At 68.9% G+C, this 57,503-nt stretch carries 50 protein-coding genes (2 of these 50 running past the window's edge); 22 read left to right on the top strand and 28 right to left on the bottom strand.

Translation table 11 applies throughout. The annotated features are described in order from the left end of the window. Positions 1-160, top strand: partial view of a PadR family transcriptional regulator gene (locus U3653_RS27655; RefSeq protein ID WP_195082113.1) — the 3' end only. 539 nt of this gene lie to the left of the window's left edge; only the last 160 of its 699 coding nucleotides appear in the window; its start codon lies off the left edge, out of view; the stop codon is at positions 158-160. Positions 161-170: 10 nt separating this feature from the next. Further along, positions 171-1,649: a DHA2 family efflux MFS transporter permease subunit gene (locus U3653_RS27650; protein ID WP_195082112.1), complete on the top strand. Its 1,479-nt coding sequence runs from the start codon at positions 171-173 to the stop codon at positions 1,647-1,649. A 40-nt stretch (positions 1,650-1,689) separates the two neighbouring features. On the opposite strand, the gene U3653_RS27645 is transcribed toward U3653_RS27650, so the two are convergent. The 6 genes from U3653_RS27645 to U3653_RS27620 all read right to left on the bottom strand — a co-directional run bounded on the left by U3653_RS27645 (position 1,690) and on the right by U3653_RS27620 (position 8,844). Next, positions 1,690-1,920: a Uma2 family endonuclease gene (locus U3653_RS27645; protein WP_195082111.1), complete on the bottom strand. Its 231-nt coding sequence runs from the start codon at positions 1,918-1,920 to the stop codon at positions 1,690-1,692. 34 nt (positions 1,921-1,954) lie between these two features. After that, a complete protein-coding gene (locus tag U3653_RS27640; RefSeq protein ID WP_195082110.1) occupies positions 1,955-3,517 on the bottom strand; it encodes a molybdopterin-dependent oxidoreductase in 1,563 nt (520 codons plus the stop codon). Between the two features lie 120 nt (positions 3,518-3,637). Next, positions 3,638-5,431, bottom strand: a complete 1,794-nt coding sequence (locus U3653_RS27635) for an AMP-dependent synthetase/ligase (protein WP_195082109.1) — start codon at positions 5,429-5,431, stop codon at positions 3,638-3,640. 119 nt (positions 5,432-5,550) lie between these two features. Then, a complete protein-coding gene (locus U3653_RS27630; RefSeq protein WP_195082108.1) occupies positions 5,551-6,465 on the bottom strand; it encodes an alpha/beta hydrolase in 915 nt (304 codons plus the stop codon). Between the two features lie 22 nt (positions 6,466-6,487). Continuing rightward, a complete protein-coding gene (locus U3653_RS27625; RefSeq protein ID WP_195082107.1) occupies positions 6,488-7,318 on the bottom strand; it encodes an SDR family NAD(P)-dependent oxidoreductase in 831 nt (276 codons plus the stop codon). Beyond that, positions 7,315-8,844 carry a flavin-containing monooxygenase gene (locus U3653_RS27620; RefSeq protein WP_195082106.1) on the bottom strand — a complete coding sequence of 510 codons (1,530 nt, stop codon included), beginning with the start codon at positions 8,842-8,844 and terminating at the stop codon, positions 7,315-7,317. Before U3653_RS27620 ends, U3653_RS27625 begins: the two co-directional genes overlap by 4 nt. A gap of 71 nt (positions 8,845-8,915) precedes the next feature. Here U3653_RS27620 and U3653_RS27615 point away from each other — a divergent pair, with 71 nt between their 5' ends. Both U3653_RS27615 and U3653_RS27610 read left to right on the top strand, forming a co-directional pair. Then, positions 8,916-9,548 carry a TetR/AcrR family transcriptional regulator gene (locus U3653_RS27615; protein ID WP_323124375.1) on the top strand — a complete coding sequence of 211 codons (633 nt, stop codon included), beginning with the start codon at positions 8,916-8,918 and terminating at the stop codon, positions 9,546-9,548. A gap of 11 nt (positions 9,549-9,559) precedes the next feature. Further along, positions 9,560-11,809, top strand: a complete 2,250-nt coding sequence (locus tag U3653_RS27610; protein WP_195082105.1) for an NERD domain-containing protein — start codon at positions 9,560-9,562, stop codon at positions 11,807-11,809. A 63-nt stretch (positions 11,810-11,872) separates the two neighbouring features. Here the strand turns inward: U3653_RS27610 and U3653_RS27605 are convergent, their stop codons facing one another. Beyond that, on the bottom strand, positions 11,873-16,027 hold the full coding sequence (locus U3653_RS27605) for a CHAT domain-containing protein (RefSeq protein WP_195082104.1): 4,155 nt from the start codon (positions 16,025-16,027) through the stop codon (positions 11,873-11,875). A gap of 197 nt (positions 16,028-16,224) precedes the next feature. Here U3653_RS27605 and U3653_RS27600 point away from each other — a divergent pair, with 197 nt between their 5' ends. From U3653_RS27600 to U3653_RS27575, 6 genes are all read left to right on the top strand, one after another. Further along, positions 16,225-16,572 carry a hypothetical protein gene (locus U3653_RS27600; RefSeq protein ID WP_195082103.1) on the top strand — a complete coding sequence of 116 codons (348 nt, stop codon included), beginning with the start codon at positions 16,225-16,227 and terminating at the stop codon, positions 16,570-16,572. Next, the gene (locus U3653_RS27595; protein WP_195082102.1) at positions 16,569-17,489 is read left to right on the top strand and encodes a hypothetical protein; all 921 of its coding nucleotides are present in this window, start codon (positions 16,569-16,571) and stop codon (positions 17,487-17,489) included. Before U3653_RS27600 ends, U3653_RS27595 begins: the two co-directional genes overlap by 4 nt. A gap of 124 nt (positions 17,490-17,613) precedes the next feature. After that, positions 17,614-18,519, top strand: a complete 906-nt coding sequence (locus U3653_RS27590) for an aromatic prenyltransferase (RefSeq protein WP_323124376.1) — start codon at positions 17,614-17,616, stop codon at positions 18,517-18,519. 193 nt (positions 18,520-18,712) lie between these two features. Beyond that, the gene (locus U3653_RS27585; protein WP_195082101.1) at positions 18,713-19,000 is read left to right on the top strand and encodes a hypothetical protein; all 288 of its coding nucleotides are present in this window, start codon (positions 18,713-18,715) and stop codon (positions 18,998-19,000) included. A gap of 16 nt (positions 19,001-19,016) precedes the next feature. Next, positions 19,017-19,313 (top strand): hypothetical protein, encoded by a 297-nt coding sequence (locus U3653_RS27580; protein WP_195082100.1) that lies wholly within the window; start codon positions 19,017-19,019, stop codon positions 19,311-19,313. Positions 19,314-20,120: 807 nt separating this feature from the next. Beyond that, positions 20,121-20,354, top strand: a complete 234-nt coding sequence (locus U3653_RS27575) for a hypothetical protein (protein ID WP_195082099.1) — start codon at positions 20,121-20,123, stop codon at positions 20,352-20,354. Positions 20,355-20,590: 236 nt separating this feature from the next. On the opposite strand, the gene U3653_RS27570 is transcribed toward U3653_RS27575, so the two are convergent. Next, a complete protein-coding gene (locus tag U3653_RS27570; protein ID WP_195082098.1) occupies positions 20,591-20,833 on the bottom strand; it encodes a hypothetical protein in 243 nt (80 codons plus the stop codon). A 369-nt stretch (positions 20,834-21,202) separates the two neighbouring features. Between U3653_RS27570 and U3653_RS27565 the strand changes: the two genes are divergently transcribed. Together U3653_RS27565 and U3653_RS27560 are read left to right on the top strand one after the other, a co-directional pair. Further along, the gene (locus tag U3653_RS27565; protein WP_195082097.1) at positions 21,203-22,000 is read left to right on the top strand and encodes a helix-turn-helix domain-containing protein; all 798 of its coding nucleotides are present in this window, start codon (positions 21,203-21,205) and stop codon (positions 21,998-22,000) included. Further along, positions 21,985-22,209 (top strand): DUF397 domain-containing protein, encoded by a 225-nt coding sequence (locus U3653_RS27560; protein ID WP_323124377.1) that lies wholly within the window; start codon positions 21,985-21,987, stop codon positions 22,207-22,209. The genes U3653_RS27565 and U3653_RS27560 overlap by 16 nt, the downstream gene beginning before the upstream one ends. Before the next feature lie 393 nt (positions 22,210-22,602). Here the strand turns inward: U3653_RS27560 and U3653_RS27555 are convergent, their stop codons facing one another. From U3653_RS27555 to U3653_RS27540, 4 genes are read right to left on the bottom strand one after another with little or no spacing between them, the layout of a single operon-like run. Continuing rightward, positions 22,603-23,055 (bottom strand): hypothetical protein, encoded by a 453-nt coding sequence (locus U3653_RS27555; protein ID WP_195082096.1) that lies wholly within the window; start codon positions 23,053-23,055, stop codon positions 22,603-22,605. Positions 23,056-23,090: 35 nt separating this feature from the next. Next, positions 23,091-24,413, bottom strand: a complete 1,323-nt coding sequence (locus U3653_RS27550) for a hypothetical protein (RefSeq protein WP_195082095.1) — start codon at positions 24,411-24,413, stop codon at positions 23,091-23,093. Positions 24,414-24,416: 3 nt separating this feature from the next. Next, complete coding sequence (locus tag U3653_RS27545; RefSeq protein ID WP_195082094.1) at positions 24,417-24,719, bottom strand: WXG100 family type VII secretion target; 303 nt, start codon at positions 24,717-24,719, stop codon at positions 24,417-24,419. Further along, entirely contained in the window at positions 24,716-25,060 is a 345-nt protein-coding gene (locus tag U3653_RS27540) for a type VII secretion target (protein ID WP_195082093.1), read from the bottom strand. Before U3653_RS27540 ends, U3653_RS27545 begins: the two co-directional genes overlap by 4 nt. Positions 25,061-25,367: 307 nt before the next feature. Here U3653_RS27540 and U3653_RS27535 point away from each other — a divergent pair, with 307 nt between their 5' ends. Further along, positions 25,368-25,616, top strand: coding sequence for a hypothetical protein (locus U3653_RS27535; protein ID WP_195082092.1), 249 nt, complete (start codon positions 25,368-25,370; stop codon positions 25,614-25,616). Positions 25,617-25,624: 8 nt separating this feature from the next. Further along, positions 25,625-26,017 (top strand): PIN domain-containing protein, encoded by a 393-nt coding sequence (locus U3653_RS27530; RefSeq protein ID WP_195082091.1) that lies wholly within the window; start codon positions 25,625-25,627, stop codon positions 26,015-26,017. 163 nt (positions 26,018-26,180) lie between these two features. Here the strand turns inward: U3653_RS27530 and U3653_RS27525 are convergent, their stop codons facing one another. The 6 genes from U3653_RS27525 to U3653_RS27500 all read right to left on the bottom strand — a co-directional run bounded on the left by U3653_RS27525 (position 26,181) and on the right by U3653_RS27500 (position 37,562). Beyond that, positions 26,181-29,918: a multifunctional oxoglutarate decarboxylase/oxoglutarate dehydrogenase thiamine pyrophosphate-binding subunit/dihydrolipoyllysine-residue succinyltransferase subunit gene (locus U3653_RS27525; RefSeq protein ID WP_435406590.1), complete on the bottom strand. Its 3,738-nt coding sequence runs from the start codon at positions 29,916-29,918 to the stop codon at positions 26,181-26,183. A gap of 175 nt (positions 29,919-30,093) precedes the next feature. Next, positions 30,094-33,858: an ABC transporter ATP-binding protein gene (locus U3653_RS27520; protein ID WP_195082089.1), complete on the bottom strand. Its 3,765-nt coding sequence runs from the start codon at positions 33,856-33,858 to the stop codon at positions 30,094-30,096. A 51-nt stretch (positions 33,859-33,909) separates the two neighbouring features. Beyond that, positions 33,910-34,692 carry an ABC transporter permease gene (locus U3653_RS27515; protein ID WP_195082088.1) on the bottom strand — a complete coding sequence of 261 codons (783 nt, stop codon included), beginning with the start codon at positions 34,690-34,692 and terminating at the stop codon, positions 33,910-33,912. After that, positions 34,689-35,669, bottom strand: coding sequence for an ABC transporter ATP-binding protein (locus tag U3653_RS27510; protein ID WP_195082087.1), 981 nt, complete (start codon positions 35,667-35,669; stop codon positions 34,689-34,691). The genes U3653_RS27515 and U3653_RS27510 overlap by 4 nt, the downstream gene beginning before the upstream one ends. Further along, a complete protein-coding gene (locus tag U3653_RS27505) occupies positions 35,666-36,397 on the bottom strand; it encodes a hypothetical protein (protein WP_195082086.1) in 732 nt (243 codons plus the stop codon). Before U3653_RS27505 ends, U3653_RS27510 begins: the two co-directional genes overlap by 4 nt. Before the next feature lie 139 nt (positions 36,398-36,536). Then, positions 36,537-37,562, bottom strand: a complete 1,026-nt coding sequence (locus U3653_RS27500; RefSeq protein WP_195082085.1) for a glutathione S-transferase family protein — start codon at positions 37,560-37,562, stop codon at positions 36,537-36,539. A gap of 38 nt (positions 37,563-37,600) precedes the next feature. Here U3653_RS27500 and U3653_RS27495 point away from each other — a divergent pair, with 38 nt between their 5' ends. Beyond that, positions 37,601-38,395 (top strand): enoyl-CoA hydratase/isomerase family protein, encoded by a 795-nt coding sequence (locus U3653_RS27495; RefSeq protein ID WP_195082084.1) that lies wholly within the window; start codon positions 37,601-37,603, stop codon positions 38,393-38,395. 92 nt (positions 38,396-38,487) lie between these two features. Continuing rightward, positions 38,488-39,741 (top strand): class I adenylate-forming enzyme family protein, encoded by a 1,254-nt coding sequence (locus U3653_RS27490; protein WP_195082083.1) that lies wholly within the window; start codon positions 38,488-38,490, stop codon positions 39,739-39,741. Between the two features lie 7 nt (positions 39,742-39,748). Here U3653_RS27490 and U3653_RS27485 read toward each other — a convergent pair whose 3' ends face one another. Continuing rightward, positions 39,749-40,495, bottom strand: coding sequence for a tyrosine-protein phosphatase (locus tag U3653_RS27485; protein ID WP_195082082.1), 747 nt, complete (start codon positions 40,493-40,495; stop codon positions 39,749-39,751). Between the two features lie 415 nt (positions 40,496-40,910). Here U3653_RS27485 and U3653_RS27480 point away from each other — a divergent pair, with 415 nt between their 5' ends. Next, positions 40,911-41,393 (top strand): TetR family transcriptional regulator, encoded by a 483-nt coding sequence (locus U3653_RS27480; protein WP_195082081.1) that lies wholly within the window; start codon positions 40,911-40,913, stop codon positions 41,391-41,393. Positions 41,394-41,436: 43 nt separating this feature from the next. Next, entirely contained in the window at positions 41,437-42,615 is a 1,179-nt protein-coding gene (locus U3653_RS27475; protein ID WP_195082080.1) for an alanine racemase, read from the top strand. Here U3653_RS27475 and U3653_RS27470 read toward each other — a convergent pair. Further along, on the bottom strand, positions 42,585-45,947 hold the full coding sequence (locus tag U3653_RS27470) for an AAA domain-containing protein (protein ID WP_323124378.1): 3,363 nt from the start codon (positions 45,945-45,947) through the stop codon (positions 42,585-42,587). The two genes, U3653_RS27475 and U3653_RS27470, sit on opposite strands and share 31 nt — an antisense overlap. Before the next feature lie 116 nt (positions 45,948-46,063). Then, positions 46,064-47,854 (bottom strand): DEAD/DEAH box helicase, encoded by a 1,791-nt coding sequence (locus tag U3653_RS27465; protein ID WP_195082078.1) that lies wholly within the window; start codon positions 47,852-47,854, stop codon positions 46,064-46,066. Positions 47,855-47,916: 62 nt separating this feature from the next. On the opposite strand from U3653_RS27465, the gene U3653_RS27460 reads away from it, so the two are divergent. Together U3653_RS27460 and U3653_RS27455 are read left to right on the top strand one after the other, a co-directional pair. Continuing rightward, a complete protein-coding gene (locus U3653_RS27460; RefSeq protein ID WP_195082077.1) occupies positions 47,917-48,771 on the top strand; it encodes a carbon-nitrogen hydrolase family protein in 855 nt (284 codons plus the stop codon). A 12-nt stretch (positions 48,772-48,783) separates the two neighbouring features. Continuing rightward, positions 48,784-49,407 (top strand): phosphoribosyltransferase, encoded by a 624-nt coding sequence (locus U3653_RS27455; protein WP_195082076.1) that lies wholly within the window; start codon positions 48,784-48,786, stop codon positions 49,405-49,407. On the opposite strand, the gene U3653_RS27450 is transcribed toward U3653_RS27455, so the two are convergent. From U3653_RS27450 to U3653_RS27430, 5 genes are all read right to left on the bottom strand, one after another. Further along, positions 49,408-49,932 (bottom strand): gamma carbonic anhydrase family protein, encoded by a 525-nt coding sequence (locus tag U3653_RS27450; RefSeq protein WP_195082075.1) that lies wholly within the window; start codon positions 49,930-49,932, stop codon positions 49,408-49,410. It abuts the gene before it with no gap. 136 nt (positions 49,933-50,068) lie between these two features. Then, positions 50,069-50,890 (bottom strand): ESX secretion-associated protein EspG, encoded by an 822-nt coding sequence (locus tag U3653_RS27445; RefSeq protein ID WP_323124379.1) that lies wholly within the window; start codon positions 50,888-50,890, stop codon positions 50,069-50,071. Continuing rightward, positions 50,872-52,185 carry a WXG100 family type VII secretion target gene (locus U3653_RS27440; RefSeq protein ID WP_195082074.1) on the bottom strand — a complete coding sequence of 438 codons (1,314 nt, stop codon included), beginning with the start codon at positions 52,183-52,185 and terminating at the stop codon, positions 50,872-50,874. The genes U3653_RS27445 and U3653_RS27440 overlap by 19 nt, the downstream gene beginning before the upstream one ends. Next, positions 52,178-52,612: a hypothetical protein gene (locus U3653_RS27435; RefSeq protein ID WP_323124380.1), complete on the bottom strand. Its 435-nt coding sequence runs from the start codon at positions 52,610-52,612 to the stop codon at positions 52,178-52,180. The genes U3653_RS27440 and U3653_RS27435 overlap by 8 nt, the downstream gene beginning before the upstream one ends. 34 nt (positions 52,613-52,646) lie before the next feature. Next, positions 52,647-53,357: an alpha/beta hydrolase gene (locus U3653_RS27430; RefSeq protein WP_195082073.1), complete on the bottom strand. Its 711-nt coding sequence runs from the start codon at positions 53,355-53,357 to the stop codon at positions 52,647-52,649. A 30-nt stretch (positions 53,358-53,387) separates the two neighbouring features. Here U3653_RS27430 and U3653_RS27425 point away from each other — a divergent pair, with 30 nt between their 5' ends. Further along, the gene (locus tag U3653_RS27425; RefSeq protein ID WP_195082072.1) at positions 53,388-54,377 is read left to right on the top strand and encodes an SMP-30/gluconolactonase/LRE family protein; all 990 of its coding nucleotides are present in this window, start codon (positions 53,388-53,390) and stop codon (positions 54,375-54,377) included. A 267-nt stretch (positions 54,378-54,644) separates the two neighbouring features. Here U3653_RS27425 and U3653_RS27420 read toward each other — a convergent pair whose 3' ends face one another. Further along, complete coding sequence (locus tag U3653_RS27420) at positions 54,645-55,616, bottom strand: helix-turn-helix transcriptional regulator (RefSeq protein ID WP_195082071.1); 972 nt, start codon at positions 55,614-55,616, stop codon at positions 54,645-54,647. Between the two features lie 98 nt (positions 55,617-55,714). On the opposite strand from U3653_RS27420, the gene U3653_RS27415 reads away from it, so the two are divergent. Beyond that, complete coding sequence (locus tag U3653_RS27415) at positions 55,715-56,854, top strand: epoxide hydrolase family protein (protein WP_195082070.1); 1,140 nt, start codon at positions 55,715-55,717, stop codon at positions 56,852-56,854. Positions 56,855-56,861: 7 nt separating this feature from the next. Here U3653_RS27415 and U3653_RS27410 read toward each other — a convergent pair whose 3' ends face one another. Further along, positions 56,862-57,503 carry the 3' portion of a hypothetical protein gene (locus tag U3653_RS27410; RefSeq protein WP_195082069.1) on the bottom strand. Its footprint extends 69 nt past the window's final position, so 642 of the gene's 711 nt are visible here — the last part of the coding sequence; its start codon lies beyond the right edge, outside the window; it ends in the stop codon at positions 56,862-56,864.

Genomic DNA, 57,503 nt, shown 5'->3' with positions numbered 1-57,503 from the left:
CGCCGAATTGGCCAGCGGCGCACTCGAGTGGGAGGACTTCGACCCGGTGACCGGCGCGCGCTCGGGGGGCGAGCCTGCCGCCGACTCCGCGGTGTCGCCCCCGGTGCCTACCAGCGCCGCGGCGAAATCCGCACCCAGATTTTCGGATGATCCGAGTTAGGAACGAATTGATGTCCACCCAACGCAATCCGTGGCTGGCGCTGCTCGCGCTGGTCGTCGGCTTCTTCATGATCCTGCTGGACATGACGATCGTCGCGGTCGCCAATCCCGCCATCATGACCAACTTGCACGCCGACATCTCCCAGGTGATCTGGGTGACCAGCGCCTACCTGCTCACCTACGCGGTGCCGCTGCTGGTCACCGGACGGCTGGGAGATCGATTCGGCCCCAAGAACATCTATCTGATCGGCCTGGCGGTGTTCACCGCGGCGTCGCTGTGGTGCGGCCTGTCCGGCAGCATCGGCATGCTGATCGCCGCGCGCGCCGCCCAGGGTGTCGGCGCCGCGCTGATGACGCCGCAGACCATGGCCGTGATCACCAGGACCTTCCCGCCGGACCGGCGCGGCGCGGCCATGGGTCTGTGGGGCGGCGTCGCGGGACTGGCGACGCTGGTGGGACCCATCCTCGGCGGTGTGCTGGTGGACGGTCTCGGCTGGGAGTGGATCTTCATCGTGAACGTCCCGGTCGGCGTCGTCGCCTTCGCGTTGGCGGTCTGGCTGGTGCCCGCCCTGCCGACGCACGAGCACAAGTTCGACATCCCCGGCGTGCTGCTCAGCGGCGTCGGCATGTTCCTGCTGGTGTTCGGCATCCAGGAGGGCAACACCTACGACTGGTCGCTGCGGATCTGGCTGCTGATCGGCGCGGGCCTGGTGGTGCTGGCGATCTTCCTGGTCAACCAGGCCAGGAACACCGGCGAGCCGCTGCTGCCGCTGAGCCTGTTCCGTGATCGCAACTTCGCGCTGTCGAATGCCGCGATCGCCGCGATGGGCGCGGCGGTGACCTCACTGATGGTGCCGACGTACTTCTATCTGCAGGCCGTGCGGGAGATGTCGCCGACGAAGTCCGCGCTGGTCTTCGCGCCGATGGCGATCGTCACCGGTTTCTCGGCCCCGCTGGTCGGCAAGTTCGCCGACAAGCTGCACCCGCGGATCGTGCCCACCGTCGGCTTCGGCCTGTTCGCAGTGTCGGTGTTCTGCTTCTCGATGCTGATGAAGCCGGACTCGTCGCTGGCGTGGTTCCTGGTGGCCGCGGCGCTGGCCGGTTTCGCCAACGCCTGCATCTGGGCTCCGCTGGCGTCCACCGCCACGCACAACCTGCCGGTCCAGCAGGCCGGGGCGGGCGCCGGTGTCTACAACACCACCCGCCAGGTGGGCTCGGTGCTCGGCAGCGCGGCGATCAGCGCCCTGGTGGCGGCGCGGCTGACGGCGAACGGCCTCGGCGGCGGCCAGGTCGCCGAAGGCGGCGCTGGCCAAGGCCCGCTCCCGGAATTCGTCAAGGATTCTTTCAGCACCGCGCTGAGCCAATCCGCGCTGCTGCCCGCTGCCGTCCTGCTCATCGGCGTCGCCGCCTCGGTCCTGTTCATCCGCCACGGCGAGTCCGCACAAGCTCAACCTGAGCGGAAATTGGTCAAGGCAGATCTCAGCAGCTGAAGTCCCGCTGATGCCCGCGCGCAAAGCTTCCGGGCGGGCATCAGCGTGCCAGCACGCCCGGCCTCGTCCAGTCGATTTTGATCTCGATCGGCACATCGATCACCGTCTGCGATTCGCTCGGCTCCAGTTTCCTACGCAATCGGTACTGGCTGAGCACTTGGTCGAGTACATAGACCTCGATCGAATCGACGCAATTGTTCGACACCCAGACGATCCAGTACCACGGGATCCCGGCGAGCGCGTACTCCGCGAGCTTGTCGGCCGTGTCCACACGCTCGGTGCCCGGCGCACGACCATCCGGCGTATCAACCTACGCTGACCGTGACCGAGGGGTAGCCGGTCGCGCCGTCGGGGATGACGTCGCGGCGCTCGGCGGTTTGGGTTTCGCCGGCGCCGTCGGTGGCGCGGGCGCGCAGGGTGTGCGGGCCGGGGGTGGCGTCCCAGTCGAAGACCCACTGGCGCCAGGTGTCGATGGACTGCTCTTCGGAGAGGCGGGCCTGTTGCCAGGGGCCGTCGTCGATCTGGACTTCCACGGCGCTGATGCCGCGATGCTGCGCCCACGCGACTCCGGCGATGGGGATGGTGCCCGGCTGGAGGCGGCCGCGGGCGCGTGGCGTGTCGATGCGGGCGCCGGTCTTGATCGGGCCTTGCGCCGACCAGCCGCGGCGGGTCCAGTACGCGGTGGCGCGGTCGAAGCGGGTGACCTCCAGTTCGGTCACCCATTTGGTGGCCGAGACGTAGCCGTAGAGACCGGGCACGACCAGCCGGGCCGGGTAACCGTGCTGCACCGGAAGCGGTTCGCCGTTCATGCCGATCGCCAAGAGCGCGTCGCGTCCGTCGGTGAGCACCGCCAGCGGCGTCCCCGCGGTCCAGCCGTCGGCGCTGTGCGAGAGGACCATGTCCGCGTCGGGGTGTGGCCCCGCCTCGGCCAGCAGCTGATCCACGCGGTATCCGAGCCAGCGCGCGTTGCCGATCAGGTCCCCGCCCACCGGATTGGACACGCAGGCCAGCGTGACCAGGTGTTCCTCCACCGGGCGAAGCGCCAGATCCGCCCAGTCGAGCCGAATCTCGCGATCGACCATGCCGTGGATGCGCAGCGACCAGCCGTCCTTGGACACCTGCGGCACGATCAGGGCGGTGTCGATCCGGTAGAAGTCGTCGTTCGCGGTCAGGTACGGCGTCAGCCCTGGGACGCGGAGGTCGACGCCGGGCGGGACCGGCTCGGTGGGCGCCGACGGTTCCGGCAACCGCACCGCGGCTCGCTCGCCGGACACGTCGCTGCGGCGCGCGCCGAGCACCCGCCCGCCGATCCCCGTGACCGCCGCCAGCCCGCCGGCCACCAGCAGTCCCCGCAAGACTTGCCTGCGTTCCGGAGCCGCCGAGCCGGACTCCGATGTTCCGCTGGCCGATGCGGGCGAGGCCGCCTCGGCCTGCCGCTCCCCGGACGCCGCGTCGATGCGACGGGTCAGCGCGCGCAGCGAGTAGATGCCGACGGCGACGCCGACGACGGTCGGCAACGCGGCGGCCAGGCCGGTCCGCGATACCGCGATCCATGCCGTGATCACCCCGAACACGGCGAACAACCACGACCCGGCGGCCCGGGTGGTCCGCTCGATCGCACCGGCCACCCCGGCGACCAAAACGGCGATCACGCCCATGATCACGTACAGCGCGGCCTTGTCGCCGGTGCCGAAGGTGGTGATGGCCCATTCCCGCACCCCATCGGGGGTGTGGTCGACCACGGCCGAACCGAGGACGTGCAGCGGCGCGCTGTCGGGGCCGAGGAAGGCCGCGAGCAATTCGGCGACGCCCAGGGTCAGACCCGCCGAGACGATCCCGGCCACCACGCGCGGTCGCAGATCGGCCATGGCATCGAGACTACTGCCGGTCGTCCGCCGCGCGGGTCGGCCACCGACTACTCCCTGGTGGCGGTCCGTGACACGCGAAAAGCGCTGCCCGCGCACGGACAGCGCCTTTCTGCGATCGGTTCAGTTGTAGATACTCGCCACGTCGTCGGCGTGCTGCTTCATCACGACCGCGCGCTTGAGCGACATCTTGGGGGTGAGCTCGCCGGTCTCCTGGGTCCAGTCGATCGTCAGCAGACGGATCTTCTTGATCTGCTCGGCCTTCGACACCTTCTTGTTCGTCTCGGCCACCGCCGCGTTCACCTCGGCGAGCAGATCCGGGTTCTCGATCAGCTTCTCGATCGGGGTGTCGGCGGGCAGGCTGTTGCGTTCCTTCCAGCCGGGCAGCGACTCCGGGTCCAGCGTGATCAGCGCGCCGATGAACGGCTGACCGTCGCCGACCACCATCACCTGGCTGATCAGCGGGTGCGCCCGCAGCGAGTCCTCCAGCAGCGCGGGGGAGACGTTCTTGCCACCGGCGGTGACGATGATCTCCTTCTTGCGGCCGGTGATGGTGATGAAGCCGTCGGCGTCGATGGCGCCGAGGTCACCGGTCTTGAACCAGCCGTCCTCGAAGGCGTCCTCGGTGGCCTCCGCGTTGCCCCAGTAGCCGCTGAACACGACCGAGCCGCGCAGCAGCAGCTCACCGTCCTCGGCGATCTTGGCGGCGTGGCCCTCGATCGGCCGGCCGACCGAGCCGACCCGGATGTGCTCCGGGGTGTTGACCGAGATGGCCGCGGTGGTCTCGGTGAGGCCGTAACCCTCGTAGATGGTCACGCCGACGCCGCGGAAGAAGTGGCCGAGCCGCGCGCCGAGCGGGCCGCCGCCGGAGACGGCCGCCTCGCACTGGCCGCCCAGGGCCGCCCGCAGTTTGCTGTAGACCAGCTTGTCGAACAGCGCGTGCTTCAGCTTCAGCACCACGCCGGGTCCGCCGTTGTCCAGCGACTCGCTCCACGCGATCGCGGTCTCGGCGGCGGCGTCGAAGATCTTGCCCTTGCCGCCGTCGTGCGCCTTCTGCTTGGCGCTGTTGAACACCTTCTCGAACACCCGGGGCACCGAGAGGATGAAGTGCGGCCGGTAGCTGCCGAACTGCTCGACCAGGGTGGACCAGTCGGCGGTGTGCGCGACGATCACCTTCGCGTCGAACGCGGCCAGCGCGACTGCGCGGGCGAAGACGTGCGCCAGCGGCAGGAACATGAGGGTCTTCTTGCCCTCGGTGACGTACTTGTGCAGCGCGATCCGGTCGGATTTGGACTCCGCGTACAGGTTCGCGTGGGTCAGCATGACGCCCTTCGGGCGGCCCGTGGTGCCCGAGGTGTAGATCAGCGTGGCGGGCGACTTCGCGCCGACCTGCGCGCGGCGGCCGTGCACGATCTGGTCGTCGAGGTCGGCGCCTGCGGCGGTCAGCTCGTCCAGCGCGCCCTTGTCGATCTGCAGGGTCTGGCGCAGGTCGGGCAGCGACCCGGCTTCGATCTCGTCGATCACCTTGCGATGCTTGTCGCTGTCGACGATCAGCAGCTTGGTGGCCGAGTCCTGCAGGATCCACTTGGCCTGCTCGGCGGCGGAGCTGTCGTAGATCGCGACGGTGCAGCCGCCCGCGGCCCAGATGGCGAAATCGAGGACGGCCCACTCGTAGCGGGTGGGGGCCATGATGGCGACGCGATCGCCGAGTTCGAGACCCGAGGCGATCAGGCCTTTCGCCACCCCGGTAACCGTTTTCGCGAATTCCGCGGCGGTGACGTCCCGCCACCCGCCACCGCCGTTCGGCACGTTGAACAGCACCGTGTTCGGCGACTGCTCGGCGTGGCGGAAGACGTTGTCGGAATTGTTCGCGTCATCCGGAATGGTGTAAGAAGCCGGGACTTCGAACTCTCGCATCAGTGCCCTTCCACGTGGGTTTACTCGCCAGTAATCTACGACACCTGCGCCAGGGCCGTGAGGTCGACCACCGCCAATCGCCTCCGTACATCACCGCAGGCTGGGGACCCGCTCGAATTTCATCCTAGTTCGCGCAGGTCCGCCGGTTGAACGGCTTCGCGCAGGAACTCGGCGAGTTCGCGCAGGACGGCCGCGGCGGGCGCCGCAAGCGCGGCCTGCAGTTGAGCGACGTGCCACAGGCCCTCGCTTTCGGTGAAACGCACCTGCACCCCCGCCGCGCGCAGCGCGGCGACCAGCGCGACGCACTGCCGGTGCAGCAGTTCGCTGACGTCCACCTGCACATAGGTCGGCGGCAGGCCGCGCAACTCGCCGGTCAGCGGGGCGTAGACCGGGTCGGCGGCATCGCCGTCGCCGAGATAGGCGGCGGCGCAGGCGCGTGACCAGGGCTTGCTGATCACCAGATCGCGTTCCCGATCCGGGATCTCGTTCGGGTCTGCCCACGGCGCGATCAAACCGAGCGCGGCCGGGGTCTGCCCGTGCCGGGCGATCAGTCGCTGTGCCAGCGCGAGCGACAGCCCGCCGCCCGCGGAGTCACCCGAGACGGCGATCCGGTCCGGCCGCAGACCTGTCGCCACCAGCTCGAGGAACGCCGCCTCGGCGTCGTCCAGTGCCGCCGGTAAGGGGTGCTCCGGCGCCAGCCGGTAGTCCAGCACGTAGACCGGGCAGCCGACGTCCCGCGCCAGCCGCGCCGCCAGCGAGCGATGTGTCGCGAGCGAGCCGACCGCGTAGCCGCCGCCGTGCAGATAGAGAACCGCGCCGTGCTCGCAGGTCTTCGCGAAGTCGATCCGCTCGGCGGGCCTGCCACCGAGGCGCGTGGGTCGTACCACGGCGCCCGCGGGCAGCAACTGCGCCCGCGAACTCACGTCGAGCAGCCTGCGCTGCAGCGTGAACGGCAACCGCTTGTTCAGCGTGGCCCGGAAGATCGGATTCAGTACCGCCCGCGCCAGCGGCAGGGGCAGGTCGATGTCCCGCATTCGTCGTTCCTCGAATCCGCGATCAGGGCAGGAAGCGGCGTTCGACGTTGGCCGCGATCCGCTGATAGCCCGACGCGGTGACCCGCACGAACAGATCCAGCAGCTTGGCCTCCCAGCCGATCAGCACCCGGCCCTGCCCCTTGCGCACGCCCTCGACGATGGTCTGCGCCGCCATCTCCGGGGTGTGGATGGCCAGCTTCCGGTCGAACATCGACGCGGCCGACTTGGCATCGATGCCCTCGGCGTAGGTGGCGTTGCGCGCGACGGCGGTCTTGATGCCGCCGGGATGCACACAGGTGACCTTGACCGGGTGCCGGGCGACCAGCATCTCCTGGCGCAGCGACTCGGTGAAGCCGCGCACCGCGAACTTCGCCGCGTTGTAGGCGCTCTGTCCGGGGATCGCGATGAGGCCGAAGAGGCTGGACACGTTGACGATGTGGCCGTCACCGGACTCGATGACCATCGGCAGGAACGCCTTGGTGCCGTTGACCACGCCCCAGAAATCGACGTCCATCACGCGCTCGAAGTCCTTGTACTCCGAGCGGACGACCTCGCCGTGGTGGGCGATGCCCGCGTTGTTGTAGACCTGATGCACCGTGCCGAAGTGCGCTTTCACCGCGTCGGCGTAGAGAATCACCGCTTCGCGTTCGACCACGTTCAGCCGGTCGGACTTGACCTCGGCGCCGAGCTGCTCGCAGCGGCGCACGGTCTCGGCGAGACCATCGACATCGATGTCCGACAGTGCCAGCTTGGCGCCGCGCCGGGCCAGATTCACCGCCAGCGCGCGGCCGATCCCGGAACCCGCTCCGGTGATCACACATACCTTGTTCTTGAAGTAAGCGTCACTGCTCACGATGCCACTGCTTTCAGGTCTGCCGAGGAAATGGAGATGTCGTACGCCGCCACGTCGAATGTCTTGGTCAGCCGACGGAATTCGAAGGTGAAGTCCGGCCACAGCGTGGTGTTGTTGCCGTGCTTGTCCAGGTACCAGCTCGAGCACCCGCCGGTCAGCCAGACGCTGCTCGCCAGCTTTCTCTGCAGGTCGGCGTTGTAGGCATCCTGCACGTCGCGGCGCACTTCCACGGTACGCAGGTCGAGACGGTCGAAGGTAGCCAGCGCGTCGGCGATGTAATTGATCTGCGATTCGATCATGTACACCATCGAGGTGTGCCCCAGGCCGACGTTCGGGCCGAGCAGGAAGAACATATTGGGGAAATTGGCGATCGCGGAGCCCTTGTATCCCTGCTGCCCGATCTCGTCGAACACCTCCGACAGGGTGCGCCCGTCGCGGCCCGTGATGGTGTTGTAGGTGGGGGAGTCGGTGACGTGGAAGCCGGTCGCCACGATCAGCGCGTCGATCTCGCGCTCGGTGCCGTCCTTCGTGACGATCGAGTTGGCGCGCACCTCGGCGATGCCGTCGGTGACCACGTCGACGTTGGGACGCGAGAGCGCGGGGTAGTAGTCGTTGGAGATCAGCATGCGCTTGCAGCCGATCCGGAAATCCGGCGTCACCTTCGCGCGCAGTTCGGGGTCGCGGATCTCGTAGCGCAGTTTGGCCTTCGCGATCGCCTCGAACAGCTGCATCAGGGCGGGCGCCTTGGCCAAGCCGATCACCTGGGTCTCGCGCGCGGCGTAGATGGCCGCGCGGGACAGTCGCTGCAGGCCCGGCACGTGCTTGAAGGCCAGTCGCTCGGCCGTCGTGTACGGGCGGTCAAGGCGCGGCAGCAGCCACGGCGCGGTGCGTTGGTAGACGTCCAGGTGACCGACCTTCGGGGCGATGGCGGGCACGATCTGGATCGCCGAAGCGCCGGTGCCGATGATGGCGACCCGCTTGCCGGTGAGGTCGGCGTCGTGGTTCCAGCGCGCGGAGTGGAAGATCTCGCCTTCGAACGCGCCGATGCCCTTGATGTCCGGCAGCGCGGGCTCGCACAGCGCGCCGACGGCGGAGATCACGGTGTTGGCGGTGAAGCTGCCCTTGGTGGACTCGATCTCCCACAGCGCGGTCTCGTCGTTCCAGCGGGCGCTGGTCACGTCGCAGTCGAAGATGTGCTTGTCGCGCACGTCGTAGCGCTTCGACACGTCCTGGATGTACTGCTGGATCTCGCCCTGCCGGGAGAACGAGCGCGACCAGTTGGGGTTCAGCGCGAACGAGTACGAGTACAGGTGCGAGGGAACGTCGCAGGCCGCGCCGGGGTAGGTGTTGTCGCGCCAGGTGCCGCCGACGTCGCTGCCGCGCTCCAGCACGAGGAAGTCGTTGCGACCCTGCTGGGTCAGCCGGATGGCCAGACCCAGACCCGCGAACCCGCTGCCGATGATGATCGTCCTCGCGTGGCGCGTGGGTCGGCCGGCGACAGCTTTGTCTGTAACCTTGCGACTCATGTAACTCAGCCTACGGTCCTATTGAGCGCGAGTCAACAGTGTATTGACTGGCGTTCAGTAGGATTGGGCGCGTGACGAGAACCCAGGCAGACGCGCCCAAGCGCACGCGGCTGAGTCCCGACGAGCGCCGTGAGCAGCTGATCACACTGGGCGCGAAGATGCTCGGCGAGCGTTCCATCGAGGACATCTCCGTCAGCGAGATCGCCGCCGAGGCGGGCATCTCGCGCGGCCTGCTGTTCCACTATTTCCCGACCAAGCAGGACTTCCAGCTGGCGATCGTGCAGCACGCCAACGCCGAACTGCTCGAGCGCGTCGCCCCGGATCGCTCGCTCGGCCTGTTCGAGATGCTGCGCGACTCGATCGAGCGCTACATCGAGTACGTCACGGAGAACCGGATGTCGTATCTCGCGCTGCTGCGCGGACCCACCAGTGTCAGCCCCGAGCTGGCCCCGCTGGTGGACCAGACCCGCGATGCCATCATCGGGATCATCCTGGCCGAGACCCCCGTTCCGGTCGCCGAAGACGACCATCCCCGCCTCATGCTCGCCATGCGCGGCTGGATCGCGTTCGTCGAGGAATCCACGCTCACCTGGCTGCGTTCCGAGCCCATCTCCCGCACGGAGCTGATCGACCTGCTGGTCGAATCGCTGATCGCCATAGCGTTCTCGGTGGATCCGGCTTTGGCTGCGGCGCTGAGGGGTTGACGAGTTCCTGCGTGGAATCGGTCGCCGCTGTGGCGCTGCCCACACGCCGCACTTCGCATGCCCTTGTGCTGCCAATACCGTGCTGCTCCAGTGCCTTTCGATTTTGTGTCGGAAATCCCGGCGCATACCGTTGTGTGGTCGATGGTGTGGGACGGCGATGGAGGCCGCCGATGTTGGTCATCAATGAACGAACGACGGCGCCGCGATCCGAACAGCGCGTGCTCGACTGGATGCGGACCTGGACCGGCCAGTACGTCATTGTCGGACTCGCGATCTCGGGGTGTTACCTACCCGACCGTGAGCGCAAGGACGAAACGCAGGAAGCCGATCTGGTGGTGATCACCCCCAGGGCGGCGGTCGTCGTCGAGGTCAAGGGCACCGTCCCGGAGGCGACGAGCGGTGTCCTTTCGGTGCAGGCCAACGGCCGCTGGCGGCTGTCCGGCTACGCGGGCGACCCGATCCACGTGCGCGACCACGACAGCAGTCCGTTCGACCAGGTGACGAACAACGTCTTCAATCTGAAGGCGCTGGTGCGCAAGCACAACGCCGAGGCGTTCGTCGACGGTCTGATCGTGGTGGTGCCGCCGAAGGATTCGAACCTCACGCTGAACATCGAGTCACGCAGGCGCGGTTGCGCGGTGGTGCTCGGAGCCGGGCAGGCCGATCTGCGGGCGTGGTTCCACCGCACCGCGAGCCGCAAACTCCTCTGGACCGCCGAACGCACCCATGCCCTGCTGACCGACTTGAACCTGGGCGATCAGGTCACCGTGGACGACCTGGTGGCGGACGGTTTTCCGCCGGAGCGCAAGTTGCGGGCCGGGACGCTGGCGGCGTTGGACAGCGTCACGCGCAAGGCTCCTGAACTCGACGGTAGGGGGTCCTCCGAGGATTCCGACGCGGGTGACGTGTCGGCTGGTGCGGGAGCGGCGGCCGTGGCAGCTGTGCCGGAGCAGCCCGATGCGGTACCGGAGGCACGGGATACTGTGCCGGAGGTGTCCGATGCGGTACCGGAGGCACGGGATACTGTGCCGGAGGTGCCGAATGCCATTGCGGAGTCGCCGGCTGCCGTTCTGCAGTCGCCGGACGCCGTTGCGGAGGCCGCGAGCCTCAGCGCATCCAGTTCGACGGAAACGTCCGGGAACGGAGGCGAGCGAGAGGTAGATCGGCAGGTCACGGAGTCGGAGCAGTCGCCTGCGTTGCCCGCGCCGAAGGAGACCGCCGCCTCGGAACTCGATACCGAGCATGAGGTGTCGGAGCCTGTGTCTTCGGCGCGGTCCCGTGCCTCGAGCTCGCAAGCCGACCGGTCATCTCGGCAGTCGTTGGAGGACACCGCCCTCCCGGACAGCAGCCAGGCCCCCGCGTCCGAGCCGCATCCCGCGCACGCACCCGTTACGCCTGCACGCGCACCGGCCGCTGAAGTGGACCCTTTCGCACCGGAATTCCTCGCGCCGGAGCCGGTACCGGCGCCTACGTCGGACACGGCAGCTCATTCCGACCGGTACGCCTGGGAAGAAAACCGGCCGGCCTCGCATCTTTCGGATTCGCCCCCGCCCGATTCCGATGTGTGGAAGAACGATCGCCACGAGTCGCCTCGCTTCGAAGGCAGGCTCGCGGCGAGGCCCGAGGCCGAGTCGGATCCAGACGAACCGGAACCGTTCGCGACCGGAGCTGCGGCGTCGGTACGGCGTGCCCCGGCTGAGCCCGAGGGGCCTGCGTCGACTGACGCCGAACTCGATTCTGTCGATGCGGAATACAGCCCCGCCGCGCGCCCAGCCGCCGCACCGTCGTCGTTCACCGACAGTTGGTCCTCGTGGATCGATCCCGCCCCCGACCGGCCGCTACGCCCCCGTCCGGTGCAGGCTCCCGTGCCGAGCCGACCCACGTCGTGGTCCACACCCACCCGCGATCCGGAGCCACTGCGTCGCCCCACGCCGACCGCCGTTCTCGAGCGGCGTCCACGGGTGGCGGTGCGCGAGCAGCTGACCGCACTGTCCGCGCGCATCCCGGGGCGCGGCTCCGAGAAATCGAAGTCACGCGGCCACCGCTCGCAACAGATCGCCGCGGTGGCGCTGATCGTGCTCGTCATCGGAACGATCTGGATATTGGCCGCCTCCTGCTCGACACCCGCGGGCGGCGCCGTGCGCCCCACCCAAGCCCCCGTGCTCACCACCGAGGCAGTTCCGCCTCCGCCGACCGTCACCGAAACCCCGGCCCGCATGAACCTGCTGCCGTTGTGCACTCCGTTCACACCCAAGTGCTGACGACGTAGTACGGCACGCGCTCAGAGGCGTCGGCCGCCGGAGCGCTCGGCTGCAAGCGGGGTCTCACGCCCCGGCGTGCAGGTAGGCCGCCCAGAGCGAGGGCGTGGCGGGAAGTGCGTCGCGCACCTGGTGGACGGCTTTGTGTAGTGCGTATGCGGCATCGGTTACGTCGTCCAGCGCGGTGTAGAACGCGTCGGCGATCTGGACAGCGATTTCGTCGTCGATGGTCCATAGCGTGCCGATGACGTGCGGGTATCCGGCGAGCTGGAACGCCGAGGCGAGATGGATGGCTTCGTCCAGGAGCCTGCCGTTGGTGGTCAGGGCGGTTTCGCAGGCCGAAAGGTAGGCCAGCCGTGCGCGGTCCAGTTGGACCGAGGCGAGTTCGGCGACGGTGAGCGGATCCGTGTCGTGGTCGTGCAGCAGCAGGTGGCTGCGGGACGGGTCGGCCGGATCGTTGGCGCCGTGGCAGGCGAAGTGCACGATGGCGCAGTCCGCCAAGCGATCGAGGACATTGGCCTTGGTCGGGAAGGCTGTGGTAGCGCCAGGTGACGCCGCGATCGCCGAGCCGTCGGTGAGACCGGACTCCGGTTCGGTGAGCGTCGTCGCGGACGGCAGGTGGGCGGCGACCGCGCGGACTTCATCGGGCACGTGGTGCAGGCGCCCCGCGACCCCCGGAGTGGTAGGCATCGCGACGATGAGTGCGCAGCCGCGAGCAGGCTCGGTGCTCGATGAACGCCCGCGCGCGTGGCGAAGGGCGGCGATGGTGGGCGTGTAGGAGGAGACCACCCGGTCCAGCACCGCACGACCTGCGGGACCAGGGGGCTTGGTGTGGTATCCGGCGGCGTGGATGGGCAGCAGCCCCAGCAGACCACCCGGTATCCACCAGACCCGAGGGCCTGCCCCATCCGCGGCGGACCGTTCCCGGTAGCCCAAGGCGTCCAGGACGGGGCCTGCGGCGTTGTCCCACAACCATTCCAGGATCCGGCTGAGCTGTCGCTGGGCCGCTTGCCGCTCCTGCCCGGTGCGGCCTTCGCCTGCGACTCGCAAGGCTTCGTGGAAGGCGAGAACCTGGTCGATCACGGTCTCGAGCGACAGGCCGGGCAGCGGCAGGCAGGTGGTTCCGCCAGGGGTGAGCAGAAGCGCATCGCAGCGATATCCGCTGATATTGAACGCCACCACCGGGCCGTGGCCGGCCTGAGCGATGAGTTCCTCCGCCGATGGGGGCAGAGCGAAGGATGCGAATTCAGGTAGCGCACGAATTCGCGCCAGCACCTCGTTCAGCTCCCGCGCCGATCGTGCCCGGTCCGCGATCGGGTCCGCGGCCGCGTCGGGCGCGGCGGGGGCATCGGTAGGTCGGTCGAGCAGGTTCCGGAGTCGGACGAAGTCGGAGGCCAGCTCGGGGTGCTGCGCTTCGAGGTCGGTGAGGTCACCGCGGACCTGCACTGCTTGGCTCGACAGCACCGCCCGCCCCGCCTCCAGCAGCCGTAACGCCAGAATGGGGCGCTCGTCCGGTGGTGTGCCCGGATCTCGCAGCGCCAGTGCGGCCGCGTCGGAACCGAGTCCGGCGTACTCGCCGAGGACATGCTGTTGATCCGGCCGCGCCAACTCGCGTGGCGCGAGTTCGGGCAGCAATCGGATCGCTTGTCGCAGCAGCTCCGCCGCTCGGCCCGGCTCCGCTGTCGCGGCCAGCTCGGCCGCACTACGAGCTGCCCGTATACGTAGCGAGGGCGCGGCTGTGGCCAGCTCGGCGGCGGCCTGCATGGCGTTCGTCGCCTCCTGCCGATCAGCCGCGCTGCCGGTCCGTTCGGATCGGGCTGCCACAGCTTCGGCGAGGTTGATCCGCACGATGGCGTGTTCGGGATGGTCGGCGGGCATGGCCGCGACTGCCTGCCGGCCGATTCGGATCGCTTCGTCCAAATCGTCCGGCATTCCGGTCTGCTCGAACCGGATATGCAGCGGGAGGGCGAGGTTGGACAACCGGTTGGCGAGGTCGGGGTGGTCTGCGGGTGTCGCCTCGACCCCCTCCCGGCATAGTGCGATCGCTTCGTCCAGATCAGCCGCCGACCCCGTCCGTTCGGACCGCTTCGAAAGGACAGCACCGAGATCCGACAGCGTCTCGGCACGAGCGGGGTGGTCGAGCGGGAGGATGCTCGAGGATTGCCGGAGGGTGACGATGGCTTCGTCCAAAACGGCCGGCGTTCCCGTCCGCTCGAATCGCCTCAGCATGGATGCCGCGAGCTCCGACAGCATGGCGGAAAGATCGGGATGATCGGTTGGCGTGGCCGCGACGGCCTGCCGACCCATTCGGATCGCTTCGTCCAAATCGTCCATCGCACCCGTCCGTTGGAACCGAATCCGCAGGGGGATGGCGAGATTGGACAGGTGGCGGGCTCGGAGAGGGTAGTCGGCCGGTGTGGCCGCCACCGCCATGCGATTCACTCGGATCGCCTCGTCCAGATCGGCCTGCGCACCCGTTCGATCGAACCGCCTCCACAATCCGACACCGAGATTCGACAGCATCGTGATACGCCAGGGATGGTCGGGAGCAATGATGTCCACGGCTTTCCGGAGGGCGCTGATCGCCTCGTCGAGGTCGGTCGTCAGCCCTGTTCGGTGCGACCGGGCCACCAGGCAGGTGGCCAGATTCGAGCGGGTGACGGCCAGGCCGGGGTGGTCCGCGGGCGTGGCGGCGACCGCATCCCGGCCGATCCGGATCGCCTCGTCCAAGTCGGCCATCTCGCCGCTGCGCTGAAATCGGCTCAGGAGGCAGGTGACGAGATTGGACAGTGTGGTGGCCAGGTCGCGATGGCCGGTGGGCACGGCCGCCACCGCCTGTCGGCCGATCTCGATCGCCTCGTCCAGATCGGGCGGTCCTCCTATCCGCTCGAACCGCTTCAGCAGGGCATTCGCCAGATTGGACGATGTGCTTGCCAGGTCGGGATGATCGGCGGGCGTGACGTCCACGGCTTCCCGAAGCGTGGCGACAGCCTCGTCCAGATCGCTCATGTCGCCGATCCGCTCGAACCGCCGCAACACCGTGGCCCCGTGAGCGGACAGGATGTTGCCCAGGTCCAAGCGGTCGGAGCCGAGTGCCACCGCCTGCCGACCGAAGCGAATCGCTTCGTCCAGGTCGGCCTGTGACCCGGTACTTTCGAACCGGTTCAGCAAAGCGGTCCCGAGCGTGGACAGCGACACGGGGCGGCTGGCGTCGTCGGCGTATTCCGCGGCTTCCCGGAGCAGAGCGATGGCCTCGTCCAGATCGGCCGCCGAGCCGGTTCGCTGGGACCGTAGATGCAGGGCGGTTCCGAGAATGGACGTACTGTCGGCGCGCTCGGGATGATCCGGGGTCGCGGCCGCTACCGCTCGCCGGCCGAATTCGATCGCCTCATCCAGGTCGTGCGATCGCCCTGCCAGCGCGAATCGGGTCACCAGAGCCCGGCCGATGCTGGTCATCCGGCCGGTGCGCTGCGCGTGACCGGGTGGCGTGCCTGCCACCGCCTGCCGACCGATTCGGATCGCTTCGTCCAAGTCGTCCCACGCACCGGTCACCTCACCTCGCATCCGCAGGGAGACGCCGACATCGGACAGAATGTCGACACCCTCGAGGTGGTCCGTGGCCGCCACCGCCTGCCTGCCGACCCGGATCGCCTCGTCCAGATCGGGCAACGCCATCGTCACCGTGTACTGATGCCGCAGGGCGCGACCGAGCGCGCTGATCCTTCCGGCGCGCTCGGGATGGTCGGTGGGCGTGGCCGCGATCATCGACCGCAGCATGAGGACCGACTCGTGCAGATCGGCGATCGTTCCTGTCCGCTCGAACCGGATCCGCATGGCCAACGAGACAAAACCCAGCAGTCCGGCCACGTCGGGGTCATCAGGCGGCGTGGCGTCCACCGCTCGTCGAGCTGTGCGGATCGCCTCGTCCAAGTCGGCCGACGTCCCGGTGTGCTGGAAACGGGTCCACAGTCCGCCACCTAGTTCGCCCAGGACGACGGCGAGGTTCGGGCTGTCGGCGGGGATGGCATCGACGGCTTTCCGCAGGGAGTCGATGGCGTCGTCCAGATCGGTGATCGCCTCTGTCTCCTTGAACCGGCGATAGAGAGCGTCCGCGAGGCGGAACAGAAGCAGCGCCCGCGCGGGGTGGTCGGCGGGGGTGGTGGCCAACTTCCGTCGCAGGAGTTTGATCGCGCCCGTGCACAAGGTGGCGTTGACCGTCACACCGCATCGACCCCCACGGTTTGCCCATCGCCTGCCAGCTGATCACCGATCACCTCTGGCACAACGGTTTACGGCGATATGATCGCACGGCACGCGCTCACCGGCAGTGGCTCCGGCGGCAGTGCCTGTCGTATTCACCTGTGCACCTGGGGGTTCGGTTGCCGCCGTCACAAGATGCAGCGCGAGTCACCGCCGGGTTGGCGTATCTCTGTGGTCACCTGCAGGAGATCCGCAGCACCCTCGGCGACGACGAGACGGACGCCTCGACCCCGTTGCGAAAGCTACTCGACGCGGTCCGGTCGGGGTCCGGGGCGGACATCGCGACCACGCTGGATGCGGTGCACGCCGCTCTGCGCACGGTGGGCGACGCGCGCGGAATCTACGGACACCACCGCGGTCTGACGCCGGTCGGCGTGCACAGCATCGAGGTCGTCTACCGCTGCCCACTCGAACGCTGCGACGGCCGTGGGCGCGACGAGGTCGATGCCGACCCACCCCACTGCGCGATCAGTGGTCAGGAACTGCGACGAGAACGGCTCTCATGAGCGGGCTGTGGAGCGAACTGGCGAAAAAGCTCGCCGAGAAGTGGTTCTCGCTGCTCGTTCTGCCCGGCGCGTTCTATCTGGCGCTCGCCGCCACCGCGCGCACGCTCGGCCATGCGCACGCACTGGACGTCGGCCTGCTCACTCGGCGTGTCACCGACCACGCCAAGAACCCGGCGGTCACCAGCACCGGCGGGCAGGTCGTCGTCCTGGCCGCGCTCCTCGCCGCCGCCGCGGCGATCGCTTTCGTCGCCCAATCGCTCGGAACGCTCATCGAGCGAGGTGTACTAGCCGCGGAATGGCAAGCGTGGCCGCTGCCGGGACGGTACCTGGCTCGGCGATCGCTGTCCCGCCGTCAGCGCCGCTGGGACAGCGCCAACGCCGACTATCTCCGGGAATACCAGCAGGCTTTGGCTCCCGATCCGACTGCCCGACCCGATCCGGCGCTGCGACACCGTGCGGCCCGCCGACGAGCGCGCATTTCGGTCGAACGCCCCGAGCGCCCGACCTGGAGCGGCGACCGCATCCACGCCGCCGCGCTCCGGCTCGACCGCGACCACCATCTCGACCTCGCGCCCGTGTGGCCGTCGCTATGGCTGGTCCTGCCGGATCCCGTTCGCGACGAGATCACCACCGCCCGCACCGCGCTTTCGCGAGCCACGACGCTCGCGGCCTGGTCCGTTCTCTACCTCGCCCTGACCATCTGGTGGTGGCCCGCCGCACCCCTCGCCGCCGTCATCGCGGCAACCGCCCATCATCGAATCCGCACGACGACCGACACCTACGCCACCCTTTTGGAAAGCGCCGCCCGTCTGCACGCCACCACCCTCGCCACCCAACTCGGCATCGACCACACCGGTCCACTCAGCCCGCAGCTCGGTCACGCCCTCACGCGTCACCTGCGCCCATCGACCGCATGACCCTGGCAGGGGCCGCAGCGTAAAGTGTTGGCTGCGTTGCCCATTCGACTCCAAGACGCTGTTTGTGTGCTGAGTGTCGGCGGAATCGTGACGCTGCCAGTAGCACCGATCTCTGGAAGGACGCGTGTTCACCACTACCGAATCCGAGCTGGACGATCTCTACGCGGCCATTGAGAAATCCGCGCGGTTATGGAACGTGCCTTGCACCCGAGAGGCTGTCCAGCCCACTCTGACGGCATACGGCGCGATGCTCACGCGCTCGGTGATCTCTCTCCGAGTTGTCACCGACGCCCGCCGCGCGGGAGATCTCGATTACCGCTTCTTGACGCTGCCCAGCGACGTCGACCCCTACGGCATCGCCCTTTCCAACGGGCTCCTTCCCGAGACCGATCACCCGATCGGCGCTCTGCTGGACCAGGTCCGCGAGCGGTACCCCATCCACAGCTACGGAATAGATATCGGTGTAGTCGGCGGCTTCAAGAAAATCTGGCCGTTCTTTCCTGCCGACGGCATGCAGAAGGTATCCGAACTCGCCGAACTACCGTCCATGCCACCCGGTCTCGCCGACCACGCGCGCATGTTCGCACGTCACGGCTTGGAAGACAAAGTCGGCTTGCTCGGCATCGACTACCACGACAAGACGATGAACGTGTACTTCCCCGGACTGTCGGCCGACTACTTCGAACCCCGCGCCATCGTGTCGCTGCACCGGGATGCCGGACTTCCGGACCCCAGCGATCGCTTCCTCGCGCTCACCGAGAAAGCATTCGATATCTACGCCACCATCAGCTGGGAATCACCCCGCATCGAGCGCCTCTGTTTTCCGGTGATAACACCGGACCCGAGAACGCTTCCGGTTCCGATCGAACCCCGCTTCGCGCACCTCGTCGACGAAGTTCCGATCAGCACGCCCGACCGCCGATTCACCTATGCCGCCACCTCGTCACCCGACGGGGAGTCCTACAAATTCAGTTGGTTCTATCAGTGGCAACCCCGGATTTTGGACAGGATGAAGACTTCCGATACATAGAACTGTCGACAGGGCGTGTCAACTGACGAGTCCCACTCCTGTTGCCACGGCCTTTCGATAGCGGTGCCGACCGGGGGAGTTGGACGGCCGCCTCGAACGGCGCCCCTGCTGATGAAGATGTTCGGCGCGTAATCTGCCGGTCCTGGAATCGGTGTGCCGGCGGTCGCCTAGGGGATGACAGGGCTGCTGTGGCGTGGTCGATCCGCCGCCCGCGGATCAAGCATGTCAAGGCGTTCCCAACAACAATCCTTCGAAGGGGACCTGGCCCGACACGATTACCGGCGACGAACTCGATGAGCTGGCCGAAGCGGCTGAGAACTCACCGGCACGCGGACCCAACCACGACGGCAACTTCGAACGCGACGTCGACGCCGGTAAGGTCATCGGCAGCGTGTCGGAGCAGTTGGGTGGTCACGCCACCAGCCGGTACAAGATCACCGACAGATTCGGCGGCATCATCACCATATATCCGATCCCGTAAAAGCCAGGGAGTTGAATTGGGAATCGACATAGTTGTGCAAAATCAAATCCACGAACGGGTCGAACTGGTATACGGGGACGTGGAGGACACGCTTGTCAAGTATCGAGAGAATGCTCCGGCGGGCTCGCTGCTTCGGGGTCTCCACGCGCACGCGGACACAATGTTGAACACGACCCAACTGGCCATGCTTTTGGACGAGCTAGCACATCTGTCGCCGAACGACGACAAAGAAGCGGAGATGCTCGCAGTATTGCGCGATGCTGCCGAAGCCGCCATCCGTAGGAACGGGTATCTCTGGTTCAGTGGAGACTGAATTCATGCACGTTTCCGCCACTGCTGTAGCCGGTCCTGCGCGCAGCGCGCGGCGGCGAATTCGCGCATACGGGTGCCCGGTCTAACGGCCGGTATGGCCACGATCTCCGCGCTCATGCCCGCTCGATGACGCTCGGTCGGCATGCCGAACCAGGGCGACGTGCCGACTCGACAGTCGTGGGAGAGGAAAGGCACGTGTGCTATCCGCTGGTTCAGCGCCGCCCTTTCCCCATACACCGTCGTCGTCCTTCGGGAGGCCTCAGGATCACCCGGCGGATGCCTGTGTGGTGTACGAACGCCTGCTGCCGTTCCTTCCCGGCCCTGGCGCCCCCGTCGATCCTGCCGAGCTGTACCTCCCAGGCTTTCCCGACCCTACGCGAATCTTCCGGCGGCCCAACGCACCGCTGGAGACTTCGCAGATCGAACCCACCCGCCTGCGGCCCAACGCCGCGCCGCCGACCGTCCCGATCTCGGCGATGCACCTGCGAACCGCGATCGAATCGGCGGAACGGCGCTACAACGAATCGCTGGAGCAGGGCCGATTCGATCAGGCCGCGGCCGCGCTCACCGCTGTCCTCGACAGCGCCGCCGAGGTCAATGGTGCGGACAACCTCGCGGTCCTCAGATTGCGCAGCCTGGTCGCGGCCGCCTGGTCGCTGGGTGGGGAACACGGCAAAGCGAAGCGAGAGTTCGAGGCGCTCGCCGAGGCCGTGTCCAAGGCCGCTTCAGCGAGTTCGCGTGGGACAGCCGCGCCGGCGCCGCCCGCTGCCGCATCGCACTGGGCGACATCGACGGTGGCATCGCCGCAATGCGGTCGGTACTGGACGAGGTCGTCTCGGCCAACAGCGACGGCGGCGAAATGGCGTTGGCCCTGCGCTTCGACCTTGGCGAAATGCGCGCGAGTACTGGCCAGTTCGACGAGGCGCGGACGTTGCTCGGCGCACTGCACGAAGATCTTTGCGTTATCAACGGGCTTGCGGACGAATTCACGGTGGAAGTCGCGGAACTGCTGCGGACATTACCGGAGGAAGATCCGCACTGATCGCCCGCAGCCTGCTTGCGGCGGTCACGGACCCAAGTAAAGGCGCTCGCATGGCAACCGTTCGAGACCTCGTGTCGGGCCGGGAATGACGGTGATCGGTTCGTGCTCGCGCGCATGCCACTCGGCGATGAAGCGGAGGGCTGCGGTACGGCACGCGGCGTAGTCCAGACGGATTCCGTGCAAGAAGATGCTCAGGTGGAGGTCCGGTTCGCCGGGGCACGGTGTGCTGGGACCGCTCACGGGGCGCAGGCGACGAGAGCGTCGAGCACGGTCTTCAGGCATGGGCGGTAGCCGTCGCGAGCCGGTTCTACCCATCTGCGATAGGTTCCCCGGTCCGTGGGAGAAGGCAGTGCGACGATGCCGAGCGGCGGGATGATCAGCGAGTTCGTCCGGAGCAGGGTGCGCGCGTAGAGCGAATGGTCCTCGGCCTCCGCGGAGTAGCCCGTGAGAAACGTGTACCTCCGCGATCGATGCCACACGATCGGTCCTGTCCACGACCGCGCGAGTAGGTACTCACGGATCGCGTTTCCGAGTGGTTCCGGCGTAGTGACCGCGCGGACTCGACCGCCAATGGTTACGGCGATCCGGCCGGAAGCATCAATGTGGCAGGGCAATTGGCAGACGGTGCGGTAGTAGTGGCAGCGGCCGAGTGCGTCCGCTACGGCGGATACGAACATAGTTACCCCCTCGATGCGCGTACGTGTGAGTGCGCCCGGTCCGACATGATTGACGGCGTCGGATCGGGTTGCGAGGGCGTTCGCGCCGTCGCTTCCTTCCGGGCGCATTGATAGCTTGACGCTTCAAAAGAATGTGATCCACGGCACCTAAGAGACGTCTATGATGCATCCATGCGACGCAAGCGGCTGATCGACGCGCGCAAGGCATCGGGGAAGACTCAAGAGCAGATCGCAGAGTTCGTGGGGGTCGACAGAACGACACTAGGCAAGTGGGAGCGTGGCGAATCCACGCCGCAACCAACCCAGCGAGAACGGTATGCCGAGGCTGTCGGTGTGTCTATGCGTGAGCTGGACGCGATGATTAGCGGGGTAGATCCGGGCGCCCAGAAGATGCCGGAGTGGTTGACTACTTACCTCGGCATGGAGCAGTCTGCTGAGACTCTCCGGGCTCACGAGCCACGCGCGATATACGGCTTGGTACAAACGGTTGGTTACCTTGAGAATCTGGTCAGTACAGTCGGTATCTCGGGAGTCTCTGGCACCTATCTGCAGCGGACAATCGACCAGCGTTTGTACCGACAGAAGCGGGTTCGCAACGGCGATATGACCTTGGATTTGATCCAGACAGAATCGACGCTGCATCTCCGTATCGGTAACAGCTCTGTCATGGAAGAGCAGTTGCGGGTAATGGCCGAACTGGCTGAACTGCCCAATGTGACGATCCGAATCACAAGATTTGACGCCGGACAGTACGAAGCCTTGCGCCTCGGTGACTTCGCGATCATGACGCATCCGTGGGGCAGCCAGCGGGTGCACCTCGAAGGCTACGGCGGTGGCCAGTCCATCACAGATCCCGAAGAGGTTGCGTACTTCAGCGCGGCGTATGAACATGCCTGCCGGGTAGCCCTTTCGCCATCGGAATCTCTAGAGTTCATCCTGGAACGAGCTGACAGATGGAGCAAGGAATGAAAAACTGGCTATCTCATGGCGACCTTGTGTGGCGTAAGTCGAGCTTCACTAACCCCGAGACTTGTGTTGAGGTCGCCGCGGTTCCGGAGGGTGTGCTGGTCCGCAACAGCAATGCACCACAAGCCGGGACCCTGGAGTTCACCCGAGCCGAGTTCGCCGCTTGGCTGGAGGGATGCAAAGCAGGAGAGTTCGACGACCTCGCTGTCTGATGCCATGGGCGGCGTGAGCGCTGGGAAGCAGCGGTTCGACCTCGTTGCGCCACATGATCGAGCCCGACCGCCACCGATCAATTGTCTGCGAACACCGCGGCCGCCGAGTTATCGCGGTGCCGTTGTTGTCGTAGGCCGAATGGCACCTGGTCGCTCGTGCTCATGTACGGGTTTGGTCAGTCCTGGCCTAATTTTCTGGACAGCAGAGTGTTCCAGTAGGGGCTCGAACCCGGCGGCTGCCAGAGCTTTGCCGAGTGCGCTGTCCGGATCGGCAGGGCACATGACCGTGCCGCCCGGATCGGGTGTGACATCGTATTTGGCGAGCAGACGCTCATGTAGCGTCGCCGGTCCTGCTCCGGCGACTCTGCCGTTGCTCTCGGGTATTTAATCCATTCAATTTTCGCTGACGCCATCGATTGCATTCAGGGCCTCTATTACTTCGTCTTCGTAGAATCCTGTTCGATAGCGTGTTTCAAGCTCTCCCAGGGCTTCAAAAGCTGCTCTCAACAGATTCGGATACACGGCCGCGATCGACTTGGGCAAGTATCTCACGATATCGCTCGGTGGTTCGGTATCTTCCTCGGCGACATAGGAGCGGCCCGGGAGTGTCGGATCGTTGATTTCCTCATCGAGGATGACTAACTTCACCCGAGTAGGAGCTGTGATCTGAGATGGCACCGATCGCGCGAGTTGTTTCAGATAATCGCCGTTCTTCGGATTCCATCCCAACTCGACCATCGGTTCTCTGGGTACATTGGCCAGCTCGAACGTCAGCTGTCGAATGACCTGGAAATTTTTTGCGCTTACGAGATGCTCTCGATAGCGTCCGAGGTTCGGTTCTGGCATCTTCTCCGGGTCCTTCCTGTCAATCCAAGTCATCGTTACAGGCCGTCGAAGTACTCGCGTCCGTCCTTTGGCGTGAACACGGTTCCTCCATCTCCGTCCTCGATGACTACAGCACCTTTCTCCGGATCCCAATATGCCGTTCGGCCCCTGGGTAGATGCTTTACCTCCGTCGGTACCTCGCCGTCGAGGACCTTGCGAACGTACTCGGGAAGTTCCGCGGCGCCTACGCCGGATACGTAGTGTGAGCCATCTCCCTGTGCGGCACGTCCATTCGCGTGATCGGCGATCTTCTTCGCGATCTCTTGTGTAATCGGATCGTCCCCGCCCAGGGCTGGCGTCGCTGTAGGGCTGTTGTCGTCGATGAGGACCTTCATCGCGATGATGGCGGCCAGTTTGGTGAGTGTCGCGGTGACGTCGGGGACCTGGCCGAAGGCGTCGACAACGCCGACGGCGACGCTCGCAGCCAGGGTGATCTTGAGGATTTGGAATAACCGCTTTGTCGTGTAGAGGCCGCGAATGGTGGCGATCGTGTCCTCAACAGCGAGCGCGACACCGCCGCCGGCGACCGCGAGACTGCCGCCGAAGCTGAAGATCGCTCCTACGATGGCCCCGGTGACCAGCAGTCCGACGGCCCAGGAGAAGGTGGTCATCGCCGTCTTGATGCCTTCGCCGACTTCGACTGTCGAGCTGTGATAGTCCGCGACAGGGGCGGCGACATTGAGGGACGCGGTGGCCAGGAGTTCGGCGCTGGACTTCAGTGTCCCGAAGTGTTCCTGGATCTTGGCGCGATTCTCTGCCGCATCCATATCGTCGAACAGCGCGGCGATCCCGCTGATCTTGGCCGCAGCTCCGGTGATGGTCGCGTGGTTGGCGAAGGTTTTCCACGTGTCGGCGGCCTTGGAGAGTTTGTCGACGTCACCGTTGGGAAGTTTCCCGAAGGTACTGACGATCTTCGCAGTGAGTTCGTTGAAGAACTCCTCCACGCCACCGTTGTGTTTGACGCCGTCGCCGTTGTCGCGGACGGAGGTCGGGATGGTTACCTGGTACTCGGAGACCTGGTGGAGAGTCGGTCGCTGGGGTTTGGCGTTGTCTGCGATCGCGTATTTGTAACCATTCGCGTAGAGGACGTTGCCGAAGTTGGTGAGGGCGTCGGACAGGTGTGTGCAGGTCTGCATAGTGTCGCGTGCGTACCGGTCGTACGCTTCGCCCCATTGCTTGCATCCGGGGGCGTCCCCGGCCATGCCAGCACAGTCACCCTTGACGGCGTCGTGTAGCGGTTTGTCGGTTCGACGCAGCTCGGCGGCAAGGTCATGGCATTGTTTGCCGGCATCGAAGTACGTTTGCCAATTGACGCGCACTAGTTATGCCCCTCGGAGCATCTTCAGGTTTTCCTCGATCGCGCTGGTGTAGCCGGTGTGCGCCTTGCGGGCTGCTTCGCTGATATCGCGGACACCTTCGGCGAATTCCCGCGCCCCGCCCGACCACTCGCGGTGGGCGTCGGAATAGGCTTGGGCGGCAATGCCTTCCCAGCCGGTACCCGCCAGCGCGGCAACCTTGTCGTCGATCGTGTCGAGGTGCTCGGCGATTACGCTTGCGAGTGCGGACAGGCGGATCACGACCTCATCGAGGTGGTCCAGGTCGACTTGGAACTCATCGGAACTCATGGCAGGTCCAAACTCGAGCTGCTCGCGTTGTACAGTACGGCGGCGTTGCTCCCGTCGAGGTCTTCATAGGTCGAGGCTGTGACACCCAGTTTTTCGGCCATCCCGGACAGGGCGGTGATGATCTGGGCGCCGCCGTCACGGATATCGGTCCAGCCGTCAGCGAACTCGCTCGCCAGATTCCCTCTCCATGTTCCATTGACCAGTGATTCGACATCCTTGGCAGCAGAGTCGAGTGCCGTCCGCAATGCCATCGATAGCTCATAGACTTGCTCGCCGACCTCGCGAACTTTCTCGGGGACCACAGAGAGATTCTGGGTCGATGGCGTCCCCCCGTTGCTCATGACCGGCAGCGTACTGAATGTCCGCCCGACCTGTCGAGGGACCCGTTGTGCCTATCGGAGGGTGTCGACGCCGATCATCGTGGTGGGCCACGTTTGCGGAAAGCGTTGGGACTCGCCCAGCGTCGATTTGCCGTCGGTGCCGGCATCGCGAAGAGCATGGTGAGAAAGTGGCGACACCCGGGCGACACGATCGAGATGGGTGACGAGTGCGCCGACAGTATGGAGACGATGCTGAGCCGGGCTTCGGCACGCCTTTGAGGGCAGCCTGCATGGCACCGCGATTGCTACCCTTGGTAGCATTGGGCGCATGGGTGGTAGCAAGAAATACTCGATCAGCCTCCCGGAGGAGCTCGCTGAGCAGGCTCGAGCCCATGTCGGCCCCGGAGGCTTCTCCGCCTACGTCGCCGAGGCGTTGGAGCAGCGAGTGGCGATGGACAAGCTGGGGGAGTTGGTGGCCGATTTCGAGAAGGACAACGAGCCGCTGACTCCTGCGGAAATCGATGAAGCGCGGGCGGAGTTGGGCTTCGAGCGGCGCCGTCGGGGTTCGCGCGGGTAGGCCGCCTGATGGCGGACGTTCTGTTCCTGGATAGCGAGGGGCTGTCCACGCTGTATCGGAAGGATCGCCGCATGGTTGCCTGGGTGCAGGCGGCCAAAGAAGACGGCGTTCGAGTGGCGACCACGGCTATGACTAGTGTGGAAGCCGACTACAGCGAAGTGCATGCCGCCCGGATCGCCTGGACGCTGTCGCAGATCGATGTGCATGCCGTCACTCGCGAGTTGGCAGGCCAGGCCGCTGCCCTATTGCGCGAGCACGGCCTCGGTGGACACAAGTACGCGATTGATGCCGTCCTTGCTGCGTCGGCCCGCTCTGTTCAGGGGCTGGCGACGGTGGTTACGTCGGACCCCGAAGGCATGGCGTTGCTGTGTGGCTCGGAGATCGAGATCGTCAAAGTGTGAGCTTGTTCGACCGTGGGCAGCGATCGAGAGGACCAACGGCACTGTGTCGCAGTCGGGATGGTGAGACCTCGTTCGGCGTCCGCACACCGTCAGCACCGCGAATACGAAACCGGGCCGGATCGCTGAAGGATTGAGCGATCCGGCCCGGCGTCAGAGCAGGAAACTAACTAGTCGGCTCGAACGCCTCCGCGATGATCTCCGCCTGTTCCACCGCGTGCACCTTGCTCGACCCCGAGGACGGGGCCGACATGGCGCGGCGGGAGATGCGGCGCAGGCGGGTGTTGGCGAAGCGGGCGGGGAGGGTTTCGGGGAGGTTGAGGCCGAAGAAGGGCCAGGCGCCCTGGTTGGCCGGTTCCTCCTGGACCCACGCCAGGTCGGTGGCGTTGGGGTAGCCCTCCAGGGCCTCGTTGAGGCGGCGGGTGGGCAGCGGGTAGAGCTGCTCGATCCGCACGATGGCGACGTCTTCGCGCTTCTGCTTGGCCTTTTCGGCGGCGAGTTCGTAGTAGAGCTTGCCGCTGGTCATCAGGATGCGCTTGACCTTGCTGCGGTCGCCGATGCCCTGCTCGTAGGCAGGTTCGTCGAAGACCGAGCGGAACTTGCTCTCGGTGAAGTCCTTCAGGTCGGAGACCACGGCCTTGTTGCGCAGCATCGACTTCGGGGTGAAGACGATCAGCGGGCGGCGGATGCCGTCGAGCGCGTGGCGGCGCAGCAGGTGGAAGTAGTTGGCCGGGGTGGACGGCACCGCGACGGTCATCGAGCCTTCCGCGCACAGCTGGAGGAAGCGCTCGATGCGGCCGGAGGTGTGGTCCGGGCCCTGGCCCTCGTGACCGTGCGGCAGCAGCAGCACGACGTCGGAGAGCTGGCCCCACTTGGCCTCACCGGAGGAGATGAACTCGTCGATGATCGACTGCGCGCCGTTGACGAAGTCACCGAACTGCGCCTCCCACAACACCAGCGCGTTGGGATTGCCCAGCGAGTAGCCGTATTCGAAACCGACGGCGGCGTATTCGCTCAGCGCCGAGTCGTGCACGGCGAACCAGCCCGGGTTCTCGCTGCCGATGTTGTGCAGCGGGGTGTACTCCTCGGCGGTCTTGCGGTCGATGATCACCGCGTGCCGCTGGGTGAACGTGCCGCGGCGGGAGTCCTGACCGGTCAGGCGCACCGCGCGACCCTCGTCGATCAGCGTGCCGAAGGCGAGCAACTCGGCGAAGGCCCAGTCCACCTTGCCCTCGTAGGCCATCTCGCGGCGCTTCTCCAGCACCGGCTTGACGCGCGGGTGCACGTTGAAGCCGTCGGGCACGTTGAGGAACGCGTCGCCGATGCGCTGCAGGATGGACTTGTCCACCGCCGTCACGACGCTCGCGGGCACCGGCTGGTCGCCCTCGACCGACTCGCTCGGTCCAGGCGAGTATTTCTCCAGTTCGCGGACCTCGTTGAACACCCGCTCCAGCTGGCCCTGGTAGTCGCGCAGCGCGTCCTCGGCCTCTTTCAGCGAGATGTCGCCACGGCCGATCAGGCTCTCGGTGTACGCCTTGCGGACCGAGCGCTTGGTGTCGATGACGTCGTACATGTACGGCTGGGTCATCGACGGGTCGTCGCCCTCGTTGTGGCCGCGACGGCGGTAGCAGATCATGTCGATCACGACGTCTTTGCGGAACTTCTGCCGGAAGTCGACCGCAAGGCGCGCCACCCAGTCGCACGCCTCCGGGTCGTCGCCGTTGACGTGGAAGATCGGCGCGCCGATGAACTTCGCGATGTCGGTGGAGTACTCGGTGGAGCGGCTGTTCTCCGGAGCGGTGGTGAAGCCGATCTGGTTGTTCACCACGATGTGGATGGTGCCGCCGACCCGGTAGCCGCGCAGACCCGACAGGTTCAGCGTCTCGGCGACCACGCCCTGACCGGCGAACGCGGCGTCACCGTGCAGCATGAGCGGCACGACCGAGAAGCCTTCCGCGCCGTCGCCCTTGTCCAGCAGATCCTGCTTGGCGCGCACGAGGCCCTCGAGCACCGGGTCGACCGCCTCCAGGTGCGAGGGGTTCGCGGTGAGCGAGACCTCGATCTCGTTGTCGCCGAACATCTGCAGGTAGGTGCCCTGCGCGCCGAGGTGGTACTTCACGTCGCCGGAGCCGTGGGTGGCGGCCGGGTTCATGTTGCCCTCGAACTCGGTGAAGATCTTCGAGTAGGGCTTGCCCACGATGTTGGCCAGCACGTTCAGCCGACCGCGGTGCGGCATGCCGATGACGACCTCGTCGAGGCTGTGCTCGGCGCACTGGTCGATGACGGCGTCCATCATCGGGATGACGGCCTCGGCGCCCTCCAGCGAGAAGCGCTTCTGCCCGACGTACTTGGTCTGCAGGAAGGTCTCGAAAGCCTCGGCCGCGTTCAGCCGGTTCAGGATGTACTTCTGCTGCGCGACCGTCGGCTTCGCGTGCTTCTGCTCGACCCGGTCCTGGATCCAGCGCAGCTGCTCCACGTCCAGGATGTGGGTGTACTCCACGCCGACGTGGCGGCAGTAGGCGTCGCGCAGGACCGACAGCACGTCGCGCAGCTTCATCCGCTCCTGGCCGTGGAAGCCGGCGACGTTGAAGGTGCGGTCCAGGTCCCACAGGGTCAGGCCGTGCTGGGTGACGTCCAGGTCCGGGTGGCTGCGGAACTTGTCCTTGACCAGCCGCAGCGGGTCGGTGTCGGCCATCAGGTGGCCGCGGTTGCGGTAGGCCGCGATCATCTCCAGCACGCGCGCGCTCTTGTCGACGCCGCGTTCGCGGACGTCCTTGCGCCAGCGGACCGGCTCGTACGGCACGCCGAGACCGTGGAAGATCTCGTCGTAGAACTCGTCGGCGATCAGCAGCTGGTGGATGGTGCGCAGGAAGTCACCGGACTCCGCGCCCTGGATGATGCGGTGGTCGTAGGTGGAGGTGAGCGTCATCAGCTTGCCGACGCCCAGATCGGCGATGCGCTCGTCGCTCATGCCCTGGAACTCGGCGGGGTACTCCATCGCGCCCGCGCCGATGATCGCGCCCTGACCGTTCATCAGGCGGGGCACCGAGTGCACGGTGCCGATGGTGCCCGGGTTGGTCAGCGAGATGGTGACGCCGGAGAAGTCCTCGGCGGTGAGCTTGCCGTCGCGGGCGCGGCGGACGATGTCCTCGTAGGCGGTGTGGAACTGCCCGAAGGTCATCGCCTCGCAGCCCTTGATGGCGGCGACGACCAGCGATCGGCTGCCGTCCTTGCCGGGCAGGTCGATGGCGAGGCCGAGGTTGGTGTGCGCGGGGGTGACCGCGTTCGGCTTGCCGTCGATCTCGGCGTAGTGCCGGTTCATGTTCGGGAACGCCTTGACCGCCTGCACGATGGCGTAGCCGAGCAGGTGGGTGAAGGAGATCTTGCCGCCCCTGGTGCGGGCGAGGTGGTTGTTGATGACCAAGCGGTTGTCGATCATCAGCTTGGCCGGGATGGCCCGCACGCTGGTCGCGGTGGGGATGCTCAGCGAGGCGGACATGTTCTTCGCCACAGCGGCGGCCGCGCCGCGCAGCACCTTGGACTCGTCGGCGGCGGTGTCGGCCTGCTTCGGGCCGGAGGTCGGCGCGGCGTTCGACGTCGGCGCCGGGGTGGTCTGCGGTGCGCGCGTGGTCACGGCGGCGGGCTTGGCGGCGGCCGGTGCGGGCTTGGCGGCGGCCGGTGCGGGCGCTTTCGGGGCCGCGGGGGTGGCAGGCTTGGCGTCGTTGCGCGTGGCGGCGGCGGGCTTGGTGGCCGTCGAAGCCGGTGCGGCAGCGGCAGCCTGCGCGGGCGCGGGGGCGGACTGGCTGTTGCCGGAGTCGCCACTCGCGTCAGGCGTGTAGTCGGCCAGGAACTCGTGCCAGCTCTCGTCGACCGATGATGGATCTTGTTTGAACTTCTGATACATCTCGTCGACTAGCCACTGGTTCTGTCCGAACTGGGATGTTGAGCTGCTCACAGCAGGTGTTCGCCTCATTTCGTTCTTCGCGCTGCGACGTTTGTGACGTGCCCGGCACGGGGATCAGCGGATTGCGCGCCGATGCGCCCTATCTGAGGATAGGCCCAGCAGCAAATCGGCGGATTCACTGACCACCCGACACCCCCGACCCTATTGGTGATGACCCGGCGTCATCCGAGAATATTCCCTCCGACGCCCGCGCCGCTGCCCAGAGCCGGGCATACTGCCCGCCCGCCGCGAGCAGCTCCGCGTGCTCGCCGAATTCCACGATCCGCCCATGGTCGACCACCGCGATCCGGTCGGCGCGCGCGGCGGTGCCGAGCCGGTGCGCGACGATCACCGTGGTGCGGTCGCGGCTCAGCGACCGGCTCGCTGCCAGCACCGATGCCTCGGCGTCCGGGTCGAGCGTCGCGGTGGCCTCGTCGAGCAGCAGCAAGTCCGGAGCGACCAGTTCGGCGCGGGCCAGCGCGATCAGCTGCCGTTGGCCGGCCGACAGGCCGCGGCCCCGCTCGCCGACCGGTTGGTTCATCCCGAGCGGCAGGCCGTCGATCATCTCCGTCGCACCTACCGCGGCCGCCGCGGCGGCGATCGCTTCGTCGGTGGCGAATGGTTTCCCGAATGCAATGTTGCTCGCCACGGTCCCGGTGAACAGGTGAGCTTCCTGAGGGACGATGCCCAGCCGCGAGCGGTAGTCGGCGAGGCGGTAGTCGCGGAGGTCGACGCCGTCCACCCGGATCGCGCCGGCAGCGGTTGCCTCGGCGAGTTCACGCGGGTCGGTGCGATCATCCGCGGGCAGGTCGTACAGCCGCGCGAGCAGCTTGACGACGGTCGACTTGCCCGCGCCGGTCGGACCGACCAGGGCCAGGGTGGAACCCGCCGGGACGCGCAGCGAGACGCCGTCCAGCGCCGGAACGCGACTGCCCGGGTAGTGGAAGCGGACGTCGTCGAACGCCACGTCACCGCGCAGCCCGGAACCGATGGGCACCGGGTCGGCCGGGTCGGCGGCGATCGAGGACGGCGTGCGCAGCAGGTCACCGATCCGGCGCAACCCGACCCTGGCCTGCTGGTAATTGTCGAAGACCTGGGACAACTGCAGGATCGGCACGAACAGCAGCTCGAGATACAGCACGAACGCGACCAGGGTGCCCGCGCTGGTCGCCCCGGTGGCGACCTCGCGGGCACCGAAGTACACCACCACCGCCAACGCCACGTCGGCCCAGCCGACGACGAACGCGAAGTACAGCGCGATCGCCCGCTGCGCCCGCAACCGGCTGTTGCGGTAGCGCTGTGAGTACTCGGCGAAGCGACGGGCGGCGCGCGGCTCGTGCCGGTTGGCCTGCACCGCGCGCAAGCCGGTCACGTTCTCCTGGAAGTCGGCGTTGACCGCCGACACATGCTCGCGCGACACGGTGTACGCGGCGGAGGACACCCGCCGGAACAGCACCGTCGCGATCGCCAGGGCGGGCACCGTCGCCAGCACGACCAGAGCCAGCGACGCATCGATGACCAGCAGCGCGACCGTGATGCCGACCAGCGTCAGCAGCCCGACCAGGCTGGTGGCGACGCCGGTCTGCAGGAAGGTCGACAGCGCGTCGACGTCGGTGGTCATCCGCGTCATGATCCGCCCGGACAGCTCGCGCTCGTAGTAGTCGAGGCCGAGCCGTTGCAGGTGCGCGAAACTGCGGACCCGCAGGGCGAACAGCACCCGTTCCCCGGTGCGCGCGGTGAGCAACGTGGTGGCCGCGCCGACCGCCAGGCCGGCCGCGGCCAGCACCGCGCCGAGCACGGTCGCGCGGACCAGCGCCGCGGCGTCGCCGCCGAGCACACCGCCGTCGATGGCGTAGCGCACCAGCGGCGGGAACGCGATGGCGATCGCGGCGTCCGCGGCCAGCAGCGCCATGACGGTGAGCACCAGCCCACGCACCGGGCGCAGCAGGCGGCCGAGCCGGAAGCGCGGATCCGGCTGGCGAATGCGTTCGGAGTCCATGCCCGGCTGCTCGGTGGCGGGCGGCAGCTGCTCGATGGCCCGGCGCAGCTCGGGGGTCTCGCTGATGTCGGCCGCCGCGGCGCCGAAGCGCCGACCGGCGGAACCGGGAGAGATTCGCGTTTCCGGAGCGGACGTGTCCGGCTCGGGAGCGACGTGCCCGGCGGGCGCGGGCAGCCGAATCACGCGATCGGCGTGCGCGAGCGTCGACTCCCGGTGCGCGAGGATCAGCGTGGTGCGCCCGCCGCGGTCGGGCAGCGCGTCGAAGATCGCGGCCTCGGTCACCGCGTCCACCGCGGAGGTGGCGTCGTCGAGCACCAGGATGCGCGGCCGGGTCAGCAGCGTCCTGGCCAGTGCGATTCGCTGGCGCTGGCCGCCGGAGAGGGTGAGACCGCGCTCGCCGACCACCGTGTCGTAGCCGTCGGGCAGCTCGGCGATGAATTCGTCCGCCGCGGCCTGCACTGCCGCCTGCCTGATCTCCTCGTCGGTGGCATCCGGTCGCCCGAGCGCGATATTGGCCGCGATGGTGTCGGAGAACAGGAACGGATCGTCGAAGACGACGCCGATGGCGGCGCGCAGGTCGGCGGCGCGCACGTCGGCGATGTCGACGGTCTCGGCGCGCGCATTCGCCACGTCGACCGAACCGGCGTGCGGCGCGCCGGCTTCGGTGAACAATCGGATCCGGCCCGCGTCGGGCGCGTAGAACCGGGGAAGCAGCAGGGCGAGCGTGGACTTGCCCGAGCCCGCCGGGCCGATGATCGCCACCGTCTCGCCGGGGCGCACCCGCAGGTCGAGTTCGCGCAGCACCGGACGATCCGGATCGAAGCCGAAACGCAGCGCGTCGATCTCGATGCCGAGCGGGCCGTCCGGCAGTTCGACCGGGCGCTCGGGTTCGGCGATCACCGGCGCGGTGTCGATCACCTGGAAGACCCGCTCGGCCGCCGCCCTGGTCAGCTGGGCCATGACGATCACGGAGGAGAGGATGCGCGCGGTGCCGGTCATGACGGCGACGTAGGCGGCGAACGCGACGAAGGTGCCGATGCCGATATCGCCGTGCAGCGCGAGCAGCCCGCCGAGCGCGATGACCGCGACCATCCCGAGCTGGGGAATCGTCGCGACGGTCGGCGCGAACCCGGCATCGATCCGCGCGGCCCGCATCCGCTCGGCGAACAGCTTGCGGCCGTGCCGCTCCAGCTGATCGACCATCCGCGCTTCCTGGCCGAAGCCTTTGACCACCCGCACCCCGGTGACCGTCTCCTCGACGTGCTGGGCCAGGTCGGCGGCGCGTTGCTGCGCGGACCAGGTGGCCGCGTGCAGTCGCGGACGCATGCGGTAGACCACCAGGCCGATCGCGGGCACCACCAGCAACGCGACGGCGGCCAGCGGCGGGGAGAGCCAGATCATGACGGCGGCGGCGAGCCCGAATTCCAGCAGCGCCATGCCGGACAGCGGCACCATGGCCAGCAGCCCCTGGACGAGCTGCAAGTCGGTGATCGAGCGCGACACCACTTGCCCGGTGCGCAGGGTGTCCTGCCCCACGCCGTCGAGCCGTTGCAACGCGGCGAGCAGCCGCACCCGCAGCGCGTGCTGCACGTCCAGCGACAGCCGCCCGGCCAGCCAGCGCCGCCCGAACCCGGCCGCGGACCGGCTCACGGCCAGTACCAGGATCAGCCCGGCGACGACGCTGATCGCCGCCGTGTCACCGATCCCGGCCGCGTCGACGGCCCGCTTCGTCAGCAGCGGCCCCGCGGTCTCGACAACCGCCCCGCCGAGCACCGCAGCGGCGAGCCCGCCGAGCACCGCGCGGTGCGGTAGGCATTCGTCCCACAGCCTGCGTATCCACCCCGGACTGCATCCCCCGTCCACGTCTTTCGCTCGCCCCCTTCGTCGTACCGTGTTCGTCATCGACGGTACCGACACCTGCCGACAAGTCGTTGTTCCCTGGGCGGCCGGGGATCACAGGTCGCGGGTGCGCAGGTTCCACCAGCTCGTGGCGCCCAGACCGATGGCCCACAGCAGCAGGACCACCACGGCGGCCGGGGTGGGGGCGAGGAGGTCGCTGTCGGGATAGGAGCCGACCGCGACCGTGCCGACGGTGGCGGAGACGGGCAGCAGGGTGACCACGCCCGGAATACCGAGACCGCGCGCGATCAGCCAGATCAAGGGCTCGGCGAGCACACTCCAGCCGAGCAGCAGCGCCACCGCCCTGGTCGAAGACCGCAGCAGGATGCCCGCGCTCGCGCCGATCAGCGACCAGCAGACCGCGGCGAGCAGCCCCCCGCCGAGCACCGCGAAGAACTCTCCCGTGACGGGGACTTTGCCGCGCCCGACGCCGAACAGCGCGCCGGCCGACACCATTTCCACCGCCACCGCCGCCGCCAGCGCGCAGCATCCGACGACGAGGAACTTCGCGGCGGCGAGCCGATCGCGGTCGGGACTGAACAGCGTGGTCACGGCCATGCTGCGGTACTGGTACTCCGCGCCGGTCGCCACCGCGCCGAAGACCGCCGCCGCCAGCACCACGAAGGCCAGGCCGACGTAGAGGCCGATCGTCGCCGCGCCGGTGGCGGGCTGGCCGCGCGGATCCGGCGGCCCGGCCAGGCTCGCCGACGCGACGCTCGCCAGCAGCGCGACGACCAGCAGTGCGGCCGCGAGCGTCCGGCCGCGCGGCATGGTGAGCACCTTGCGCGCCTCGGAGTTGACGTTCGGCACGAGGTCCGCGGGCAGAGTGACGATCATCGTGGGATTCCGTACGGCGTCGGCGAGGGTGGCTGCGGGGCGAGGCCCGGGTAGTGCGGCGCGGGCGCGGCGGTGGGTCTGGTCAGCGACGCGAGCACGCGGTCGGGGTGGATCGGGTCGGGCACGATGCTATCGATCCGCACCTGCGCCGCGGTGGCCGCCGTCCTGATCTGAGCTTCGTTCGCCTCGGCGACGGCCAGGCGGCCGTCCGGCCGGATCACCGCGTCGGTGAAGCCCTGGGCGGCGAGCATGGTGGCCAGCGCGATGGGGGTGGACGCGGCGACGACCAGCCGGTCCGGATGCCCGCGCCGCAAGCGCGCCGGAGTGCCCTGATACACCACCGCGCCCTCGCTGAGCACGACCAGCTGATCCGCGGCGGGCAGCACGGCGCCGAGGGTCTCGCTGGTCAGCAGGACGCTGCCGCCGCGGCGGGTGTGCTTGCGCAGGAAGTCGTGCAACCAGCCGCGTTCGGCTGGGTCGAGCCCCTCCATCGGATCGTCCAGCACCAGCAGCGGGGGGTCGCCGAGCAGTGCGGTGGCCAGCGCCAGCCTGGTCTGCTGTCCGGCCGACAGGTCGCGGATCTGCGTCCCGGCGTGCTCGCCCAGCCCGACCAGCTCGAGCACGTCGGTCGCCCGGCTGTCGACGACGTTCGCCGCGGCGGCGTAGATCCACAGGTGGTCGCGTGCGGTGCGGGAAGGATGCAGTCCGCGTGGCGCGAGGACGCCGCCGATCACGCTCGCGGAGCCCGCGCCGTCGCGCCGGGATCCGGGCCCGCCGACCGACACCGTCCCCGAGGTCGGGGCCAGCAGCCCGAGCAGCACGCGCAGGATGGTGGTCTTGCCCGCGCCGCGCGGGCCGACCAGCGCGGCGATGGCGCCGGACGGCACGGTGAAACTGACGTCCGCCACGGCGGTCGCCAGTTCGTACCGCTTGGTCAGTCCCCGGACCGCGAACGCGATCGGCCGCGCCCCGCTCATCGCGGCGTGGCCGGAGGGCGCGGCTTCGCCGGGTCGATCGCGGTGAGCGGATCGGCGTCGACGACCAAGTGGCGGTCGGCGGGCCAGGTGCTGGGCGGCGGCCCGAATGCCTTGCGCGCGTTGGTGATCGTGGCCTTGCCCAAGGCGCGGTTACCCGCGCCGCCGATCACGGCGCCGATACCGGCGGGCAGCACCTTGCCCGCCATCAGCGCGGCGCGCTTGGTGATGAAACGGATGATGAACCGCTTCAGCAGCGAATCGTTCATGCTCGACAATCCGGGGATGCGGTTGGCGAACGCCGTGCCCCAGTTCTTCGCCGACGTGCCGACGCTCTTCTGCACGATCTGCATGCCGCTCTCGCCGAGCACGACCGCCAGCACGAGCGCCCTGCGCTGCTCCTGGTCTTCCGGCGTGATGCCGTGCACCGAGGCCACCGCCAGGGTGAACACCGCCGAGGCCTCCATGAAGAAGGTGGTCTCCGCGCTCACCGCGGCGATGGCCGCGACGGTGCCGACGCCGGGGAAAGCCGCGGTCGCGCCCACCGCGCTGCCGCTGCCGGTCACGGCGAGCAGATACTGCTTCTCCAGCCGGTCGATGATCTGTGCGGGGCTCTCGCCAGGGTGCGAGCGGCGAATGCGGTCCACGTACTTGGCGACCGCGGGGGCCTGCAGGCGGGACCCGGTGTCGAGCAGTTCGACCACCGTCTTCTCGAACGCGCCTTTGAGCATCGGCGGCATCCTCCTCTTCCGGTCTGCTGGGTAGAACTGTATGGCACCGGTTGCCGTCAGCTCGTCATGACAACGAAGTACCCAGCCGCATCGGTTCCACCGGCGGCTGCCTCGCTTTCGACCCGGACGGGTGCGCCTGTTACTCGGGAGGGTGGATCGCGGGCACGCGTTCGCCCGGCGGCGGAGGCGGCGGCGGGGTTCCGTCGCCGAACGGCCTGCCGCCCAGGGCTTCTCGGCCGTGCGGGGTGAGCCAGTTCGCCAGATCGGGGCCTTTGGGGACGATCCCGGTGGGGTTGATGTCCCGGTGCACCACGTAGTAATGCGTCTTGATCTGCTCGAAGTCGATCGTGTCGCCGAAGCCGGGGGTCTGGTACAGATCGCGCGCGTACGCCCACAGCACCGGCATCTCGGTGAGCTTGGACCGGTTGCACTTGAAGTGCCCGTGGTAGACCGCGTCGAAGCGCACCAGCGTGGTGAACAGCCGGACATCGGCCTCGGTGATCGTGTCGCCGACCAGATACCGTTGTGCGGCAAGGCGTTCCGACAGCCAGTCCAGCCGGGCGAAGAGCCGGTCGTAGGCGGCGTCGTAGGCGTCCTGCGCCCCGGCGAACCCACAGCGGTAGACGCCGTTGTTGACGTCGCGGAACACCGCGAGGTTCACCTCGTCGATCTCCGCGCGCAGCGGCTCCGGGTACAGTTGCGGCGCGCCGGGACGGTGGTGCGCGGTCCACTCGGTGGAGAAGTCCAGCGTGATCTGCGCGTAGTCGTTGGTGACCACCTGGCCGGTCGGCACGTCCACGACGGCGGGGACGGTGATGCCGCGCGGGTAGTCCGGGAACCTGGCCAGGTAGGCGTCGCGCAGCCGCGGGATGCCGAGCACCGGGTCGACACCGCCGGCATCCAGATCGAAGGTCCAGCTCAGCTTGTCGTGGGTGGGTCCGCACAACCCGAGCGAGAGCACCGGCTCCAGCCCCAGCAGACGGCGCACGATCAGCGTGCGATTGGCCCACGGGCAGGCACGCGCCGCGACCAAGCGGTAGCGCCCCGGCTCGACCGGGTAACCGTCGCGGCCGTCGGCCGTGATCCGGGTCGTGATGTAGTTCGTGTCGCGTTTGAACTCGCCGGGCTCGACGTAGGAACCGCTTGCACTGGCCGACTTGGTCACATCGACAGTCTTCCAGATCGACCTCGTACGCTGACCGGATGAGTGAAACGAAGGCCACCCGCCTGGAACGAGACGTCACCGAAGGCGGAGCGGAGGTGGCGACCCTCACGCTCGCCCACCCGCCGCTGAACCTCTTCGACCGGGCGATGCTGGACGCCCTGATCGCCGACATCGCCGAGCTGTCGGCGCGGCCGCCGCGTGCGGTGCTGCTGCGCGCCGAGGGCAAAGTGGTCTCCGGCGGCGTCGACGTGCACGTCTTCGACGGCCTGACCCCCGAGCAGGGCGCCGAGTTGTGGCGCACGCTGTTCGCGCAGATCATCCATCCGCTGGAGGCGCTGCCGTGCCCGGTGGTGTTCGCCGCGCACGGGCTGACCCTGACCGCCGCGTTCGAGATCGCGCTCGCCTGCGACATCCTGCTCGCGGCGCCGAAGGCCAAGTTCGGACTGGTGGAGATCGTGGTCGGACTGACCCCGTCGATGGGCGGTCCGCAGCGTCTGGCCGAGCGCGCGGGCTCGGGACGCGCCCGCGAGTTCGTGATGACCGGCGACCTCTACGACGCGGCGACCATGGCCGAGTGGGGCGTGGTCAACGCCGTGCACGAGGACCTCGACGCCGCGGCGCGCGCGCTGACCCACCGGCTGGCCGAGGGCCCGACGAAGGCGAACGCGGCGACCAAGAAGATCATCGAGGCCTGGCGTTCCGGCGGTGTGGCACACGCGGATTCGGTGACACCGGAGGTGTCCGGCGCGCTGTTCGACACCGAGGACCTACAGGGCGGTGTGCGCAGTTTCCTCGAGCAGGGTCCGGGGAAGGCGCGCTACGCGGGCCGGTGACAGCTGGGACACGTTCATCGCCTATTCCAGCGAAGTTGTGACATGCGTCATATAGTCGCAGTGCCTGATAAATCGAGGCACGCGGAGGACGAATGTCGCAGTTGCTCGTCGAATATCCCCTCACCCGCCCGCACGTCTGGGACAACCCGCTGGCCCGGGGCGCCGACGGGGTGCTGCGCTACGGAAACCTCACGCCGGCGCTGACCGAACTACTCGACCTGCAAGTGCACGCCTTCGGCAGTCGTGAAGCCGTGGTCGAGGTCGGCGGCCCGCGCCTGACCTACCGGGAGCTGTGGCACTCCGCCTCCCGCATCGCCGGCGGCCTGCAGGAGCACGGCATCGGATACGGCGACCGGGTCGCCGTGCACATGCCCACCGGCGCGCGGTGGGTGCAGGCGTTCCTCGGCGCCCTGCTCAGCGGCGCGGTGCCGGTGCTGGTGCACGACGGGCTTCCGGAGGGGATGGCCGAGCGCGTGATCGCCGACAGCCGTGCGGATTTCGTGCTCGGCGACAAGGCCTGCGCGACCGAGTTGCCCGACGGCGCCGCCTACATCGATGACGGCGCGGCGCTGGGCGACCTCGCGCTGCTGTGCTACACGAGCGGGTCATGCACGCCCAAGGGCGTCGAGCTGACCAACGAGAACCTGCTGTCGGCCGTGCGCTCGGTGGTCGCGGCGCTCGACCTGCCGACCGACGGTCTGCGCAACCTGGTGCTGTTGCCGTTGGCGCACGCCAGCGGCTGTGTCGATCAGCTGTTGCCGACCTTCGCCGTGGGGGGCACCGTGGTGCTCGCCCGGGACACCCGCGGCATGGCCGAAGCCATCACCGCCGAGCGCGTCGACATGGTCTCCGCGACGCCGCGGATCTTCGCGGGCCTGCTGCCCCGGCTCGCCGAACTGCGCGCCGACGGATTGCGCACCGACGGCATCGCGCGGATCAGCAAAGCCGGTCATCGCGCCGAACGCGCCGCGTCTGCGGTCACTTCGGTCGACCTCACGGTCGAATTGCGCGGCGTGTTCCCCGCCGCACGGCAGTGGTCGGTATGGGGCGCGACCGAGACCAGCGGGATCGGTCTGGCGGTGGACGACGCCGAGCGGGCGGACTCGCCCGACACCGCCGCGGTGCTCGGTTTCCCGTTCGGCGGAACGGAATTGGCGCTGTGGGGCCCACGGGCGACCGCCGGGCACGGCGAACTGCTGTGCCGAGGGCCGAATGTCACCCCGCGCTACTGGGACGACCCGACCACGACCGCGGCGCGGTTCACCGGAACCTGGTTCCACACCGGCGATCAGGTGACGATCGACGCCGACGGCTTGGTGCGCAGGCAAGCAGTGCCCGTGGAGTGAGCTCGCCTCACTCCAGCATTCGCTCGCGCAGCCGCCCGAGCAGGTCGGGCGTCAGCCCGATCGTCGCGAGATAGCCGTGCAGATCGCCGTGCAACTCGCGCATCGAGGCGGTGGCGATGTCCAGGTATTCCTCGCGAACGCCGAGCAGGTCGATCGAGAGTTCCTCGCCGCCGAGCAGCTTGTCCGTCATGAGGGCGCGCAGCGCGGGGACGGCACCGTTGCTGAGCAGGTAGTCGGCCTGGACGTCGGCTTCGGTGACGCCGACCGCGCGCAGCAGCGTCGCGACGGCCCACCCGGTGCGGTCCTTGCCCGCCGCGCAGTGCACGAGCACGGCGCCGTCGCCGCGCAGGATGGACTCGGCGAGGGAAGCGATGGCGGCGTGCGCCTCGGGGAGCGCCGGGAACATCCGGTACACCTCGAGCATGTGCGTGTAGGCGGTCCGCGCGGTCGCCTCGTGCGGCGGCGCTTCGGCCATGCGGGAGTCGAACGGCGTGATGGTCAGCCGGACGTCCGCGGGCAGCCGGTCGGCGCCGATGTGGTCGATCTCGCGCTGTCCGCGCAGGTCGTGGACGGCACTGACGCCCAGCTCGCGCAGCGCGGCGTGGCCGGCGTCGTCGAGCCCGCTCAATTGCGCCGAGCGCAGCAGGACTCCGGGGCGGACCTTGGCGCCCTCATCGGTGCGCAGCCCGCCGGTGTCGCGGAAGTTGAACGTGCCGGAGAGGAAGTACTGGTCGGCGGGGGGCGAGAGTGTCACCGATCCAGGCTATCCCCAGCGCGGAACGGAAGGACGCCGGTCGCGGATCGAACCCCGCACGATAAGCTGACCGTTTTGGGCGGTTTCGCTGTGGCATTCGCCACAGGATTTGGGTTGCCCGGCGCCCGGACCGTACCGTTGTCAACGGTCTGTCCAGCGTGCCGGCGGCGCCGAGATCCACCGTCATAGCGCGATTTCCGGGCGACACGGCCTGATCGCATACCGATCCCGGTTGGGTAACAAAACATTCTTTCAGTCCGGAATTACCCATCGAACCCGTTCTCAAACCCCGAAAAATGTCTACCATTGGTGAACGTTGGACCGGGCAGCCAGGTGTTTCCCGAAGTTGCCCGCCCTGTTCAGCGAGTCGCGCCGACGCAGGTGCGTGAGTTCTTTCGCCGAGAGGGAGTCGTCGTTGAGCGCACGTGGAGAAGTGATAACAGAAATCCGGCTACGACCCGCCGTCATCGAGGCGGTCGAGGCGGCGGCGGCCACGCTCGACTACACGGGCCTGCGCGCGCTGCGCGTGCTGCTGCACGCGGGGGTCAGTGCCTACTGGCCGCTGGTCAAGGCCACACCGGAAAAGCAGATCAGGTCGTATGAGATGACCTTGCAGGCGCTGCGCGCCCGCTGGGCGGTCAAGACCGATTGCTTCCCGGATCCGATCGCCACCGACTTCTACCGGGAGAAGGACGCGGAAGTCACCGCCTTCTTGGAGATGTGTGCCGAGTTGTCGGGCACGCAGTGGCTGGAGCCGGTGGAGGCGATCGCCTGCAATGTCGTGTCGATCGTGCAGGGCACGGTGCTGCGCTGGCTGGCCGATTGCAATGACGAGACCATGCTGGTGGTGCTCGACGAGATGGTCAGCGCGCTCGCCACGAAGGCGACGGAGCGCTGACAAATACTGGACGTTTGACCAACTTGGTGGTTGAGTTGTCCTGGTGACCGAGACGTCGCCGATCGCGGGGCTGCACGCGGCCACCGCCGAACTCGACCCGCCGCTGGCCGCCATCGACCTGTCCACCCTGCGCGCGAACGCCGCCGACCTGGTGCGGCGAGCCGGTGGCACGCCGGTGCGGGTGGCCGGCAAATCCGTGCGCTGCCGCGCCGTGCTCGCCGAAGTCCTCGGCGCCGATCTCACCGCGGCGGGCGGCTTCGCGGGCATCATGTCCTACTCGCTGCGCGAGGCGCTGTGGCTCGTGCGCCACGGCGCGCGCGATGTGCTGCTCGGCTATCCGAGCGTGGATCGCGCCGCGCTGGCCGAACTGGCGGCCGACGACACCGCGCTGCGCTCGATCACGCTGATGATCGACGACACCGCGCAACTCGACCTGATCCGCGCCGCCGTCGGCTCCGACCTGGTGCGGCCACGGGTCTGCCTCGACGTGGACGCCTCCCTGCGGATCGGTCCGCTGCATCTGGGTGTGCGACGTTCTCCGGTTCGCACGCCGCGACAGGCGGCCGAGCTCGCGGGCGAGGCGCGGCGGCGTGGCTTCGACGTGGTCGGCGTGATGACCTATGAGGCGCAGATCGCGGGGCTGCCGGACGCGAACGTCGCGGTGCGCTTGGTGAAGCGGGCCTCCGCGGCGGAGATCCGCAAGCGCCGGGCCGAGGTCTTGGACGCGGTCCGGTCTGTGGTCGGCGCGCTCGAGATCGTCAACAGCGGCGGCAGCGGATCCATCGAGGTCAGCGTCGCCGATCCGGACGTCACCGAGGTGACCGCCGGATCCGGGCTGTACGTGCCGACGCTGTTCGACGACTACCGGTCGTTCGAGCCGAGACCGTCGCTGTATTTCGCCCTGCCCGTGCTGCGCAGGCCCGCGTCCGGCATCGCCACCGTCTTCGCGGGCGGCTACATCGCCTCCGGTCCGGCCGGGCGGTCGCGAGTGCCGAAACCGGTGTGGCCGCGCGGATTGAAACTGCTCGGCACCGAGGGGGCGGGCGAAGTGCAGACGCCGCTGTCGGGCGCAGCGGAACTGCGGATCGGGGACCGGGTGTGGTTCCGGCACGCGAAAGCCGGTGAATTGTGCGAGCGGTTCGACACCGTGCACTTGGTCGACGAGGACGGCTCCCGCGTCGGCGTGCCGACCTATCGGGGCGAGGGCGTCTGCTTCGGCTGACCCGCGCCGGTCAGCCGCAGGAACGCGCCCAGATCGGCGAGTTCGTCGGGGTTCGCGGGCAGATATTCGGTGAGCAGCGGTGAGCGGATGACGATCGCCTTCCACATGGCGCGGCACAGCGCGTGGATCAGGCCGCGCGACAGCAGCGACGGCATGCCGTAGGGGGCGTCGGCGGGGGAAGAGGTGGTCATGGACAGCAGCACCACCGCCGCCTCCCGGCCGCGGAAGCGATCCGGCGTGCCCACCAGGACGTCCTCGATCTTGGCGCGGGCCAGCAGCGTCCGGATGCGTGCTACCTGAGCGGCGTACGGAGCGACCACGAAGATGTCGTGGGGGTGCATCCGGCGTGTGGTCGCGCCGCTGGTCCACGACCTGCCGAGCAGCGCGCGGACGCGGCGCACCACTTCGCGCGCCTCCGCCGGTGACTCGGTGGCGTTGCCGTAGTGGTCCACCAGGACGGTCTCCACGCCGGGGTCCTCGCCGTGCAGTTGCCGGGCCAGGGTGACGGTTTCGTTGGCGCGCAGGCGGCCGTCGTAGTACAGGCGGGAGACCGGTTCGCACACCGCCGGGTGCATCCGCCAAGTGCGGTCAAGGAAGTAGCCGCGCTCGGTGGGTAACGTCTGGCGTCCGTCGGCCAGCCAGCCAAGCACCGATTCGCCGACCGGGGCCGGATGGGCGCCGCGCGCGGCCGACGCCACGGGATCGCCGAGCAGCAGCAGATTGCGCGCGCACCCGGCGACGGACACGGTCTCGGCCAGCGGGAAGCGGCCCGCGTCGGCGATCACGAGCAGGTCGAGGCCGGCGCGGGGCACCGACTCCTCGTTCGCGAAATCGGCCGGTTCGCCGCCGAGCACGCAGCCGCTGATCGCGTTGTCCAGGAAACGCCGAGAGCGGGCGGGGTCGATCACCACCCACTCCGGCGCGACGGACGCCGCGTCCTTCTTGGCGACCAGCTCCGGCAGTACGCCCGCCCGCACCACCGCGTCGAGCAGGTTCTCCACGGCGGCGGGCGTTTGCGCGACGATGCCGATCCGCCACTTGTTCCGAGTGATCAGCCGCTCCAGCACCCTGGCCACGGTCGCCGTCTTCCCGGTGCCCGACGGACCCTGCACCGCGACGTAGGAATGGTCGAGAGCGCACAGCGCGGCGGTGATCGCAGCGGCGTAGTCGCCGTGCACCTCGGGCAACCTGGCGTCACCCCGCAGCCGGGGCCTGCGGCGCGCGAGGACGTCGAACACGGCCGTGCGCGGAGTGTCGGGCAAGGTCATCAGCAATTCCTGGGCAGCGAGTTCGATCGCCAGTTCGGCGTTCTCGTCCCAGGCCGGGAGACCGGGCGCGATCGCGGACGGCAGTTCGTCGTAGGGTTCGCAACCCTCGGGCAGCGATTCCTCCAGGCGGACCGCGTCGTCGAATTCGGTGTCCACCGAGCAGCCGAGCACCGTCGCCGTCGCGGTGGCCCGCCGCCCCGCGTCGGTGACCATGCCGTCCGGCATCGGCTGTTCGTAGAAGGTGTAGACAGCGGTGCCGGGGGTGAGCGCGCTCGGGCCAGGGGCGCCGCTGGGACCGGTGCCGATCCGTCCGGTCAGGGTGAGATAGCGCCGCATCGCCGGGCGGTCGGGGCGGCGATGCCATTTGGTGTCGACGGTGCCCCAGTCGGCGACCAGCACGCCCGGCGCGTCCGCCCATTCCTCCACCGGGTGAGTGAGCCGGTCGGCGTGCGCCCACCACAGCGGCTGCCGCTCGCGGCGGTGATAGCCGAGCGTCGCGGCCATCAGCGCGGCGGGATGCAGCGGATCACCTTGCGCGGCGGCGTATTCCGCGAGCGCGGCCTCCAGCGAGGACGGTCGCGACGCCGGTGGCGAAGGGTCGCCGGTGGCGCGCCGCGCGGCCGGTGTCCCGGTCCGGGTGGCGACACGTTGTTCGGCCGCGCGATCGAGCAACCAGTCGCGCAACCGCAGCACCGTCCGGCAATCATGTTCGTCGGCCGCGCCGGGTCCCGGCAGCAGGCGGCGCAGCCCGTCGAGCCGGTAGGAGGACTCCCCGACGAGCAACGCGCCGCGGACGATCGGATACAGATCGACCAGCACGCCCTCGCGCAGTAGCTCGTCCACCAGTTCCTCGTTGACGCCGTGCCGCCCGGTGCAGCGCAGCAACGCCGTCCGCACCGCCGAGGAGTAGTGGTAGACGTGCAGATCGGGGTCGATCCGGCGGCGTTGGGTCAGGTAATCCAGCACCTGCTCGAGCACGCGGCGTTCGGCGGTCGCGGCACGGCCGGGTTCACTCGAACCGATCGGGCCGCGCAGCGAGAGACGCACGGCGTCGGGGCCGCCGACCTCGACGACGAGCGGGGTGCGCCCGCCGCCCGCGATGGTGAGCGACAGATCGCCGGGGGAGGGCGCGGGCAGCGCCGCGAGCACGGTCGCGTCGAGCACCGCGTAGGTCGGCTCGCCCGAAACTTCGCGCCGCAGCTGGATTGCCGCCTGGTGGCGCAGCGCGGAGACAGTGCGCGGCGGCACGCCGGGAACCGTGATCTCGGTGGTGGCCAGCCGATCGATGGTGTTCACTCCCGCCTCGCGCAGCCGGGCGCGGGCGGCGGGCCGCATGCCGGCCACCAGCAGCAGGTCACGCGCGGCGAAGAGGGCGTCGGCGCAGGTGCGGCAGCGGCCGCAGGCCAGGTAGCGGGGATCGCCCCACTGCACGGGCAGCAGTTCGCCCAGCTTCTCGTCCACGATGCGGTCCACCCGGTCCCTGCGCGCCCGGTACAGCGGGAGCAGTTCGCTCAGCGCCCGGGCGCTGCTCTGCGCGCCGAGATGCAGCCGGACCAGCGGCGCGGTGAGCGCGCCCGAGTGGTCCAGCGCCTCGGCGCAGGCGGCGAGTTCCAGCGCGGCGGCCACCCGGTCGGCGGTCGTGGGCGCGATGCCGTGCACGGTGTAGCGGACCCGATGTTCGGCCCGCACCAGAAAGTCGGCGGAGCAATGGAATCGGCCGTCGAAGAAGGTCGCGCCGTGCACCACGTGTGCGCCGGAGCGCAAGGCGGCGACCGTGTCGGCGTGCGCGGCGGTCAGTGCCGCGACGAGGCGGCTCGGATCGCCCGATTCGTCCGGCGGCCGGTCGATCTCGACCACCGCGCCGCCGAACCGCGCGCGGTAGTCGTCGAGCAGGCGCCGCCGGACGTCATCGGTTCCAGAGGCGGGCTCGTATCCGGATGCGGTGCCACCGGGGCCGGCCGGGATGGTGCCGAGTTCGGTGTCGAGGGCGCGCAGCAGGGCGAACTCGCAGTGCGCCGCGCGGACGAGATCGACGGCGGTGCAGACGACACGATCACCGAACACGAACAAACGCGGCCCTCCTGTGTCTTCGCGGGACACCCGCTGCCGGCGTGCGCCGAATTACACACGGACCGCAACACTGTAGCTAGCGCGCCTGACCTCGGCCTACCCTGCCCGGCTCAGGAACGCGGCTTACGGCGCTCGGGCCGCTTGCCGCCCTCGCGCTCGCGACGCTGGCCGCGGCTGAACGCGCGATGCTGCGGCGCACCCTGATCCAGTTGCAGCTGGATGAGCACACCACTGATCCGCGTGCGCCGCAACGCTTCCAGCGTTTCCTCCGGCAGTTGCGCGGGCAGTTCCACCAGGCTGTGGTCGGGGCGGATGCTGATGTGCCCGAAGTCGCTGCGGCGCAGGCCGCCTTCGTTGGCGATGGCGCCGACGATCGCGCCGGGCACCACGCGATGCCGTTTGCCGACGCTGATGCGATAGGTCGCCAGCTCGGTCCCGGTGGCGCGGTGGTGCGTGCCACCCTGCCGCTCCTCGTCGAAACGCCGGACGGGCCGCTCGCGCGGCGTGCGGTCGCGCTGCGGGCGCTCCACCGGCTCCGGCTCGGGCTCCATGAAGAAGTTGTCGCCGTCGTAGGAGCCCACCGCCAGCGCCGCGGCGATGTCGGCCAGCGGAATGTTGTGCTCGCGCTCGTAATCCTCGATCAGCTTGCGGAACAGCGGCAGGTTCGACGAGGTGAGGTTCTCGGTGATGGCGTCGCCGAACTTGCTGACGCGCTGGGCGTTGACGTCCTCCACGCTGGGCAGCTGCATCTCGGTGAGCGGGTGCCGGGTGGCCCGCTCGATCGATTTGAGCAGATGCCGCTCGCGCGGTGCGACGAACAGCAGCGCCTCGCCGCTGCGCCCGGCCCGTCCGGTGCGGCCGATGCGGTGCACATAGGACTCGGTGTCGTGCGGGATGTCGTAGTTGACCACGTGCGAGATGCGGTCGACGTCCAGCCCGCGCGCGGCCACGTCGGTGGCGACCAGGATGTCCAGCGCGCCGGACTTGAGCTGTCCGATGGTGCGCTCGCGCTGGTTCTGCGCGATGTCGCCGTTGATCGCCGCGGCGGAGAACCCTCTGGCGCGCAGCTTCTCGGCGAGTTCCTCGGTGGCCTGCTTGGTGCGGACGAAGATGATCATCGCCTCGAACGACTCGACCTCGAGCACCCTGGTGAGCGCGTCCAGCTTGCGCTGGTGCGATACCAGCACCCAGCGCTGGGTGATGTTGGTGGCCGTCGAAGTCTTCGCCTTGACCGTGATCTCCACCGGATCGTGCAGGTACTGCTTGGAGATCTTGCGGATCGCGGCGGGCATGGTCGCGGAGAACAGCGCCACCTGCTTGTCCGACGGAGTGTCGGCGAGGATGCGCTCGACGTCCTCCTGGAAGCCCATCTTCAGCATCTCGTCGGCCTCGTCGAGCACCAGATACTGCAGCTGCGACAGGTCGAGCGTGCCCTTCTCCAGGTGATCGATCACCCGGCCCGGCGTGCCGACCACCACGTGCGCGCCGCGGCGCAAGCCCGACAGCTGCACGCCGTAGCTCTGCCCACCGTAGATGGGCAGTACGTGCAGGCCGGGAATGTGCGCGGCGTAGCGGCCGAACGCCTCGGCGACCTGGATCGCGAGCTCACGGGTCGGCGCGAGCACGAGGGCGCGCGGGGTGCGACCGGTGGCTTCGAGCCCCATCAGGATCGGGATGGCGAAGGCCGCCGTCTTGCCGGTACCGGTCTGCGCGAGACCGACGACGTCGGCGCCGGAGAGCAGCGGAGGAATCGTCGCGGCCTGGATAGGCGACGGCGATTCGTAACCGACGTCGGCGATGGCCGCGAGGATGCGGTCATCGATCCCCAGATCGGCGAAAGACGGGCCGTCGGTGTCCCTGTCGTTGTCGCCAGAAACGCTGTCGACCTGATTGGTGCTCATTGACCAGGAGTTTACTGCCTCGTACTGGTCGTCCCGGCCACCGCCCCAATACGGTGAGACCTATGCAACTGGACAACTCGCCCGCGCATCGCGATGTGACGCCGGATCAGCTGGACGTTGCGGTCGTCCAGTTCGCCCCGTCGACCGACCCCGCGCGCAACCTCGCCATGGTCCGCGACCATGTGCGAACGGCCGGTGAGCGGGGCGCGCGCGTGGTCGTCGCACCGGAGTACTCGATGTTCGCCGTGACCCGGCTCGACGAGCGGGTCGTCGCCGTCGCCGAGCCGCTGACCGGCCCGTTCGTCACCGGCCTCGGCGCGATCGCCCGCGAGTTCGGCGTGTTCCTGGTCGCCGGAACCGTGGAACAGATCGCGCCCGGCGGCGACCGCATCCGCAACACCTTGGTCGTGCTCGGCCCCGACGGCTCCCTCGTCACCCGGTACCGCAAGGTCCACCTCTACGACGCCTTCGGCCACCTCGAATCGGACGTGGTCGAGCCGGGCGTGCTCGAGGCGCCCGCCACCTTCACCGTCGGCGATGTGACATTCGGCATGCAGACCTGTTTCGATCTGCGCTTCCCGGAAGGCGTGCGCCGGGTCGCCGCCGCGGGCGCGCAGGTGCTGCTGCTGCCCGCCCAGTGGATCCCCGGACCGGGCAAGGTCGACCAGTGGACCACGCTGGTGCGGGCGCGGGCGATCGAGAACACGATCTACGTCGCGGCCGCCGACCAAGCCGCTCCCCGGGGCGCGGGCGCGTCGATGATCGTGGATCCCGCCGGTGCGGTGCTCACCGAACTCGGCGACGAGCCGGGCGTGCTGACCGCGGGCATCGACCTGGCGTATCTGAGCAAGGTGCGCACCACCAACCCCAGTCTCGCGTTGCGCCGATTCGCGATCACCGAGCGCACACCGGAGTAGCGTTCGGAATCGATGGTCTACTCCGATCGGACCTCGGCGGGGCACGCGCTGGGTGCGCATCTGGAACACCTACGCGCGGCGGACCCGCTGGTGCTCGGACTGCCCCGCGGTGGAGTCCCGGTGGCCGCCGCTGTCCGCGACGTGATCGGCGGTGACCTCGACATCCTGCTGGTCCGCAAGCTGGGCGTGCCGTGGCAGCCCGAGCTGGCCCTGGGGGCCATCGGCGAGGACGGTGTCCGGGTGCTGAATCAGGACGTGCTGGCGCACACCGGGATAACGCCGAAGAAGGTGGACTCGATCGAGGCGCGGGAGCGCGCCGAACTGGAGCGGCGCAGGCAGGTGCTGCGCGGCGCGGCGCGGCCGATTCCGCTGACGGAGCGCACGGTGGTGATCGTCGACGACGGCATGGCGACCGGCGCCACGGTGGTGGCGGCCTGCCGGGTCGCGCGCTTGCACCGGCCCGCGCGCGTCGTGGCCGCCGTCCCCGTTTCCTCGACGGAGGCGATGCGCCGGGTCGCCGACGAGGCCGACGAGGCGGTCTGCCCGTGGGTGCCACGCTCGCTCGGCGGCGTCGGCGGCGCCTACCGCGATTTCCACCAGCTCGAGGACGCGGAGGTCACCGCGCTGCTGTGCTGATCAGATCTCGCTGATGCCCTTGCGGTGGCGTTGCGCGAGTTCGGCGTAGAAGCCCGGGTTGAGCTGGACCCACATCTGCGCCTGGGTGCCTTCGATCGGCCGCTTCACCTCGGCGGGGGATCCGGCGGCGAGCACGCCGTCGGGGATCTCCGCGCCGGGCGGCACCAGCGAGTGCGCGGCGATCATGCTGCCCGCCCCGATCTTCGCCAGGTCCAGCACCGTGGTCCCGTTGCCCACGATGGCCTCGGCGCCGACGGCCGCGCCGTGGAACACCACGCTGTGCGCGATCGTCGCGCCGGGGCCGATCTCCATCGGCACGTCCGGCGGCACGTGCAGCACCGCGTTGTCCTGGATGTTGGCGCGTTCCCGGATGACGATCGGCGCCAAGTCCGCGCGCAACACCGCGCCGTACCAGATCGAGGCGCCCGCCTCGACCCGGACATCGCCGATCAGAGTCGCCGTCGGCGCGACGAACGCCGTCGGATCGACCTGCGGCCGTTTGCCTTCGAATTCGTAGAGTGGCACTCGTACACCGTAAATGGTTCGCTCGCCCCGACCTGGAGCGGTATGCGGCGCGGCTCGGCGGCGAATCCGATGTCGGCCGAGGTGACGCTGCCCCGTACGTCGTCGCCGGCCGACTCGCATCGGGCCTGCGAATGGTTCAGTGCGCGGCGTACGCCGTAGAGGTGCGCGCGGCCGCTGCCACCAGCGGTCGGAGCTGGGCGGCGAGACGTTCCGCGGTGACCGCGACGACGTCGACGTCCGTTCCGGTGCGCACCGCGTACCGGCCGTCGGCGACTACGTCGATCCAGCACAGCACGCCGAACGGGCGCAGCTCGCCCGCGCCGCGGCGGGCGGAGACGACCATCTGGCCGATGCCTTCGCGCGGCTGCCGCAGCAGCCTGCGGATCCGGGACGGAGTGGATGGACCGGCGACCGGAACGGTGACCAGGTTGCGGCTGTCCTCGCCGACCTGGGACAGGGGAGCGGTCAGGCGCGGGAGCGTGCCGGGGGCGTTCTCCGGGAGCATCGAGACGATCCGCGGGCACAAGGTCTTCGAGCTGCCCGCGAACAACCGCACGTCGCCGCCGCGATCGGGTGTCGCGCCGGAGCGCTGCGCGGCGACCACCGCGACGTTCCCGGCGGCGGCGCCGAGGATACGGATCGGCCGGGGTTGCGGCCCGCTGCCCGTCGCAGGCGATCCGCCTTTGTCCCGCGGCGCCGGGTCGGGCGCGTCACGCTGACCGAACACCTCGACCCGCAGGTCCGGTTGGGCGAGGATGCGCAGCGCGGCTTCCAGATCGGCGTCGAGCACCTGATCACACCAGCGATCGAGCGCGGGAAGCTGGGCGGTGCGTTCCGCGGTGTCGCGTGCCGACAGGCGCACGGCGAGTGGATAGGGAATGCGATCCCCGTCGGTGCGTGACCAGGCCAGCGCGAACTGGTCCGGGGTCAGCGTCCAGTTCACTCGTACTCGGTCCATTCGCCGAGCACGGGCGGCGTGGTCGGATCGAGCGACCCGATCAGTTCACCGCCGTCGTCGGAGGGCTCGAGGAAGGTGGGGAGATCGTCGAGGTCGAACTCGTCGTCCTCGTCGTCGATCGGCGCCAACCGTGCGCTCGCGGCGTTCGCGGCCACGCTCGAACCCGAGCGCGGGGTGTCGGCGGCGGCCACCGCACCGCCCATCAGGCCGCCCACCGCTCCGGCGCCGAGACCGGTGACCGCCGCGTCGGAGCCGTCGTCGTTCTTGCGCCGCTCGTCGCGCTTGCGCTGTTCCTCGGGCGGAACCTGGCCGCCGACTCCGGGCACGGCGGGCACCGTCACGGGCTCGCTCGTCACCGAGGCGGGCGCGGTGGCCGGACCCGGAGCGCCGGCAGCGGGCGCGGTGGGGAGAACGGAGGCAGCCGCGACCGTCGGGAGCGCCGCCGTCGCGGCGGATACGAGTCTTGGTGCATTCGGAGCCGGTGCGACGTCCGCGACCGTGGCGGCGGTGGTGGTCGGCGCGGCAGCGGCGGCGGGGGACGTGGCGGGTGCCTCGGAGCTGGGCGTCGGATCGGCAGGCGTCGCGAGGACGCCGTGCTCCACCGCGTGGATCGGCTTGGGCGCGTATGTCCCGGACGAAGTGGACGGGGCTTCCGAGGCGACCGGGATGGTTCCGGCGATCTTGCTTGTCGGTGTGGCGGTGGGCGCCGGGGCGGCCGGTTGGTCCGATTCGTCGGGGAAGGCGGGCACATCGGTGCCGGTCCGCGCGAAGACTCCCGCGTAGATGTCGTTCATCGCGCGCACGACGTCCTGGCGGGCGTGCTCGCTCGCCTTCTGCCCCTCGACATTGCTGGTCGCCCGGGACGGATCCAGCAGCGCCGCTCCCAGATCCGGTGCGCCGGTGGGCGGTTCGTTCACCGCGGCGCGCAGCGCCTCCGCCGCGTCGCTCGCCTGCCCGAGGCGCTGGGAGACGACCGCGAACACGTCGGCCAGATCTTGTCCGCCCTGCTCGAACACGCGCACCACCGCGTCCGCGCTCTTGGCCGCCGAGCCGCGCCAGCCGTCGGCGATGGCCGCGCGAATCTCGGCGTGCGCCTGGAAGACGGCGTCGGCGAGGTTCGCCGCCGCGTCGCTCCATGCTTGCCGTCCGCCCGCGAGCACGGCCGGGTTCAGCAACTGGACCTTGGCGTGGATCTCGTCGTGGGTGAGGTTGTCGAACACTTCGACGTTCGGGGCGTACGCGGGGTCGGTGCGCCGGTGGGTGGCCCGCTCGCCCGCGCGCGGCATCTCACGCATGCGCGGCTCCCGTCGCGTCGATCCGTTCGACCGCCCGCGCGAGCGCCTCGTCGGCCTGCCGGTAGACGGCGGCCGCGGCGCGGAAAGTCTGGGCGAGCTCTCGTGCGGCGGCGGCGTAGTCGCGCAGCCGGGCGATCGCGCCGTCGGCCTTGCGCTCGAAACCGGCGCGCAGCGCGTCACCGGAGGCGAACCCACCGAAGCCGGGCAGTGCGGTGGCGGCACTGAGGACGCTGATCTGCTCCTCGACCCGATCGGCGAGCAACTCGTACTGGCGCGCGCACCGTTCGTGCGCGCCGTCGGCGACCAGCAGGCTGTCGATCCAGAGCGATCCGTCGTCGACCGCACGGTTCAGCGCGGCGATGTCGACGCCGGGGGCGGTGACCTCCGCGGGCGGCTCTCCGCCGTACCCGTTCTCCTGCGATGGCATCTGCGCCGTCCCCCTTCCTCGTCCGAAGTGCGGTTCACGGGTGTCGTGCCAACCCCACGACGACACCCTGCATCCAATCCGCGATGTCGGCAGTGACCCGCGCGTGCACCGGCTCGTGCAGCAGGTCGTGCCCGGCGTCGATGTACTCACGTAAATGTACCGATTCGTGGCGGCTAGTCCAGACCCTGATCGCATCGATCGGCGCGCGCCGATCGTCGACGCCGTGCACGGCGAGTACCGGAAGACCCTGCGGCAGCGGCGTTCCCGGCGCGCCCGGCGCACCGCCGCCAAGCGCGCGTTTCGGAACGCCCGAAAGCACCAGTCCCGCCAACGTTTCCGGGGGCAGGGCGGGACGCAGCGGATAGTTCCGTTCCAGCGCCGCCGGACTCGTCGCGCCTGCCTGCTGCGGCACCGCTGCCCCGAGCATGCCCAGCGCGGTCACCGCGCCGAGCGAGTGGCCCATCAGGATCAGGGGCCGGTCGCCGCGTGCTAGTTCGACCAGCCGCGTCGCGTCCGCCACCAGTTCGGCCAGCGTGCCGGGCTTCTCCGGATCGCCCTCGCTCAACCCGTGCCCGGCGGTGTCGAGGGCCCACACCTCACCGGCGGGGTGCAGGGCGCGCGCGAAGCGGTGGTAGTGGCCGCTGTGCTGGCCGATACCGGGCAACAGGACCACGGTGTAGCGGGGGTGTTCGATCGGCCACCGCCGATAGTGCATCCGGCCGCGGGCGCCGTCGAAAAATGGCATCCACCGATAGTGCCAAAGATCGTGACGCGCATGGGACCGCGCGATTCCGCGCCGGAAACGGCTAAGATCCGCGACGACTCCTACCGACCCGAGCCCGAGGTGCCCGCGTTGCGAACTCTCCGCCGTCGAGGCGTCTTCCTCTCGTCCGCCGCCGCGCTCGCCCTCACCGGGGTGTTCGCGCCGAGCGCGGGCGCCGCGCCGCCGATCGCCGCTTGCGACCCCGCCGGCGCGGTCACGGCCGTCGCGGCACAGACGCCGGTGCTCGACTGGGCGGAGAACCTGGGCTACGACGCGCAGGGCAACCTGTGGGTCTCGCGGCTCTACCGCAACGAGGTGCAGCGCTACGACGCCGCGGGCGCGCTCACCGCGACCGTTCCGGTGGAATTCCCCGGCGCGGTCCGGCTCGGCCCCGACGGACTGCTGTATGTCGTCTACGGCGACGCGCCGGTCAGCGTCATCCGTCCCGGCGGCGTGGTCCGGTTCGATCCGGCGGCGGCCGTGCCGCAGCCGGAGGTCTTCGTCTCCGGCCTCACCATGCCCAACGGCGCGGCGTTCGACCCGAACGGCAACCTGTACGTCGCGGGCCTTTCCGGTGTGGTGAAGGTCCGTCCCGACGCATCCGTCGACACCGCGTGGAGCGCGCCGTCGGCCGGACTGGCCGCCAACGGCGCGGTCGTGCACGACGGCGTGCTCTACGTGACCGCCAACGGCGGCCCGCTCGGCCGTGTCATCCGCATCCCGCTCGACGCGCCCGCGTCCCGCAGCACCGTCGCCGACCTGTCCGCGCGGCTGGCGGGCCTGCCGGATTTCGCCGACGACCTCTTGGCCGATCCGAGCGGCATCCTCTACGTCACCACCCTCACCGGCCAATTGGTCCGCGTCGATCCCGCCACCGGCGCCACCTGCACCGTGCTCAACGGCCAGCCGCTCACCGCGGTGGCCGACGTCCCCGGCCGTCCCGGAGAAGTGATCGCCAGTACGGAATCCGGGGCTCTGCTTCGAATCAATCTTTCCCGCTGAGTCCGAGCCGCGGGCCGGGCTAGAACTTCGCGCGGGCAGTATTCGCTGCGGTCGTCCGACTGCTCCGCGTGCTGTCGCTACTCCAGGCGCCATGAACGGCCCGGCAGCGAATCGGGCGAACGGTGGCCCAGCGCCGGGGGTGTGCCGCACGAGTAGGTTCAGGCGCTGCCGCGCGATCCTCAGCGCGCTGACACGTTTTCTCCGGTTCAAGAAACACGGCCCGGCGCGTATAACCAGTGCCGTCACCGGGGTAGCGGCGCGTCGAGGTCATCGGGGTGCGTTGCGGGTTGCCCGCTCGGCGCGACCGGCGATGGTGCGCAGGTGGGCGATGAGTTCCGGGGGCTCGTGGACTTCGAAGTCCGCTTCCAGCGCGAGGAGCCGGTGGGCCAGCCATTCCGGCGCGTCGTCGCGCAGGGCATCGATCCGGCAGGTGTCGGCGTCGATCGCGACGACATCGCCGGGGTCATCGCCCAGCCGTCCCGTCACCTGGTCGGCGGAAGCGTGGATGGTCACGCGGAGCCGGAAGGACGGTGTGCCCCAGTCGGCGCGGCGGCCCGCGACGTAGGCGGCGGCATCGGCGGCGGGCAGTGGGCGCGGGGTGAAGCGGGCGGCGGTGGGCTGCGGACGGTCGATCCGGTCGACGCGGTAGACGCGCCAGGCGGCCCGGTCGAGGTCGTAGCCGACCAGATACCAGCGCCGCCGCGCAGGCACGAGGCCGATCGGCTCGGTGTTGCGCTTGGTCTCGGCGCCCGCCTCGTCGCGGTAGGCGAAACGCACTCGCTCCCGGTTGGTCACGGCCGCCGCGAGCGTGGCGAGCACGTCGGGATCGGCGGCCGGTCCGCCGGCGGCGGGCGGGGTCAGCGCGGCGGCGAGAACCCGCACTCTGCGCCGCAGCTTCGCGGGCAGCACCTGCTCGACTTTGGCCAGCGCACGCACCGACGCCTCCTCGATCCCCGCCACAGCGGACCCGGCGGCGGCTCGCAACCCGACCGCTATGGCGACGGCCTCGTCGTCCTCGACCAGTAGCGGCGGCATCGCCGTGCCCGCCGCAAGACGGTAACCGCCCGTCGCGCCGAGCGTGGCCGTCACCGGATAGCCGAGTTCGCGCAGCCGATCGATGTCGCGGCGCACCGTGCGGTCGGTGACGCCGAGTCGTTCGGCCAATTCGCTGCCCGGCCATTCCCGGGGTGTCTGGAGTAGCGACAGCAGGCGCAGCAGTCGGGCGGGAGCGTCGTTCACGACTTCAGAGGATGCCGTAAATCTAGGACTTGTTCGGTCCTAGTTGTTTCCTAACGTCGTCGCCGTACCGCAGCACCGACCGCCGAGGAGGCATACCGATGACCACCGCCATCCGCCCGTTCCGCATCGAGGTCCCGCAAACCGACCTGGACGACCTGCACGAGCGGCTCGCCCGCACGCGCTGGGCCGCCCAACTGCCCGGCGCCGGTTGGGATCGCGGCGTGCCGGTCGACTATCTGCGCGAGCTGGCCGATTACTGGCGCACCGGGTTCGACTGGCGGGCACGTGAGGCGGCGCTCAACGAGTTCCCGCAGTTCAAGACGCGCATCGACGGGCTCGACGTGCACTTCCTGCATGTGCGCTCGCCGGAGCCGGACGCGATGCCGCTGATCCTCACCCACGGCTGGCCGAACACCTTCGCCGAATTCGCGCAGACCATCGGCCCGCTGGCCGATCCCCGCGCGCACGGACTGGATCCCGCGCAGGCGTTCCACGTCGTGGTGCCCTCGGTGCCGGGTTTCGGCTTCTCCGATGGGCCGCGCGAGCTCGGCATGACACCGGCGAAAGTGGCCGCGATGTGGCTGACGCTGCTGGATCGGCTCGGCTACCGGCGCTTCGGCGCGCAGGGCGGCGATCTCGGCGCCTACGTCACGCCCGAACTCGCCGTCGCCGCGCCGGACCGGGTGATCGGCGTGCACCTCGACGGCGGGATCGGAATGCCCACCGAGGCGGACGTGCCCACCATGACGCCGGACGAGCGCGCCGAGTGGGATCTCATGCAGCGATGGATGACCGGTGGGGTGAACCACCACGTCCTGCTGCACGCCGCACCGCAGACCTTCGCCCATGCGTGGACCGACTCCCCGGTGGGTCTGCTCGCCTGGCTGATGCAGAAGTTCACCGAGTTCGCCCCGCTCGCCGACCGGGTGGAGGACGTGATCGATCGCGACCAGTTGCTGACCAACGTCAGCCTGTACTGGTTCACCGGCACCGCGGCCTCGTCGTCATGGCCGATGTACAACGGCCTCGGTGACGGCGGATTCACCTGGCCGAAGGGACAGAAAGCGGTGCCGACCGGCACCTACGGCGGCGGCTCCGCGCTGATGCGGCGGCTCGCCGAACGGGACAACACGATCGTGCACTGGCCGGAGGGCAACACCGGCAACCACTTCATCGCGATGGAACACCCGGACGCGCACGTCGCCGACATCCGCGCGTTCTTCGCCGCCGTCCGGTAGGCAGCGCCTACGGCGTCGGGGTGGGCTCGCCGCCGGAGCCGCTCGGCGCGGGCTGGGCCGGGGCGGGAGCCGGGGCCGAAGGCGGCGGAGCCGGGTTGTCCGGGACCGTGAACAGACCCACGGTGGGAGTCATCACGCAGTGGGCGAACGGGTAGTCGATGATGCCCCACATCGAGGCGAGCACCGTGCCGGGCCCGCTTCTGACCGTCTTGGACAGCGTCGGCATGCGGTACTCGGTCAGGTCGTCGAGCGGGTCGATGCCGCTGGCGCCGGTGTTCACGTTCACCCAGGCGACGACGAGCCCGGAGGCAAGGGGTGCGCCGGAGTGCGAGGGGGTGGCGCTGAACCGCAGCTCGCCGGGGGCGACGTTCAGGTCGCGGCCGTTGCCCGTCCCTTCGGTCGTCGCGGCGGCGATGATCGTGGTGATCGGCCCGTTGCTGCCGCAGCCGAAGGTGGGCGCGGCGTAGGAGAACGGGGTGAACACGCTGGACACCTCGCGCAGGTGCGCGGCGCCGATCAGGCCCGCGTAGCGGGTGAGCGCGGCGACGCCATCCTGGGCGGACGGGTCGGCGCCCGCGATCTCGGTGAGATGGGCCAAGCCGATGTCCACCGGGTCCCGGGGCTGCTCGGCGGTGGCGGGCGCGCAGAA

The organism is Nocardia implantans (genome assembly GCF_035544775.1).
In the GTDB taxonomy this organism is placed as follows: Bacteria; Actinomycetota; Actinomycetes; order Mycobacteriales; family Mycobacteriaceae; genus Nocardia; species Nocardia implantans.
The sequence above is the reverse complement of the archived record's forward strand: the minus strand, read 5'-3'. Positions and strand labels throughout refer to the sequence as shown.

What these genes read in the sequence shown, in the direction of transcription:
- U3653_RS27650 (WP_195082112.1), top strand. Translation starts at nt 171, where the DNA reads ATGTCCACCCAACGCAATCCGTGGCTGGCGCTGCTCGCGCTGGTCGTC.
- U3653_RS27640 (WP_195082110.1), bottom strand. Translation starts at nt 3,517, where the DNA reads ATGGCCGATCTGCGACCGCGCGTGGTGGCCGGGATCGTCTCGGCGGGT.
- U3653_RS27635 (WP_195082109.1), bottom strand. Translation starts at nt 5,431, where the DNA reads ATGCGAGAGTTCGAAGTCCCGGCTTCTTACACCATTCCGGATGACGCG.
- U3653_RS27630 (WP_195082108.1), bottom strand. Translation starts at nt 6,465, where the DNA reads ATGCGGGACATCGACCTGCCCCTGCCGCTGGCGCGGGCGGTACTGAAT.
- U3653_RS27620 (WP_195082106.1), bottom strand. Translation starts at nt 8,844, where the DNA reads ATGAGTCGCAAGGTTACAGACAAAGCTGTCGCCGGCCGACCCACGCGC.
- U3653_RS27595 (WP_195082102.1), top strand. Translation starts at nt 16,569, where the DNA reads ATGAGCGGGCTGTGGAGCGAACTGGCGAAAAAGCTCGCCGAGAAGTGG.
- U3653_RS27575 (WP_195082099.1), top strand. Translation starts at nt 20,121, where the DNA reads ATGCGGTCGGTACTGGACGAGGTCGTCTCGGCCAACAGCGACGGCGGC.
- U3653_RS27565 (WP_195082097.1), top strand. Translation starts at nt 21,203, where the DNA reads ATGCGACGCAAGCGGCTGATCGACGCGCGCAAGGCATCGGGGAAGACT.
- U3653_RS27560 (WP_323124377.1), top strand. Translation starts at nt 21,985, where the DNA reads ATGGAGCAAGGAATGAAAAACTGGCTATCTCATGGCGACCTTGTGTGG.
- U3653_RS27555 (WP_195082096.1), bottom strand. Translation starts at nt 23,055, where the DNA reads ATGCCAGAACCGAACCTCGGACGCTATCGAGAGCATCTCGTAAGCGCA.
- U3653_RS27545 (WP_195082094.1), bottom strand. Translation starts at nt 24,719, where the DNA reads ATGAGTTCCGATGAGTTCCAAGTCGACCTGGACCACCTCGATGAGGTC.
- U3653_RS27540 (WP_195082093.1), bottom strand. Translation starts at nt 25,060, where the DNA reads ATGAGCAACGGGGGGACGCCATCGACCCAGAATCTCTCTGTGGTCCCC.
- U3653_RS27535 (WP_195082092.1), top strand. Translation starts at nt 25,368, where the DNA reads ATGGGTGGTAGCAAGAAATACTCGATCAGCCTCCCGGAGGAGCTCGCT.
- U3653_RS27530 (WP_195082091.1), top strand. Translation starts at nt 25,625, where the DNA reads ATGGCGGACGTTCTGTTCCTGGATAGCGAGGGGCTGTCCACGCTGTAT.
- U3653_RS27525 (WP_435406590.1), bottom strand. Translation starts at nt 29,918, where the DNA reads ATGTATCAGAAGTTCAAACAAGATCCATCATCGGTCGACGAGAGCTGG.
- U3653_RS27520 (WP_195082089.1), bottom strand. Translation starts at nt 33,858, where the DNA reads ATGACGAACACGGTACGACGAAGGGGGCGAGCGAAAGACGTGGACGGG.
- U3653_RS27515 (WP_195082088.1), bottom strand. Translation starts at nt 34,692, where the DNA reads ATGATCGTCACTCTGCCCGCGGACCTCGTGCCGAACGTCAACTCCGAG.
- U3653_RS27510 (WP_195082087.1), bottom strand. Translation starts at nt 35,669, where the DNA reads ATGAGCGGGGCGCGGCCGATCGCGTTCGCGGTCCGGGGACTGACCAAG.
- U3653_RS27505 (WP_195082086.1), bottom strand. Translation starts at nt 36,397, where the DNA reads ATGCTCAAAGGCGCGTTCGAGAAGACGGTGGTCGAACTGCTCGACACC.
- U3653_RS27495 (WP_195082084.1), top strand. Translation starts at nt 37,601, where the DNA reads ATGAGTGAAACGAAGGCCACCCGCCTGGAACGAGACGTCACCGAAGGC.
- U3653_RS27490 (WP_195082083.1), top strand. Translation starts at nt 38,488, where the DNA reads ATGTCGCAGTTGCTCGTCGAATATCCCCTCACCCGCCCGCACGTCTGG.
- U3653_RS27465 (WP_195082078.1), bottom strand. Translation starts at nt 47,854, where the DNA reads ATGAGCACCAATCAGGTCGACAGCGTTTCTGGCGACAACGACAGGGAC.
- U3653_RS27460 (WP_195082077.1), top strand. Translation starts at nt 47,917, where the DNA reads ATGCAACTGGACAACTCGCCCGCGCATCGCGATGTGACGCCGGATCAG.
- U3653_RS27455 (WP_195082076.1), top strand. Translation starts at nt 48,784, where the DNA reads ATGGTCTACTCCGATCGGACCTCGGCGGGGCACGCGCTGGGTGCGCAT.
- U3653_RS27445 (WP_323124379.1), bottom strand. Translation starts at nt 50,890, where the DNA reads ATGGACCGAGTACGAGTGAACTGGACGCTGACCCCGGACCAGTTCGCG.
- U3653_RS27440 (WP_195082074.1), bottom strand. Translation starts at nt 52,185, where the DNA reads ATGCGTGAGATGCCGCGCGCGGGCGAGCGGGCCACCCACCGGCGCACC.
- U3653_RS27435 (WP_323124380.1), bottom strand. Translation starts at nt 52,612, where the DNA reads ATGCCATCGCAGGAGAACGGGTACGGCGGAGAGCCGCCCGCGGAGGTC.
- U3653_RS27430 (WP_195082073.1), bottom strand. Translation starts at nt 53,357, where the DNA reads ATGCCATTTTTCGACGGCGCCCGCGGCCGGATGCACTATCGGCGGTGG.
- U3653_RS27425 (WP_195082072.1), top strand. Translation starts at nt 53,388, where the DNA reads ATGGGACCGCGCGATTCCGCGCCGGAAACGGCTAAGATCCGCGACGAC.
- U3653_RS27415 (WP_195082070.1), top strand. Translation starts at nt 55,715, where the DNA reads ATGACCACCGCCATCCGCCCGTTCCGCATCGAGGTCCCGCAAACCGAC.